Annotated in this window: 50 protein-coding genes and 1 riboswitch (2 of these 51 running past the window's edge); of the genes, 29 read left to right on the top strand and 21 right to left on the bottom strand. The window is 45.5% G+C overall.

The features are described from left to right. Positions 1–401 carry the end of a cation-transporting P-type ATPase gene (locus tag ACHZCY_RS03375; protein WP_319547831.1) on the top strand. The gene continues 2,320 nt to the left of window position 1, outside the view, so 401 of the gene's 2,721 nt are visible here — the last part of the coding sequence; its start codon lies off the left edge, out of view; the stop codon is at positions 399–401. Positions 402–619: 218 nt separating this feature from the next. On the opposite strand, the gene ACHZCY_RS03370 is transcribed toward ACHZCY_RS03375, so the two are convergent. Beyond that, a complete protein-coding gene (locus ACHZCY_RS03370) occupies positions 620–1,024 on the bottom strand; it encodes a thiol-disulfide oxidoreductase DCC family protein (RefSeq protein ID WP_319547830.1) in 405 nt (134 codons plus the stop codon). Positions 1,025–1,272: 248 nt separating this feature from the next. On the opposite strand from ACHZCY_RS03370, the gene ACHZCY_RS03365 reads away from it, so the two are divergent. Continuing rightward, positions 1,273–2,211: a DUF6268 family outer membrane beta-barrel protein gene (locus ACHZCY_RS03365; protein ID WP_319547829.1), complete on the top strand. Its 939-nt coding sequence runs from the start codon at positions 1,273–1,275 to the stop codon at positions 2,209–2,211. A gap of 268 nt (positions 2,212–2,479) precedes the next feature. Next, entirely contained in the window at positions 2,480–3,250 is a 771-nt protein-coding gene (locus ACHZCY_RS03360; RefSeq protein WP_394713354.1) for a DUF6279 family lipoprotein, read from the top strand. A 251-nt stretch (positions 3,251–3,501) separates the two neighbouring features. On the opposite strand, the gene ACHZCY_RS03355 is transcribed toward ACHZCY_RS03360, so the two are convergent. Beyond that, positions 3,502–4,314, bottom strand: coding sequence for a ribonuclease H family protein (locus ACHZCY_RS03355; RefSeq protein ID WP_319547827.1), 813 nt, complete (start codon positions 4,312–4,314; stop codon positions 3,502–3,504). Between the two features lie 503 nt (positions 4,315–4,817). Between ACHZCY_RS03355 and ACHZCY_RS03350 the strand changes: the two genes are divergently transcribed. From ACHZCY_RS03350 to ACHZCY_RS03335, 4 genes are all read left to right on the top strand, one after another. Next, complete coding sequence (locus ACHZCY_RS03350; RefSeq protein ID WP_319547826.1) at positions 4,818–5,603, top strand: outer membrane beta-barrel protein; 786 nt, start codon at positions 4,818–4,820, stop codon at positions 5,601–5,603. A gap of 789 nt (positions 5,604–6,392) precedes the next feature. Beyond that, positions 6,393–8,153: an ABC1 kinase family protein gene (locus ACHZCY_RS03345; protein ID WP_319547825.1), complete on the top strand. Its 1,761-nt coding sequence runs from the start codon at positions 6,393–6,395 to the stop codon at positions 8,151–8,153. A gap of 51 nt (positions 8,154–8,204) precedes the next feature. Next, a complete protein-coding gene (locus tag ACHZCY_RS03340; protein WP_232370961.1) occupies positions 8,205–8,771 on the top strand; it encodes an NUDIX hydrolase in 567 nt (188 codons plus the stop codon). 142 nt (positions 8,772–8,913) lie between these two features. Further along, complete coding sequence (locus ACHZCY_RS03335) at positions 8,914–9,432, top strand: hypothetical protein (RefSeq protein ID WP_319547824.1); 519 nt, start codon at positions 8,914–8,916, stop codon at positions 9,430–9,432. Positions 9,433–9,604: 172 nt separating this feature from the next. On the opposite strand, the gene ACHZCY_RS03330 is transcribed toward ACHZCY_RS03335, so the two are convergent. Continuing rightward, positions 9,605–11,659: a molybdopterin-containing oxidoreductase family protein gene (locus ACHZCY_RS03330; RefSeq protein WP_319547823.1), complete on the bottom strand. Its 2,055-nt coding sequence runs from the start codon at positions 11,657–11,659 to the stop codon at positions 9,605–9,607. Between the two features lie 11 nt (positions 11,660–11,670). Next, a complete protein-coding gene (locus ACHZCY_RS03325) occupies positions 11,671–12,609 on the bottom strand; it encodes a class I SAM-dependent methyltransferase (RefSeq protein WP_319547822.1) in 939 nt (312 codons plus the stop codon). 438 nt (positions 12,610–13,047) lie between these two features. Next, positions 13,048–13,121: riboswitch (cyclic di-GMP riboswitch) on the top strand. A gap of 267 nt (positions 13,122–13,388) precedes the next feature. Here ACHZCY_RS03325 and ACHZCY_RS03320 point away from each other — a divergent pair. The 4 genes from ACHZCY_RS03320 to ACHZCY_RS03305 all read left to right on the top strand — a co-directional run bounded on the left by ACHZCY_RS03320 (position 13,389) and on the right by ACHZCY_RS03305 (position 15,783). Then, entirely contained in the window at positions 13,389–13,790 is a 402-nt protein-coding gene (locus ACHZCY_RS03320) for a hypothetical protein (RefSeq protein WP_319547821.1), read from the top strand. A gap of 88 nt (positions 13,791–13,878) precedes the next feature. Continuing rightward, positions 13,879–14,277, top strand: a complete 399-nt coding sequence (locus tag ACHZCY_RS03315) for a rhodanese-like domain-containing protein (protein WP_319547820.1) — start codon at positions 13,879–13,881, stop codon at positions 14,275–14,277. Positions 14,278–14,395: 118 nt separating this feature from the next. Beyond that, on the top strand, positions 14,396–15,058 hold the full coding sequence (locus ACHZCY_RS03310) for a 4Fe-4S binding protein (protein ID WP_319547819.1): 663 nt from the start codon (positions 14,396–14,398) through the stop codon (positions 15,056–15,058). A 26-nt stretch (positions 15,059–15,084) separates the two neighbouring features. Next, entirely contained in the window at positions 15,085–15,783 is a 699-nt protein-coding gene (locus ACHZCY_RS03305; RefSeq protein WP_319547818.1) for a rhodanese-like domain-containing protein, read from the top strand. 171 nt (positions 15,784–15,954) lie between these two features. Here ACHZCY_RS03305 and ACHZCY_RS03300 read toward each other — a convergent pair whose 3' ends face one another. Further along, complete coding sequence (locus tag ACHZCY_RS03300) at positions 15,955–16,881, bottom strand: MBL fold metallo-hydrolase (protein ID WP_319547817.1); 927 nt, start codon at positions 16,879–16,881, stop codon at positions 15,955–15,957. Positions 16,882–17,443: 562 nt separating this feature from the next. On the opposite strand from ACHZCY_RS03300, the gene ACHZCY_RS03295 reads away from it, so the two are divergent. The 3 genes from ACHZCY_RS03295 to asnA all read left to right on the top strand — a co-directional run bounded on the left by ACHZCY_RS03295 (position 17,444) and on the right by asnA (position 19,635). Continuing rightward, positions 17,444–17,875: a DsrE family protein gene (locus ACHZCY_RS03295; protein ID WP_205221884.1), complete on the top strand. Its 432-nt coding sequence runs from the start codon at positions 17,444–17,446 to the stop codon at positions 17,873–17,875. 15 nt (positions 17,876–17,890) lie between these two features. Beyond that, on the top strand, positions 17,891–18,361 hold the full coding sequence (locus ACHZCY_RS03290; RefSeq protein WP_319547816.1) for an Lcl domain-containing protein: 471 nt from the start codon (positions 17,891–17,893) through the stop codon (positions 18,359–18,361). A gap of 143 nt (positions 18,362–18,504) precedes the next feature. Further along, entirely contained in the window at positions 18,505–19,635 is a 1,131-nt protein-coding gene (gene asnA, locus ACHZCY_RS03285) for an aspartate--ammonia ligase (protein ID WP_319547815.1), read from the top strand. Between the two features lie 50 nt (positions 19,636–19,685). On the opposite strand, the gene ACHZCY_RS03280 is transcribed toward asnA, so the two are convergent. Together ACHZCY_RS03280 and ACHZCY_RS03275 are read right to left on the bottom strand one after the other, a co-directional pair. Then, positions 19,686–20,906: an aminotransferase class I/II-fold pyridoxal phosphate-dependent enzyme gene (locus ACHZCY_RS03280; protein ID WP_319547814.1), complete on the bottom strand. Its 1,221-nt coding sequence runs from the start codon at positions 20,904–20,906 to the stop codon at positions 19,686–19,688. A gap of 29 nt (positions 20,907–20,935) precedes the next feature. Continuing rightward, complete coding sequence (locus ACHZCY_RS03275; protein WP_319547813.1) at positions 20,936–21,874, bottom strand: NAD-dependent epimerase/dehydratase family protein; 939 nt, start codon at positions 21,872–21,874, stop codon at positions 20,936–20,938. Between the two features lie 244 nt (positions 21,875–22,118). On the opposite strand from ACHZCY_RS03275, the gene grdC reads away from it, so the two are divergent. Together grdC and grdA are read left to right on the top strand one after the other, a co-directional pair. Then, positions 22,119–23,618: a glycine/sarcosine/betaine reductase complex component C subunit beta gene (grdC, locus tag ACHZCY_RS03270; RefSeq protein WP_319547812.1), complete on the top strand. Its 1,500-nt coding sequence runs from the start codon at positions 22,119–22,121 to the stop codon at positions 23,616–23,618. A gap of 77 nt (positions 23,619–23,695) precedes the next feature. Beyond that, complete coding sequence (grdA, locus tag ACHZCY_RS03265) at positions 23,696–24,151, top strand: glycine/sarcosine/betaine reductase complex selenoprotein A (protein ID WP_319547811.1); 456 nt, start codon at positions 23,696–23,698, stop codon at positions 24,149–24,151. 55 nt (positions 24,152–24,206) lie between these two features. Here grdA and ACHZCY_RS03260 read toward each other — a convergent pair whose 3' ends face one another. The 6 genes from ACHZCY_RS03260 to ACHZCY_RS03235 form a co-directional block, all read right to left on the bottom strand. Continuing rightward, entirely contained in the window at positions 24,207–25,523 is a 1,317-nt protein-coding gene (locus tag ACHZCY_RS03260) for a glycine/betaine/sarcosine/D-proline family reductase selenoprotein B (RefSeq protein ID WP_319547810.1), read from the bottom strand. Between the two features lie 2 nt (positions 25,524–25,525). Then, positions 25,526–26,770 (bottom strand): glycine/sarcosine/betaine reductase component B subunit, encoded by a 1,245-nt coding sequence (locus ACHZCY_RS03255; RefSeq protein WP_319547809.1) that lies wholly within the window; start codon positions 26,768–26,770, stop codon positions 25,526–25,528. Positions 26,771–27,185: 415 nt separating this feature from the next. Beyond that, the gene (locus ACHZCY_RS03250; RefSeq protein WP_319547808.1) at positions 27,186–27,662 is read right to left on the bottom strand and encodes a YbhB/YbcL family Raf kinase inhibitor-like protein; all 477 of its coding nucleotides are present in this window, start codon (positions 27,660–27,662) and stop codon (positions 27,186–27,188) included. Positions 27,663–27,724: 62 nt separating this feature from the next. Next, positions 27,725–28,765 carry an RNA 3'-terminal phosphate cyclase gene (gene rtcA, locus ACHZCY_RS03245; protein WP_319547807.1) on the bottom strand — a complete coding sequence of 347 codons (1,041 nt, stop codon included), beginning with the start codon at positions 28,763–28,765 and terminating at the stop codon, positions 27,725–27,727. A 446-nt stretch (positions 28,766–29,211) separates the two neighbouring features. Beyond that, positions 29,212–30,429, bottom strand: a complete 1,218-nt coding sequence (glgC, locus tag ACHZCY_RS03240) for a glucose-1-phosphate adenylyltransferase (protein WP_319547806.1) — start codon at positions 30,427–30,429, stop codon at positions 29,212–29,214. Between the two features lie 218 nt (positions 30,430–30,647). After that, the gene (locus ACHZCY_RS03235; protein ID WP_319547805.1) at positions 30,648–32,246 is read right to left on the bottom strand and encodes a Na/Pi cotransporter family protein; all 1,599 of its coding nucleotides are present in this window, start codon (positions 32,244–32,246) and stop codon (positions 30,648–30,650) included. A gap of 1,269 nt (positions 32,247–33,515) precedes the next feature. Between ACHZCY_RS03235 and ACHZCY_RS03230 the strand changes: the two genes are divergently transcribed. The 6 genes from ACHZCY_RS03230 (at position 33,516) to ACHZCY_RS03205 (ending at position 38,422) form a co-directional block, all read left to right on the top strand. Next, complete coding sequence (locus tag ACHZCY_RS03230) at positions 33,516–33,656, top strand: hypothetical protein (protein ID WP_205224990.1); 141 nt, start codon at positions 33,516–33,518, stop codon at positions 33,654–33,656. Between the two features lie 118 nt (positions 33,657–33,774). Then, positions 33,775–33,936, top strand: coding sequence for a hypothetical protein (locus ACHZCY_RS03225; protein WP_205224991.1), 162 nt, complete (start codon positions 33,775–33,777; stop codon positions 33,934–33,936). A gap of 927 nt (positions 33,937–34,863) precedes the next feature. Then, positions 34,864–35,964, top strand: a complete 1,101-nt coding sequence (locus tag ACHZCY_RS03220; protein ID WP_319547804.1) for an iron ABC transporter substrate-binding protein — start codon at positions 34,864–34,866, stop codon at positions 35,962–35,964. A 2-nt stretch (positions 35,965–35,966) separates the two neighbouring features. Beyond that, positions 35,967–37,037: a FecCD family ABC transporter permease gene (locus tag ACHZCY_RS03215; RefSeq protein ID WP_319547803.1), complete on the top strand. Its 1,071-nt coding sequence runs from the start codon at positions 35,967–35,969 to the stop codon at positions 37,035–37,037. After that, positions 37,034–37,798, top strand: coding sequence for an ABC transporter ATP-binding protein (locus ACHZCY_RS03210; protein WP_319547802.1), 765 nt, complete (start codon positions 37,034–37,036; stop codon positions 37,796–37,798). Before ACHZCY_RS03215 ends, ACHZCY_RS03210 begins: the two co-directional genes overlap by 4 nt. Positions 37,799–37,810: 12 nt before the next feature. Next, a complete protein-coding gene (locus ACHZCY_RS03205) occupies positions 37,811–38,422 on the top strand; it encodes an FmdE family protein (RefSeq protein WP_319547801.1) in 612 nt (203 codons plus the stop codon). A gap of 681 nt (positions 38,423–39,103) precedes the next feature. On the opposite strand, the gene ACHZCY_RS03200 is transcribed toward ACHZCY_RS03205, so the two are convergent. From ACHZCY_RS03200 to ACHZCY_RS03170, 7 genes are all read right to left on the bottom strand, one after another. After that, positions 39,104–39,553 (bottom strand): hypothetical protein, encoded by a 450-nt coding sequence (locus ACHZCY_RS03200; protein ID WP_319547800.1) that lies wholly within the window; start codon positions 39,551–39,553, stop codon positions 39,104–39,106. Between the two features lie 723 nt (positions 39,554–40,276). Beyond that, entirely contained in the window at positions 40,277–41,992 is a 1,716-nt protein-coding gene (locus ACHZCY_RS03195) for an IS1634 family transposase (RefSeq protein WP_319547799.1), read from the bottom strand. A 371-nt stretch (positions 41,993–42,363) separates the two neighbouring features. Continuing rightward, positions 42,364–42,990: a hypothetical protein gene (locus tag ACHZCY_RS03190; protein ID WP_394713353.1), complete on the bottom strand. Its 627-nt coding sequence runs from the start codon at positions 42,988–42,990 to the stop codon at positions 42,364–42,366. A 710-nt stretch (positions 42,991–43,700) separates the two neighbouring features. Next, positions 43,701–45,680 (bottom strand): hypothetical protein, encoded by a 1,980-nt coding sequence (locus tag ACHZCY_RS03185; RefSeq protein WP_319547797.1) that lies wholly within the window; start codon positions 45,678–45,680, stop codon positions 43,701–43,703. Between the two features lie 5 nt (positions 45,681–45,685). Next, on the bottom strand, positions 45,686–46,324 hold the full coding sequence (locus ACHZCY_RS03180; protein WP_319547796.1) for a hypothetical protein: 639 nt from the start codon (positions 46,322–46,324) through the stop codon (positions 45,686–45,688). A gap of 495 nt (positions 46,325–46,819) precedes the next feature. Then, positions 46,820–48,292, bottom strand: coding sequence for a M6 family metalloprotease domain-containing protein (locus ACHZCY_RS03175; protein WP_319547795.1), 1,473 nt, complete (start codon positions 48,290–48,292; stop codon positions 46,820–46,822). A gap of 67 nt (positions 48,293–48,359) precedes the next feature. After that, the gene (locus ACHZCY_RS03170) at positions 48,360–49,397 is read right to left on the bottom strand and encodes a hypothetical protein (RefSeq protein ID WP_319547794.1); all 1,038 of its coding nucleotides are present in this window, start codon (positions 49,395–49,397) and stop codon (positions 48,360–48,362) included. Positions 49,398–50,097: 700 nt separating this feature from the next. On the opposite strand from ACHZCY_RS03170, the gene ACHZCY_RS03165 reads away from it, so the two are divergent. Continuing rightward, a complete protein-coding gene (locus tag ACHZCY_RS03165; protein ID WP_319547793.1) occupies positions 50,098–50,496 on the top strand; it encodes a hypothetical protein in 399 nt (132 codons plus the stop codon). 297 nt (positions 50,497–50,793) lie between these two features. On the opposite strand, the gene ACHZCY_RS03160 is transcribed toward ACHZCY_RS03165, so the two are convergent. Continuing rightward, positions 50,794–51,582: an IS5 family transposase gene (locus tag ACHZCY_RS03160; protein ID WP_319547792.1), complete on the bottom strand. Its 789-nt coding sequence runs from the start codon at positions 51,580–51,582 to the stop codon at positions 50,794–50,796. Positions 51,583–52,179: 597 nt separating this feature from the next. Here ACHZCY_RS03160 and ACHZCY_RS03155 point away from each other — a divergent pair. From ACHZCY_RS03155 to allE, 6 genes are all read left to right on the top strand, one after another. Beyond that, a complete protein-coding gene (locus tag ACHZCY_RS03155; protein WP_319547791.1) occupies positions 52,180–52,980 on the top strand; it encodes a transporter substrate-binding domain-containing protein in 801 nt (266 codons plus the stop codon). Between the two features lie 60 nt (positions 52,981–53,040). Beyond that, positions 53,041–53,709: an amino acid ABC transporter permease gene (locus ACHZCY_RS03150; protein WP_319547790.1), complete on the top strand. Its 669-nt coding sequence runs from the start codon at positions 53,041–53,043 to the stop codon at positions 53,707–53,709. After that, a complete protein-coding gene (locus ACHZCY_RS03145; RefSeq protein WP_319547789.1) occupies positions 53,706–54,362 on the top strand; it encodes an amino acid ABC transporter permease in 657 nt (218 codons plus the stop codon). The genes ACHZCY_RS03150 and ACHZCY_RS03145 overlap by 4 nt, the downstream gene beginning before the upstream one ends. Then, positions 54,343–55,071, top strand: coding sequence for an amino acid ABC transporter ATP-binding protein (locus ACHZCY_RS03140; RefSeq protein ID WP_319547788.1), 729 nt, complete (start codon positions 54,343–54,345; stop codon positions 55,069–55,071). The genes ACHZCY_RS03145 and ACHZCY_RS03140 overlap by 20 nt, the downstream gene beginning before the upstream one ends. A 69-nt stretch (positions 55,072–55,140) precedes the next feature. Beyond that, a complete protein-coding gene (locus ACHZCY_RS03135) occupies positions 55,141–57,210 on the top strand; it encodes an aldolase/citrate lyase/malate synthase family protein (protein WP_319547787.1) in 2,070 nt (689 codons plus the stop codon). A gap of 67 nt (positions 57,211–57,277) precedes the next feature. After that, positions 57,278–57,671, top strand: the 5' portion of a protein-coding gene (allE, locus tag ACHZCY_RS03130) for a (S)-ureidoglycine aminohydrolase (RefSeq protein WP_319547786.1). Its footprint extends 377 nt past the window's final position; the window shows 394 of its 771 coding nt (coding positions 1–394); the start codon lies at positions 57,278–57,280; its stop codon lies beyond the right edge, outside the window.

The following is a 57,671-nucleotide window of genomic DNA, read 5'->3' as shown; positions in this document are numbered from 1 at the left end:
GCATAATTTTTATTTCAGCGATAATGGTAATGGGCACCCTTGGCTTGTTTCTCTGGGATCGTTATCATGGCGAAACACTGGAGATGGCTCGCACAACAGCGGTGAATACACTTATCTTCTTTCAAATTTTTTATCTTTTCAACGCACGTTATCTCAAAGAATCAGTGCTCTCTCGCAAGGGATTGTTTGGTAATCCTGCAATATTAATGGCTGTTACCGGCATAACATTACTACAGCTTTTTTTTACTTATGCACCTTTTTTTCAGAATGTTTTTGGAACGGCAGCGATTCCATTTGGAGATTGGATTCGTCTGATCGGTTTTACCTTTACGGTTTTTGTTCTGGTAGAGACTGAAAAAATGATAATGCGACATTTAGATAAAAAGAGTCTCTCAGAGTAAGTCTGCTGGGGTACTCCAATGCTGCGACCCATTCGCTTTGGCATGTAATTCTTCGGCTAACCCGGATTTTAAACCAATAAAGTTTTCATCGGCTCTTGCAAATCTGGACGAACCGATTTGAGTCGGGTTTCGTCCTGGGTAATTAAATGAAGTTCCAGACAAACGGCCTTTGCCGCTAAGCGTGTGGCTGTTTGCTGTTGTTGCTCAATACCCTGTGGTTATAAAAATCTTTTTTTTATATTCTCGTCAGGAAGCAGGCACTCATTTTTTTTGCCGAACCATTGATATCTGTTTTTTGAGATTACTGAATACATATAATTTCTGACTGACTTTGGTAAAAATTTAAATACACGTAAAAAACGCCAAAACCCATCGAGATCCTTCGCTATTTCCATAACAGCATCGCTCTTAACATACACCTGGTCACCTTTGAGGAGAATGACCGTACCATCTTGGAGAGTATCGACGCCATTCAGGCGCTGAAGATTCTCTCCTATCTCTGATTGTGCAGAAACAAATTTGAACTTCCCTTGACGGTCATTCTTGATAATAAAGTTTACAGAATATTCACAAAGATTGCATACACCGTCAAAAATAATAATTGGTTGATCTATCTTCTCCACTAGCACTCTCCAAAGTATAATACGTTTATATTGAATAGTTCAGTCAGACTAATGAAATTGAATTTGGGTCCTTATCGGTCCTCTTTTATCTACTTCTTCATACTAAACAACGATTGTTAGTCCAGTTGCATTACATACAACACTGAGTTATTTTTTTCGGTAATTAATTGTTAACATGATATGCTGCCTATTCTTTATTTATTTAACCTGGGCTTGTCATACATACACCATACAAATCGAGGTCGTAAATGAGCCATTCATTATTCCTGAAAAGTCTTCTAGTGTTCATCAGTATTGGTATCCCCACCATACCTTTTGCACAGGAAACAAACTTACAACCACCATATGCAGGTGGTCCAAGCAGCTGGTCATCATTCGCGCGCGGTGGTGCTGTCTACCAATTTGATACCGATCTTGATGAAGATGGAAGCTATAATACTACTCGATTTACTATCCAGACGGGGGCTGGATACAGTTGGGATACGCAAAGCAATGTTTCTTTTTCGATAGGTTACAGCTACGACGGTTATGATTTTTCCGGCGATGCCGGCTTAGGTTCGTTGAATCCATGGGAAGATATACACACGATATCCCTTGGTGTTCCAATGCGTAAAGCAATAGATAATAACTGGACAGCCTTTATGATACCGTCCATACGCTCCACAGGCGAAAGTGGAGCCAATTTTGATGATACATTGACCGGAGGTGTTCTTGGAGGATTTTCCTATCGACTTAACGACAAATTGACCTTAGGGCCGGGGATAGGGGTAATTTCACAGCTGGAAGATTCTGCAACCGTTATCCCAATTCTCATTATTGATTGGAAAATTAATGATAAGTGGAGTCTTAATACCGGCCGGGGACTTGGTGCTACACTGGGACCAGGTTTGACACTCAATTTCCAACCAAACAGTACATGGAGGTTCGGCGTCGGCGGCCGCTACGAGAAACTTCGTTTTCGCCTGGATAAAAACGGCAGGACTGCCGGTGGAGTTGGTGAGGATTCATCATTCCCTGTATTTGTAAACGGTACTTATTCCATTGATCCCAAAGCAAATCTCAGCATTGTTGGGGGGGTTGAATTAGGGGGAGAGCTGAAAGTGGAAGATAAAGATGGGCAAACCATTGAAAAGGAATCATATGATACGGGTGTGTTTCTCGGCGTAACTTTTAATAAACGTTTTTAACAAAATTCTGAACAGTTTGAATTTGTGAAAATGAATGGAACTATAGTTATTTATGCAAATCAAAAAGTTACACTTTTCCCGTATGTTCGGTTCACTGGAGGTCAAATGCTGTTTAATTTTATTTCCTTATAGGATGGGATATTAACAGACGTTTCTGTCTTAATTAGTGGCTTTGTCGCTCATGAAGCTTTTCAAAAGTTTGCAACCAATTTTGACCTTTTTAGTTGTCTTTGTCCTTCTTTTCATGTCGGCCTGCTCGATGCGAATTATGTACAATTATCTGGACTGGATCATCCCATACTATATGGATGATTACTTGAGCTTGACTGATGAACAGGAAGAGTTTTTTGATCATGCCACAATCCAATTTCTCAACTGGCATCGTACAAATGAATTGTCCAGATATGAAAATTTTATTGTTGGTTTGAAAGAATCACAAGCAGTTCCCATGAGCCAGCAGCAGGTTCTTCAATTCTTTGATAATGCCGAGGCGCTCTGGACATCACTGCTAAGAGAATCAATGCCGTATCTGTTAGGGTTGTCAACACAGCTAAGCGAAAAACAGCTTAAGGAAATTAATGGCGCTCTGAGAGAGGATATCAAGGAATTAGAGACTAAATACGGAAAGCAAAGTGACATTCAGCGGCGTGAATTTTTGCGAGAGAAAATGTATGACGTAGTTGATGACTGGCTTGGCAGCGTCACGGACCAACAGGCGGCCATAATCCGTTTATGGAGCGAAACAAGAAAAAACACTACCAACGGCTGGTTGAACTATAGAAATGACTGGCGGAAAGAATTTATTGCGCTGTTGAACAGACGTCACTCCGCCAATTTCAAGGATGATATGAGCAATTTCCTGCTCAACCCCCAAAAAATATATAAGCATACATACCGTCTGGCTGTATCTGAAAACAGACGTCACTTGGCTCAGGTAATCGCTGACCTTTCCACTACTTTTATTCCTCAGCAGCGCCGGCATCTTCAGCATGAGTTGGATAAGATTATCCGGGATCTAAAAGAATTGCGCAATCAATAAAAATACTATTTCATAAGGGACCTCATCCAGGCCTGCCCTGGACTGCGGCCTCGAGCGTGTCTCTATGCTATTTCGAGAGTAGATAAAAGGGCAGTGCAGCACGGCGATATCATGCAGTATAAGGTAGAAGATTTGTAACGCCAATACTAAACTTCGTAACATAATTCTTTAATCTTTTGGCACATTCTCTGTCTAAACAATGTACCTTGCCATTGGGAATACCAGCTGGAACAAAGAGGGTCAGGGGTAAATCAGCTCTTCCATGATTCAATTTTTCGATTGGGACTATATCGGGTTGTAGATATTTTTGCCAATTGATGGCAAAAATCTTGTTCTACATTACCGGAATGGCCCTTAATCCACTTGAATTCAACACATTTACCTTCGCATAAATCGCAGGCCTGTTGCCAATACTTTGCATTTCTCACAGCACGGCCATAAGCTGTTTGCCAGTTATTGTACCTCCAGAAATGAACCCATTGAACCAGCCCCCGAATAACGAATCGACTATCGGTATTAATTTGAATGTTCTTTTGAGAAGATAACCGCTGTAGGCCTTCTGTTATGGCTAATAGCTCCATTAAATTGCTGCTACCTCCCATAAAAGACTGAGAATAGAGTTCCTGTCTCCCATCAGGCGATTCTGTAAACCCTCCATAGCCGGACTGGTTAGTTTCACCATTAAATGAGCCATCAGCATAAATTTTGTGAACCTCACTCAAGCCCGATTCACTGGTTGTGATATCTAATCGTCCATCACGCCGATCAAGACGAATAAATTTACCAAAGTGACTTTCTTTTAAAAACTTGAAACCTTCGATAAAAACACAGTTGATGGTTTGTCCAACATGAATATTGCCCTTGATGGCCGAACGAATAATTCTTCTCAATTGATGTTGGTTATTTCTTGTAATTAATGCCAGGTGATTTTCTTTAGCGAAAGTGATAGCGCCATCTGCGACAAAGAAATTTAACGTGTTGTCTTCTGTATCGTTAGAAATACGGCAATCGATGTTATCTTTATCAACTCTTATAATGTGTAATGAAATGCCGATTGGTTCCATATAATCAACAAACTATCCAGGGTAGTTCAAATTTTTTTCCTGAAAAATAATAACATTTTCAATGAAAGCTAATAAAGGGAGAATGTAACGTATTATTCTCTTTGCTGCTCGCCTTTCTAAGTGATCCTCAGTTTACAACCTGAATATTTTTTTGCTACATGTTGGACATCTATTCCTTATACGCAGGTGTTTTCCTGCTGAAAGCATTGGAGTGACATTTACATTAACTTTGAACACAATACCTTCTGCAATAGGGTGTCCGACAAAAAAGTCCTATCACTGATAAATGCATTCATCGTTGCAACTAGTTTTGAGTTCACTCAGTGCAAATATTTTTTTCAACAAAAATATGGTTAATTGAACCAATTGCTGAATGTGAGTGTAAAAAATATTGCGTTTAGGAATTTTTCATGTTACCGGTCAATGGTTATGTTTGTAAGTGGCCGTCCTATCATTGTTAATTGGCCTTTTTTACCTTTTACCGAGTATAAGGAGGGATGGTGATGCGAACTTGTTTAGTAATTGTAATGGCTCTAACACTTGTCATGGCTTCTACCGTTTATGCCGAACACGAATGGTACGTTGCCGGCTCAGTCAGTTATCTTATGCAAAGCGATAGCGATAACAGTGGCACGACGGGGGATTTTACTACTGGTAATGGTGCTCCGGTTATACCTTTTGGAACTCCAATTGCTGCGGGCACACCTTATGGTTGGGAAACCGAGTTTGATAGTGGATGGGCTCTTTCCGGCGAAGGCGGGCTGATGTATGACAGTGGCTTAAGATCGGGCATAGAACTAACCTACTCAAGTGCAGATGTCGACACACATAAAAACGTAAATGTGGCCGGAACCGTAATTGACGGCGTAGATGCCGCTGTTCTCACAGGTTCCTCCAGTCAACTTGGAGCAACAGTTGGGCAGGTCGTTTCTGACGGGCAGGGCAAGATATCATCAACCGGGATCTTTCTGAACCTTTACTATGATTTTATTGAACTAGGGTCATTTTACCCATACGTTGGTGCAGGTATAGGGGTGATGGCGGTTGATGTGGAATATGAACCTTCAGGGGTTAAAATTATAGATGATGATGAAACAAAAGTTGGATTTCAACTGAAAGCCGGTGCAACCTACCGCTGTACAGACACTATTGACATTTATGGTGAATATGCATTTCGCATGACCGATGATGTTGAGGTTGATAATTCCTTATTTCCAGGAAAATTGGACATTGAAAACAAACAACATCTTATTAGCATAGGGTTAAGATACAGATTTGCTACTAATTGAGGGGGCCAAAAGAGAGTTTTTGAATTGTCTCCTTTCAAATGAAACAATCTCTGCTTGCATGCAAAAATAGTGCATAGGAATGGTTAATTAAACAAAAAGGCCAAGCCATAACCTGATGCATTTCCTCTCAAGCCAGGTTTACCGACAGAAACGAGTCGATACGCTGTAACGAGAACTCCATTTGTACCCCTGGCAGTTGATTGCCGTAAAACCTGCGAAATATCCTAGAGAAAAAGGTTCCATCCTGAATGATTCAGGCGGAACCTTTTTTCATCGGAGATGTGTTATGATCTCACTTTTGGGCTCTTAATCAAAAAAATCACATATGGTAAAGATACGCCTCGTGTTCTCCCTATAGCAGCCGTCTCACGTCCTCTAGCTCTACAGAAGGTGTTTTTTAAAATCCTTTCGAGCCATTTATAAACAAGCCTTGTACACAAGCTCTAGCTATCTATGTTCCTATCCTTACAGGTATACAACCTCTTTCCCTTGATTAAATTTTAACCATAAAAAAAGAGATTGGGAGAACAGTAATTGTTAAGGGAAGCCTGAAGCAAAAAGACCATACCTTTTCAGCATCACCATAGTCTGTATTACTAGCCCTTACTCAAGTGACTGAGGATGCCTATAGTACAATCATGTGTCATTAATTGGTGCACACGAGCTCAAGAGAAAGAAAACAGCCTATACAGGCTGCATGTGCTGTAATGCAATAAAAGCGTACTTTTTTGGTGCTGCATACACCACATGCCACCCTCATAACTACCACACGAGCGGAACTTATATCTTTTGGACAAAAAACTGTGCCAAACCAATTCGGCCGCGACCGAGCTGCCTCATGCAATTGATAAGAAACGGTACCGAATTGTACGTAACTTTTTCATCAGGACCTTTGTCCATCTGCTCTTTTGGGACATCCTGTTGAATCGACCGTCGCTGCGATGGCTCCGCACCGATCCCGCTCCGCGTTGGAAAAAGATCAGCCGAAACTACCGTGAATTGGCTGTTGCAATGGGCGGTGTTCTCATCAAACTTGGCCAATTTCTCAGTGTGAGGGTAGATATTTTACCACGCGAGGTAACCAGCGAACTCTCAGGGCTTCGCGATGAGATTCCGGCTGAACATATTGACGCTATTATTGCTCAAATCGAAGAGGATTTCGGTGCACCGGTAAGTGATATGTTTGCCTGGATATCACCTGAACCACTGGGGGCGGCATCACTGGGCCAGGCACATCGGGCACGACTAAGAAAGGATCAGGCTGAAGTCGTGATTAAAGTGCTGCGTCCTGGGATAGATATCCTTGTTGAAACCGACCTGGCAGCCATCCGAAAAGCGTTGGGTTGGCTCAAACCATACAAACAAGTGAGCAAACGTGTCTGTCTTGATTGGCTCATGACAGAGTTTACCTCAGTAACACAGGCAGAACTTGATTTTACGACTGAGGGTAACAATGCGGAACGATTTGCCGATGACTTTGCCGATGACTCCTCAGTGTATGTCCCCTCAGTTTACTGGGACTACAGCGCACCGCGTACCCTCACTCAGGAGAACGTCAGTTATATCAAAATTTCCGAAATGGACAAGATTGCAGCGGCAGGTATTAACCCAGCAGCTATAGCAAAAAAGCTGTACACCCTTTACTTACGCCAGGTTTTCGAAACCCATTTTGTGCATGCCGACCCCCATCCCGGCAATATATTCATCAAACCTCTGCCCACAGAAGATGAACGCGAAAATGGCAAAGCTATGTTTACCCCACAGGACGAAGTCCCTTACCATGCAGACCGTTCGTTCCAAATTGTTTTTGTTGATTTTGGAATGGTCACGGAAATTCCAGAACGACTCCGCCTGGCCCTTCGCGAATATGTTATCGGTGTGGGAACACGTGACGCCTTCCGTATTGTCCAATCATACGTCAAGGCAGGTACACTCTTGCCAGGTGCTGATACCAAAAGGTTAGAAGAGGCCCACGAAGCTCTGCTGAACCAGTTTTGGGGGGCAAACGTCAGCCAGATGAAAGGAGTGGTGATGGCCGAGGCCGGCACTTTAATGCGTGAGTATCGTGATATTATCTATGCTGCCCCCTTTCAGCTCCAGGCGGATATGTTATTTACCGTACGGGCCATGGCCATTCTTTCCGGTGTAGCCACCCAGCTCAATCATGAGTTCGACCCATGGGAGGAAATCATTCCATTTGCCGATAGACTCGCAGCAAACGAACTTGGCCTGAACTGGCAGCAATGGTTTAAAGAAATAGTAGCACTAGGCCAGATTGTCTACAAACTACCCAAAAATATGGAGAACGTTCTCACCCAGGCCCAACGCGGCAAACTCAAAATACAAACATCTTTTGCTCCGGAAAGTAAAAAAGTTTTAGTGCGGCTGGAAAAAGCGGTCAACCGGCTGTCCTGGATGCTGCTAGCTGTTGTCCTGTTTGCAGTCGGTATGAGAATTGAAGGCAATGATGAAAAAGAGATTGTAGCTCCCGTATTATTAGGCCTTGCCCTGTTAAGTTTTCTTTGGGGGCTGTGGAGCAACAGGCGTTAACCCAATTTTTGAGGACTTTTTTAGTCGAACTTACCAAAGAGGAGAATATATATGAATTATTGCACAGGATGCGGCCGGAAAGTGACCCTGCAGATGGTTGCTGGGGACGATCGCCCTCGTTTTGTGTGCGATAACTGCGGTACTATCCATTATCAAAACCCCAAAATGGTGGTGGGAGCCATTCCTGAAGTAAATGGAAAAATTCTCTTTTGTCGTCGAGCGATTGAACCACGGAAAAACAGCTGGACACTTCCGGCAGGATATCTGGAAAACGGTGAGACAGCTTCACAGGGCGCACAACGTGAAGCAATGGAAGAGGCCTATGCAGAATTGGACAATGTACAGCCCTACGCCTTGCTCAATATCACCGCTATCAACCAGATCTATATGATTTTTAGAGCCCAATTGATCAATACCGATTTTCGCGCAGGTACAGAAAGCCTCGAGGTAAAACTCTTTGAACCTAATGATATCCCCTGGGATGAGTTGGCGTTCCCGGTAATCAATGATGTCCTGCGAGTGTATTGCAAGGATTTGCAACGAGGAGTCTTTCCCTTTCGTGAACTGGAAACGCTTGGCCGGATGTCTACGACCCCGCAAGTTGCGAAGGAAAAGTAGCAATTAATCTGTGGGAACTGCGGCGTCCGCGACTTTTACATTTGTTTTTCCGTTATTTATTGATTGCAATCGTGTTTAAGCTGCTTATCCTTGTTTGTTACAGGCCCAGTTATTAGTCCAAAACAATCAGAGGAGACTAACAATGCTTGAACTAAAAAAAATATCTGCTGATGCTGTACCATCAGCTCTAGAGATGGCACATAGATATAGATTGCTCAATGAACCTCAGGCAGCAGAGAGCATTTGCAGGGACATTCTGGAGGTAGAGCCTACCAATGAGCAGGCGTTAATAACCTTGTTACTCGCTTTAACGGATAATTTCTCAAACGAAATCACCCGGTCCTTCTCCCAGGCCAAAGAGGTGGTCGAAAGACTTGCAGGTCATAGTTTGCGGTCGTATTACTCCGGGGTTATCTATGAGCGAAGAGCCAAGGCACATTTGAGAATCGGTGGCCCAAATGCCCAAGAAATGGCCTATTCCTGGCTGGAAAAAGCCATGCAGGCTTTTGACGAGGCATTGACCCGCTCCGAGCAGGACAACCAGGAGGCTGTATTGCGATGGAATGCCTGCGCCCGACTAATGAATGAGTATCAAGCGATGAAACCTACTGTAACATTTGAACGAGAAGGCCTGCTTGACAGTTACGAAACTCCCCATTAAACAAGGATAGCTGCCATGCAGCAACATGCCGGGATATGGAATGCCGGTATGGTCTACTTGCCACGTGTCCCCTCAGATAAAAGCAGCTTGAAAGGTACTGCATATGTGTGAGGGGATTTTTTTATTGTCGTTGGTGTATAGCAATGTAATATTCCTGCCCCACATCCGGCGCTCACACCTTTTTTATCCTGCACATAAAGCTGCGGCTGGTCGATGTGCCGGTTACAGGGCTACGTGCATCATCCTCGGTAAGTGTATTAAGATTGCAGCTTTTGCTATATTCCCCCCAACCCCATGCAATCCGCATCGATCCCTGCCGCACAACGGTGGAGAGCTCAGCCTCTATCTCTATCGATCCCTTAGGGGTTGTAATTTCAACCACATCACCTGATAGAATACCTAAAAGCGCCGCATCTCGAGGGTGAATATCCACCTTCCCTTTGCTGCTTTTTTCAAGGAGGGTCGGGACGGTCCGAAACTGGGAGTTGGTAAAACGAATATCCCGGCTGCCACTGATGCCAAGCAGCGGATACTCGTCAGCCTGATCGAAAAAGCTGATCGGATTTTCTATCTTCCCTTCTTCAAACGGCACAGCAGCAAAACCTGCTTGGGCAAGTCTTTCGGAATAGAACTCTACCTTGCCGGTTGGGGTGTTAAACGGCTGCTGCAGATATTTTTCATACTGGAGTTCTTCCAATCTAACTGCATTGTGCTGGTTTCGGATGGACTGCACGTCAACCCCTGTTGGTTCGAGTTGATAATCGATGGCTTCTTCGGCAGTCTGCCAGGGAAATTCGTTGCTAAATCCCAATTCCCGAGCGAGGGCAAAGGTAATTTTCCAGTCCGGCCATGATTGCCCCACAGGTGGAATGACTTCATTTTGCAATATGATAGGATTATTGCGGATAGAAGCGCGGTTAAGCTGTGTCTTTTCGAAGCAGCTCGCAGCCGGCAAAACTATATCGGCCATTCTTGCGGTCTCGGTCATAAACATGTCTATAACCACAAGCGTATCCACCTTATCAAAGGCGGCTCTGGTTCGCTTTGAATCGGCCATGGTCACCACAGGATTCCCGGATTGGACCACCACCATCTTCAGCGGGTAGGGCTTCTCCTCCAGGATAGCATCGACAATACAGCCTTGGACCTGGTTCCCCCACGTTGGACTAAATGTATTGAACAGCGGAAAGGCAGAGGTAATGGGTAAGGCCTCCTTTGGAAGCCTGTCCCGTAATTGCATATCCTTTACAGGTATCGGCTGCGGTAGGACATCACCGCCGGATGTGTCAAGATTACCGGTGAGGGGCCGTAAAAAAGCTACAGCCCGGGTCGTGTCAAACACGTGCCGGTGCATATCAAGCCCGTTTCCATCAATTATAGAGGCTGGTTTTATGGTCGCGTAGAGATGGGCCACTTCTCTAATCTGTCGAGGCTTCAGCCAGATTTGGTTCGCCACTTTATCGGCAGAATAGTTGGCGCTTACCTCTTTTAAACGTTCAAAACCAGTGGTATAGCCGTCGACAAAATCATTATCGTATAACTCCTTTTCTATTATTTCGTCAATCATAGCCATGGCCAGCAGACCGTCATGCCCAGGTCGTATCCGGAGCCAGATATCCGCTTTTTTGGCAAGGGCGGTTTCCACAGGGTCAATAACGATGAGTTTGGCACCCTGTTCTTTGGCAAAAAAGATGGCCTCGGCTGCACCCAAGGCGGTGTTCACATCATTTTTCCCCCAGACAATAATACAGCGACTGTTTTTGGCTTCGGGAAAGGCCATTGAACCATATACGTAGCAGTGCGCCATATCGCGCGCCACAAAACAAATAGACCCATTGCCGATGGTGTTGGGTGAACCAAAAAGGTTCATCAACCTGTTGGGATAGTCCCAAGGAGCCCCCCAGTCTGCGGCCATTCCGCGCAGCCAGGCCACGGATTCAGCTCCTGAATGTTTCTTGTGGTAATTGAATTTTTGGGCAACAAGCCGCAGGGCCTCCTCCCATGTGGTCTCGCAAAAATCGCCTGTAGCCGAGTCTCTGACAAGAGGAACGGTCAAACGAGTAGGGGAGGAGACGATATCCGGAGCAGCCTTGAGTTTTGGACAGACGAGCCGCTTGTCCTTATCCAGAAAAGATTTTCGTTGGGCCGAAATTAGTTTTCCATCAACCACATCTACTGTAATCGGACAACACGATGAACATAAGCGGCAGACAGTATCCTTTTCCATGATACCTCCGTTTATCTTGAAGCTTTGAGATAACAGCTTTGAATCAGCTCATAATGATTAGTGTGGGTCCTGATCTTCCACCAGGCCTTGCCTTTGTGCATAATCTGCCAGGGCAATTGATTTTCAGGATCACTGGCGGAGAGTATTCCAACAACATTGTCCAACCCTTTTCCGGCATAGAGCCCTTCTTTTTTTCCACCGAGCCATTCCTCCACAGGTGCTGCCTCAGTTGACCAGGAAAAAGGATCAGATAAGAGAAACTGGGCATCGGTATCACGTGTTACCCTGTTCATTTCCCTCAAGTGACGCAGAGGTGAAGGCACCTTATCAATAAGATTGAGCGAAGCGTACGCAGCAATGCTTGCACTTCGCAGTGGCAAGGCAAGGGCATTGCCAACAATGAATTCTACCTTTTCGCTTTGCCATGATTCAGGCAGGGTAAAAGACGCAGCGCGGGTGAGCAGTCCTTCATCTTTGAGTGCAAAAGAAATTGACCTCTCCTTCATCAATTGCCTGGCAGTTTGAACAAAGGCCACAGAATTATCAACACCAATGGCAAAATCGCATTTGGTACTTAACTCAAAGGTAAAACGGCCAACAGCTCCGCCTGCATCAACACCTATCCCTTCGGCAGGGTTTATTTGCCTGGACCATGCAGCATATGCTTCAGAGGCATATTCCTGGTCAAACAGATCGCTATAATGGCTCCAGAGGTAGGAAGACACCACCTCCTGATGTTCATATTTATTCTCCGTTGCTCCATACTGATCCTTGAAAGGGTCGAGATGGGCAATACCATCATGAATGGGAAATACAGCACCGCAAGCAGTGCAGGCAAGAGTGCCGACTTCAATATCATCGTCGTCGGCCTGAATAATTGTAACATCAAACGGAGCATTTTTGGGGAGGCAGGAGGGGCAAACAAGAAAATCAAGGAGACGGCGCTTCATTTTTGATCCTTTTCCAGTTGTCGTTTAACAGGGAAACCACATGCTGTAGAGCTACAAACAGGACAAAAAAGTAAATACCATTGAATATCAACTAACTAGCTTAAAAAAATCTTGTTGTCACGTCAAAACATATTTCTCTTTTCACTCCAAATAACGGAGAGATCCTTGTCAAACCTCGATAATTTTTTCATTCTTGCGCATAAGCGGCAAAAGAACAAATTGGAAGGAACAAGCAATACATACATGGGAGTCACAGTACTTCCATCAAACCGTACTATTAACCGCACGGTTTTCTTGTGCAAACTCCAGATAAAAATTACAGCTGATTTTATTGGATGACATCTCCGTGAAGGAGGGGTGCCAGTGGAAAAGAAGTCACTTTAAGACCTTGACTAGCTTTTCTCTTTACCCGTATAATTAACGTAATAACGGACAATAAATAAGAAAAGCCAAACCTGCCGCAAGGTGGGGACGGAAAGCTGCGGGTCATTTATGATAGCCGAGCTGCCTTAAAATAAGGTAGTTCGGCTATTTTTTTTATTACTCTTTTAAAACCAGGAGACTGATCAAAAAAACATGAAAAAAAGCGTAGACCTTGTCTCCAGATTCCCAAAAAATAGCTGATTTTCATGAGGAATCAGATTTCAATTTGTGAATCACCAGAGTGGCTTTAACCAGTGACCATAGTACAAGGAGAAGCAAAATAATATGGAGGTGATCTGATGAAGAAGGGAAATTACCAACTAGTTTTACGCACATTTTTGTTATTTTCTGTGACAATGGCAATAACAGCTCCCTCGTACGGCGCCGGCGCGACAAAAACAGATCAAGTTCGCGAGAACCAGAGCGACAAGATGACCAGCGTATCAAGTCAGACCCCGGCAGCCACAGCGAGTGCTGGTACCGGAACTGCGGTGATGGATCTGAATAAGCAGGCTTCGGAGAGAAACCGACGGGCTTGCGTGGAATGGTGTGATGCCAATACGGAGTGTGCCATGTGCAGAGCGTCCGGGCTGTGCGGCAGTGGTTACAAGGTATTGCGGACGTGGGGAGGACCTGGTGTGAAATGGGATGCCTGCAAATTCGTATCACGAGCACCTAGGGTACACCCGAGACCACCCGAGGGGCGCATGCAAATGCCGGGGGAAATGAAATCGCCGGTTCCGCCGATACCTCAATAGGCAATGAACAGGCTACAGGAAGATTGGCTGTCTAATGGCAAACAGCTAGAGAACTTTAGTTGTACAGTTGCGCCATAAAAGCGACCTAATGAGGACCTGTAAATACCCACAGTCCATTGATAACAAAATATTACATGGTTGGATTGAAGACGGTGGAAAAGAGTTTGTGCTCTTAGATATCAGGGAACCTGGTGAAGTGTCAGCTGCAAAAATTGTAGCTGATGAGTCGATGGATATTCCAAGAGGTTTGGTAGAGTTTGTATTTACTCAAAAGATAACAGATCATGACATGCCGGTTGTTGTGTATTGTAAGAAAGGTGGAAGAGGAGCGCTTGCTGCTGCGACCCTGAAAGAGCTGGGATATAAAAATGTTTACAATCTTGACGGCGGAATTCTCAAATGGATCACCGACGGCTATCCGGTAAGCAACTTTTTCGGTGAATTTGAAGTGAAAAGTTTTGAATCAAATTTTCAGAAGAAGAGCTGATACAATATTTTTCTATTTGAAGTACCATACTATTTAGCTGCTGAACTTGACAGTTTACTTTTTGCAAGTTCAGCAGCTATGTTAAGTTATCTTATGTTATAAATACCATATCATCATTATGAGTAATAGTTCTTATAAAGAGAAAAAATACAGAAAAAGCATTCAGTGGGTAATGACCCTTTTTCTGCCCATTGTGATTATAGGAGGATATTTTTATCCTGCTATAGGGTTTACTATTGTCGGAATGATTGTGTTTTTTATGACACTGGCAAGTAAACGAGGCCGCTTATATTGTGGATGGCTTTGCCCAATGGGGTCATTCCATGAACGATTCTTATCAAAAATCAGTCGGCATAATGTAGTTCCATCGTTTTTTAGATCAACCTATTTTCGTGTGTTTGTGTTTGCCGCGATGATGGGGGTTATGACATATCGACTGAGCCTTGCGCTGGGAGATGCCCAAGCCATTGGTGGTGTATTTCGGATGATGTGGATTGTTTCAATAGCATTAGCCATTGGGATGGGCCTCTATTATAAAGCAAGAACCTGGTGTGTCATTTGTCCCATGGGATCACTTCAAGGGGCCATGAGTCTAAATACTTTCCGTTTACATGTTTCAGATGAATGTGTTGGGTGCCATACATGCCAGCGGCTGTGCCCAATTTCGACCTACCCAGGAAATTTTCATGATGCAGATAGTGCCAAGGTTCCTTCAATTGATTGCCTGCGCTGCTATAACTGTGTTGAAAACTGCCCCAAAGGGGCCCTAGATTTTCGGTGATGAAGCTTCAATGCCAGGGAAATGTGATGAAGATAATAAATAAGCACCCCCTAAGAATAACTTGTGTTTTCATCTTTATATTTTTCAATTTTGCAGCACACTGCTTTTCCTCAACGATTAAGCATACCGATATTTCGGGGGAACTGCAGAATGGGTTTCGGGTGTTGACGATTTCGGGCAAAGAAACTGACTTGTTTTTTACAGTCTATCGGGGGGATTACATCAAATTCAGACTTCACGCATTAGAAGAAAACCCCGTGCTTGAAATCCCTAGGCTGGAGATCAACCGGAAACTCCCCACTGATTTTAGTAATACGCCTTACTTTAAGATGAAAACAGTCGGGTTGTATCCCTTTACAGTTGGAAGTGTTCAAGGCAAGATAAAGGTTATTGAGTATTCAAAGCCTCACTACCAGGCCCTAACGGCAGATGAAGCTAATACGTTTATCAATGATAATTCTCCTTTCATTTTAGATGTTCGCACCAATCGGGAATACACGTCAGGCCACCTTGAAAATTCGATGCTCATACCGATTCAAGAACTTCAACAAAGATACACAGAGCTGTTACAATATAAAAACAAAGATATCTTTATTTACTGTGCCACCGGCAACAGGAGTACAGTCGCCGCAAAAATATTGATAGATAAAGGATTTACCCGCATTTACAATTTGAGAAAAGGATTGTTTGATTGGGCTCAAAAAGGTTACCCAATAGTTCGATAAGTAATCAAAAAACAAGGTGCTTGCTGTCTCAGGATTTAGCTCACGAGGTTGAAGAAAATGCAGGTACTGGTCCCCATTCAAATCCACGGCCTGTGGTTTCGGAGTATGTGACTCTCTGTTCTTTTTGCCTCATACCTATTAATAGTTTGCAGAATGCTGTTCACACGGTCCTCACACCTCTTTTCTTCTTAAAAGAGGCAGCTCAAACTGGTTTCCATCCTCCATTTGAATCACATTTGGATGTACTGCCTTTGCTTCAGAAGCAAAATCTTGATTGGGGCCGTACCGTTGGGAGAAATGGGTGAGGAGCAGGGTGGTCGCATGAGCTTCACTGGCCAATTTACCTGCCTGTAAGGCAGTCAGGTGACCGTGGGCTTCCGCTTTGTCAGCATCTTTTTCTAAAAAAGTTGATTCGGTAACCAATACATCCACATTTTGAGCCAGAGCAATGGCTGCATCACACATTCTGGTATCCAGTACAAAAGCAAAAGATTGACCTTTTTTGTGGATGCTGACGTCCTTAAGCCGTATTACTTTTCCTTTGTAAAACACCTGACCTTTTGCTTTCAACTCGCCGACTAGATGTCCTTTTATCCCTATCAAAGTTAACGCCTTCTGGTCCATGTTTACACTCTCTTTTTCCTCTATACGGTAACCAAAGGTTTCGATGGTATGACTTAATCGTTTTGCTGTTATTATCAGTTGATTGTCTTCATAAACAACGCAGTTCTCACCCTCTATGGGATGAGGTTCCAAAAACGCTACATCATAATAACTGGCTACCCCTTTTATATTCTCAAAGAAGTGGGCACCGGAAGCAGGAAAATAAATTTGTACGGTATGAGGAACTCTATCCAAGGAAAGGCGTTGTAGGATGCTTGATAGCCCGAGACAGTGATCTCCATGGAAGTGTGTGATAAAGATTTTGGTTATGTCGGTAGCCGTAACACCAGCAAAAATCATTTGTCTTTGCGTGCCTTCTCCAGGGTCAAAAAGAAAACCTTCGTTATCCCATTTAAGAAAGGAGCCGTGCTGATTCCGGCGAGTGTTGGGTACTTGGCTGGCTGTACCTAAAGCTGTGAATCTTCTGATGGACATCTTCAATTTAACCGTGCGCAGGAAATAGGGCCACAAGGACATCTATTAGGAAGAGTATGCATTATATCGGCTTTGACCTCCACAAAAAGGTTATCGCTTCCTGCAATAAACCTGTCCTTTCTTTATTGTTAAAGTGTCTTGAAAAATTACAAATTCGTCCAAACTCGAAGTGTATCCACGCGGGATCCTGTTAGTGGTTGATAAACGTAGTCGTTTTGTGAAACTATAAATAATAGCTAGCGTCTGAAAAGCAAAAAGTTCAGTATTCCGATTGTTTGGCGATAAATAATTAAGAAGCTGGATGAACCGGCAATTTTTCAAGACAGTTTTTCTTTATCATAGTTTACTCCTCTCATTTAGGATACCAGCCAAGCCGCAACTGGGGAAGATCCCTTTTTTACATTGTTCTTAAGGATGATTATTCTTTTTTGCAGACATTATTTTAAGTAGTGGGCCTATCGGTTTTAGGTGCTCTATCTTAGTTTTAATAAAGGCTAATCTTATGGATCGTTTGAATAAATGTGCATTGGTAGTATGCGCTCTCTTTGGTTTGCTGACATGCATGAGCAGCTTGGTACATGCAGGGGGAGCACTTGACGGTGTTGATGAGGTAAAGGCGATATATGATGTTCGGGTAAAAGATGCAAAGCGTTTTGCTTTTTTTCTCGATGTGATTGGCAAAGCATATGACGGGCTTTTCGCTCGGGGAGTTGGTGCCGATGTGGTGGTGGCAGTACGTGGACCTTCTATCCGCTACCTTTCAACGGAAACATGGTCCTATACTGAAGAAGACCAACGTCATCTGGCCAAAGCAGCAAGCTTGCTGGAAGGGTTGCGAAAAAGAGGAATAAAGATCGAGGCTTGCTCTATAGCAGCTGGTCTGTTTAAAGTTGACCACTCATCGTATTTACCAGGAGTAATACCGGTTGAGAACACCTTTGTCTCGCTTATTGGTTATCAGGCCCAGGGATACGCGTTGGTTCCTGTAAATTGATGTGGAGGACTCTTTATGAAACGAAGAGAGGCAGGCCATAGTCATAAAAGGCTGTGGCTGTTATGTACTGTGATTACCGTGGTATTGTTTTGCGCAGCCGCAATATCCTTGGCAGGAAATGACAAAAGCTATTTATCGTCTGTTGGTACAGCATATTTTCAGGACAAGCGTACACAGACCATGTGGACCGCAGTAAAGAGTAAAAAACTGGATACAGTTGCGGAGGTGCGGCAATACCTTACTCGACTCAATGAAAGAGAATACAATGATTGGCGTTTACCAACCAAGCAGGAGCTGTATGACCTCTTTACCGTCTTTGATTTGAAAAATAACGGTAAAGTACGAATCAGTATCGAAGGAAATTACTGGATGCGCAAACCTGAAGGGAAAATCATAGCAGGGGCGTGGGAAATTGGAGACGGATGTGGACCGGAGCGGGTTTATTATTCCAAGGAAAAAGGGTACGTGAGGGCAGTTCGGCCCTGACTCTATTCGAGTGTTAATCTCTTACAGTCAGCCAGCAGAGGTAGGAGGGAGACTCCATTTGCTGGGTAGTCCAAGAGACTTGAAATATCATATGAAGGCGGGAGTACCGAAATCTGGACACCTCGACAAAAAAGGGGGACATTATGCCAGAACGAAAAGCAGGTCTTGCCGGACCGGGAATTGGTGATTACGGGCTGCTTGCTCGTGAATTGCCGCAGAACTATCAACCGCTTCTCGACCCCATGGATAGGATGAAGGCGGTATTTGCCATTAAGCACCACATAGAGACCAATCTCTGCAAGGAGCTGAACCTGCAGATGGTACAGGTACCTTTACTTGTGGACAAGGACAGTGGCGTAAACGATATGCTAGACCGGGATGGAGCTCGGACACCGGTAGAATTTCCTTGCGGGCTGGGGCTTGATGTCCCTCTACGCGCCGAGGTTGTTCAGGCCGCCACCAAGTGGAAGCGTATGGCACTTGAGCAATTCAACTGCCAAAAGGGCGAAGGGATATGCACGGACATGCGGGCGATTCGCAAAGACTATTTTCTCGATCACGATCATAGCGCCTATGTGGATCAATGGGACTGGGAATTGGCAATTGGCCCTGAAGAGCGCACACTTGAGTTCCTTAAGGAGGTTGTAGTACGTATCTGGGGCGTGATTCGCGCTGCCGGTAGCATGGTGCAAAACATGTATCCTCAGTTGAAAGTCGCAAATTATCCTGATTTCCCAGAAGAGATTGTTTTTATTCATGCCGAGGAAATCCTTGAGCGCTATCCAGATATACCACGAAAAGAACGTGAAAACAGGCTGCTTCAAGAGCATGCACCAGCCGTATTTATCATCGGCATCGGCTGGCCCTTGAAAGACGGGTACCCCCACGAATTGCGAGCTGCAGATTATGATGACTGGGCGACTGCGACCGTCAGCAGGAACGGTGAGCAGTTTCACGGTTTAAATGGGGATATCCTGGTGTGGAACCCTGTGACGAAAAGGCGCCATGAGTTGTCGTCAATGGGAATTCGGGTAACCAAAGAGACCCTGAAGATCCAGCTCAAGATGTCCGGCCAGGAAGAGATGCTTGGTTTACCTTACCACCAGGCTATTCTTCATGACGCTATTCCGCTGAGTATCGGTGGCGGTATCGGGCAGGCAAGGACCTTCATGTACCTGCTGCGTACCGCTCACCTCGGAGAGGTAACGGTCTCGGTGTGGCCAAAGGAGTTGAAAGATATCTGCGCAGCCAAGAATATTCACCTCCTAGAATAACGCCAAGCAAGTGGTCGGAAGAAGTTATGTAAAAGCTACCAGCCTACCTATCAGCTAAAATCGGCGAGAATCCTGAGGAGATACTCTATATCCTTTGCGGTATGGCTTGCCGTCACTTGCAGCCGTATTTCCTCTTCCCCTTTTGGCACTACAGGGTAGTTAAGGCCCGTTGCCAGCACATTGCGCTCGAAGAGGTAATCCACCATAGCTGCGGTTTTTTGCGTATCGCGTACGAGGAGCGGTACAATCGGGTGCTCGCCACTGATGGTTTCGATCCCAATATCTGCCAGCCCCTGTCTGAGGCGTGCAGACAGAGTACGCGTTTTTTCAAGCAACGTTATACCCTCATCACTGTTGAGTATGCTTAGGGCTGCCATCGCCGCCGCTGCCTCGGCCGGCGTAATGGGGTTGGAGTAGATGTAAAAGGGCGATGTCTCCCTGAAAAAATCTATCACCTTCTTGCTGGAGACTGCATACCCGCCATTCACGCCCAGGGCTTTGCCCAGGGTCGCGATATACAGATCCGCACGGGCGCCTGTATACTCCTCTGTCCCGCGACCTGTTTTGCCAAATGCTCCTACGCCGTGCGAATCATCGACCACGGTTATGATTCCTTCCTTGTAGCTGCTTTCATACTTGCGGCAAAGGGCCGCAATTGCATCCAAGGGCGCATGGTCGCCGCGCATACTGAAAATGCCGTCGGTCACTACCACAACCCTTTGGTATACCCTCTGATTAGTGTGTAGTAGATTTGCAAGCTCATCCATGTCTAAGTGGGGATAGATTGCTTTTGCCGTCGGTTGAGCCAGACGAATACCATTGATGATGCAATTGTGGTTCAGGCTATCGCTGATCACCAAAGTGTCTCGGCTGATTAGCTGGGGTAAAATGCCTGTGACCGCGGCATAGGCACTACTGAAAAGCATCCCTGCTTCACGCCCGTGAAACTCCGCCAGCGCAGTTTCCAGCTCCGTATGGATTGCATAGGTACCGCTGATAAACCGTACCGCTCCCGGCCCACATCCAAACAGTTCTGCCGCAGCTTTCTCAGCATCAATTACCTGTGGGTGAAGTGCCAGCCCAAGGTAACCGTTTGCATTCAGGCGTAAAAAGAGACGTCCGCCGGCGTCGGCCAGCGTGTATCGGGGACCAAAACCATTATGGGCCGGTTCAATGCCGGTGATGATCTGTTCTTTCCCTTTGAGGACCCCTCTCTGTTGTAATACCGATAATTGCTCTGTGAAATTGAGTTCGATATACTGTAATGACATGACCTCTACTCCTTGTGGGTGGTTATCCGTCAGGAAAGGCTATCGAGCATTTCCCTTACCATCGCTGCCAGGTCATATTGCGGAGCCCATCGCCATTCCGCGCGGGCAACACTGTCATCCATATGCCTCGGCCAGGAATCTGCGATAGCCTGCCGTACCGGATCAACGGTGTAGGTGATGGTAAATTCGGGAATGAGTTTTTTTATTTCATAGGCAAGTTGCTCAGGTGTGAAGCTCATGGCCGTAATATTAAATCCATTGCGGTGGGCAAGGGCGGTTGTATCACTCTCCATTATCTGCATGATTGCCGCAATCGCATCGGGCATATACATCATGTCGAGCCGGGTATCAGGCCTGAGATAACAAACATAGTGCTGCTCGCGCAGGGCGGCATAAAAAATGTGAACCGCATAGTCGGTAGTACCTCCGCCGGGTATTGCCTTGTAGGAGATCAGGCCCGGAAAACGTACGCCACGTGTGTCGACCCCGAAACGCTGGTAATAATAATCACATAACAGCTCACCGGAGACCTTGGTGATGCCGTACATTGTGTTGGGGCGTTGAATCGTATCCTGGGGAGTATTGTCAGAAGGAGTCGTCGGGCCGAAGGCAGCTATGGAACTGGGGAAAAAAACTGCGCACTGCTGACGGCGGGAAATCTCCAGGACATTGGTCAGCCCATTCATGTTGATGTCCCAGGCTTGTTGCGGTTGTGTTTCAGCCGTAGCCGACAATAGAGATGCGAGGTGAATAATCGTATCTACATCGTGTGCTGCCACTATCGTCTCCAGTCCATGACAGTCTCTGATATCCAGAGAGAAGTAAGGCCCTGATGCATGGAGGTTCGGATCAGGTCGGCGTTTATGGCCGACAGCAAAAACGTTCTCGTTGCCAAATTTGTTGCGCAGAGCGGGCGTCAGTTCAGTGCCTATCTGCCCGGTTGCACCGGTGATCAGTATCTTTTTCATCTGTACGTCGTCGCCTCTTCCTGTTTATTGAACATGGAACAATGCCAACGTTACACTCAGAGCGGAGAAAAATAGGGAAGCCCTGTTTTCTAAGCTTTTCTTTCCTCCATTTCTATACAAAGTATATTGTACAGTTTTTTGCAAAGCAAATTCCACCTCTACACGGTTTAGTCTGACAACCATATTTTCATTGACAATGTCCAGAATATACAGAGATAATGAAGGAGAAAGGGAGGAAAAGCCTATGGTATCATATCCTGTTATCCGCAATTGCTCCTATTGTCTGGCCCATGTTCCGGACCTGGTGCGCTATGGCTCAAAACCACGGAGGGAAATCGCCAGGAATTCGGCTGTTGAGCAACATATCACAGACTTTCTTCGCTCCTATTCCGAAGCGGTCAGCTACCCTCCAAACCAGACTTTTCTAGGGAACTCCACTCCAGAGGAGTTGGCCAAAATACCGCGCCCCTGGTACCGGTCTACCGGCAGCGCCGAGCCGGAAAAAGAAAAACAAGTCGGTAAATTCGGCGAGATAGTAGACCAGGAGTTCTTTCTCGCCCTGCTCAAGGCCGCCGACATTCTCACTCCACCGCTTTTCCAGACCGACGGTCATCACACCGCCACCTTAAAATCCAGACTGCACAGTCACCCTTTATTTGGTTTTCAGGCATCTGGAGTCATTAGTCAGACAGAAAAATACCGGCAGGACGATACATCACTCAAAGCTCTGCCGATCTATAATCAGGCAGAGTTGTATGGTTTTTTCCACAGGGATGAGCGTGCCGAGGGAATGGATGATGAAAACCTGGTTGCACATGATCTTTTGGAGAATTTGTGCACCAAGGCAAGCGGTGCCTTGGCCCTGAAATGGTTGTTATCGCGGGAAGGTATCGGCCCGGAGGATGTCGATTTCCTGATCAGTTGTGGAGAAGAGGCGTGTGGGGATCGTTATCAGCGAGGCGGCGGCGGCATGGCCAAGGCCATTGGCGAAATGTGCGGCTGTGTAAACGCCTCCGGGGTGGATGTGAAAAATTTTTGCGCTGCTCCTGCTTCTGCTCTAATCCTTGCCGGTAGCCTGGTGCAGGCTGGAGTACATGAACGCATCGTAGTGGTTGGCGGAGGCTCGCTAGCCAAATTGGGAATGAAATTTGAACCATTCATTGCTCAGAAAAGGTTTATTCTGGAAGATTGTCTTGCGTCCATGGCCTTCCTGGTCACCATGGATGATGGTGTCAGTCCTGTGCTTCGGATAGAGCCTGGTGCCGTGGGCAAGGTACCCATAGGCGCCAGTACCTCTGAGGAATCAGTTTATAGGTCGTATCTGGTGGAACCGCTGCGTAACCTTGGCTTACGCTTTACTGATATCGATAGGTACGCAACTGAACTACAGAATCCGGAAATAACAGAATTTTCCGGATCAGGTGATGTAGTGAAAAAAAACTACCGCAAGATCGCAGCCATGGCGGTCCTTTCCCATGCGTTGGAAAAGAAAGATATGGAGACTTGGATTGCCGCCATCGGCATGCCGGGTTTTGCGCCTACTCAAGGGCATATTCCGTCGGCAGTTCCATATATAGGCCATGCCATGGAGGCAATGCGTACCGGTTCGGTGAAGCGGGTAATGTTCCTTGCCAAGGCAAGCATTTTTCTTAACCGCTGCACCAACCTTTTTGACGGTGTGTCCTTTATCCTGGAGCGTAACCCGCAGCTCGCAGGAAGAAACAAAAACAGAGAGAGAAAGTAGTTAACCCACAACAGGAAACCAGCGACGGACAACTCTTTACGTTGCCGGTTACTTCAATCAATTGATGGGAGGCTGTCATGTTACAAGGGAAAAAAATAATAGTGTTTGGTGAACGGGACGATATTACAGCCACAACGATTACGAACTGCCTTAAAACGGCAGGAGCTGAAGTGGTCTATGAAAACACTGCCTGTTTTGTCTGAACCTCAGCAGGTGCTGCAGGTCTTGCAGAACAGGAAGAGGTGAAAAAAGTCGCCGAAGAGCATGGAACAGCTGATTTGCTGGTGGTGTTTGGCTTAAATCAGCCAACCACCCTGGAAATCATGGCTCGGACCTTTCGCGACGGAGATCCAAGCTACGCCGGTGCCCTTGGTGGTGTAGCGCTTGGCTTGAAAAGTTATCATATCCTGGAGCTTAAACAGTATATTCCCCCCGAGGTGTGGGAGGAGCAGATGGCGATGCATGAGCTGGAAATCGAGGACGCACTCTGGGCGGAGATCCACGGCATACTGAAACAATCGCGCGGGGAATAGGTCGGCGTCGGCAGCGTCGTCGGAGTCGGGCACTTTCACCCATCCAATTGTCGTCTCATTCGAAAACTGTTTGCTTCTCAATCGGCGTTTGCAGGGCGTGTAACGCTTTTTCCACCAGTTGCCGCCTCAGTGCCTTTTCTTCTGCAATGCTTTTATCGGGTCTACCAAAGGGATGAGGGATGGCAATGGTCGGCACAATCCGGTTGCCGCCTACCGTGAGAGAGATGGGGACTATGGAGCAGGCATGCACCACAGGGATGCCTGATCGTTCAATTTCTTTGACCATCGTTGCACCGCAACGAGTACAGGTTCCTCATGTGGAGGTGAGGATTACTGCCTGCACTCCGTCGGCCACCAGGATTTTGGCAATTTGCTGCCCGTACTTCCGGGCATTTTCCACTGAAGTGGCATTGCCGACGGTGGCATAGTAATGCTCATGCAGAGAACCAATCGCCCCTTCGGCCTCTAACTCTCGAACCGCATCCAACGGCAGCACCCGGTTTGGGTCTTGGTTGGCATAGGTGGGGTCGTAGCCTCCATGGGCTGTCTGGTGGGTTTGGGCGCTCAATGCCTGCAGCCCTTTGAGGGAATAGGTACCGAAACGCTGAGCATTGGCCGCTTCAATCCGATCCGGGTTGCCTTTGGGCACAATTCCTCCAGAGGTGACCAGGGCCAGTCTGGCTTGCCCCATATCCTTAATCGGCGGGGCCGGTTCGGCCCGATCAAAGACCGGCATCGGGTATTCGGTGGTAAAGGGTTCTCCGTTCATGCGGGCCAGCAGCATGGTAACCGCTCGCTTGGCTCCTGTTTCGCGGACAAATATATTTTTCCTTTTTCCCTGCAGGAGATAACCGTCCTTCTCCGGCCAGACCTCTTCCTCACGTACCAGCTTAAGCCCCAACGGAATCATGTTGCCTATCGCATCGGCCATCCCCATAACATTATCGCTGGTGCGGGCTATGAAGGTGTGTAGTCGATAGAGCTCAACAGCGGGATTGTTGGGGTACATACCGGTTACCGCAGGCAGGTCCAGCTCTTCCTGCACCGCCTGACATATTGCGCCACAGGCGATACCGTATCTTCCTGCATTAAATGCCGGTCCAGCGACCAGCAGATCTGGTCGATTTTCCGTGCAGTACGGGGTAAGCAAACCGAGGATTTCCCTGATCGCCGCTTCAGGGTTTTCTGCGACATAGTTGTCGCCAAAGACAAGGGTGGCTGCAATTTCAATTTGCGGGAATTCCTTCTGGAGTAACATCCCCGGACCTCTTGCTCCTGAAAAGAGGGAAGGGGGGGTACTGGCCTGTTCTTCTCCGCCTATGCCGCCGAAAAATTGATTGAGACAGTGAATGATTCGATATTGGATGGACATACTCAGACCTCCCTACATCGTAAGGTTTGCCAGCCGAGTTCGTTGGTTGCGCCGATAATTGCCTGGAGCTCAACTTCCAGGCTGCCGTCATCATGCAGGCTATGCGGGTAGGCACCAGCGAGCTTAGTCAGGTCGCTGATGGGACCCAACAATTGTTCCAGCGGAGGAAGGAGGATCCGTTCATTGGCATTGCCAACCGAAACCATGGCAATTGCCTGGGGGGTCGAATCTGCAAGCGACTGCGAACATCCGTTGGCACCGGCAAATTCATCGGTCAGGGCAACGGTAGGAATGCCGGCTTCCTCCAATCCTCGGATGAGTAACATCTGGTCGGTATCCGGGTTGCCAAACCCCTCTTTGCTCATAATAGCGCCATCCGCCTTGAGTGTCTGTACCAGTTCAACGGATTGTTGCGCTGATTTCTTTTTGGCATCCAGGCTTATCGGCTCATTGGTTAACACCACGCCGACCAAAGAAAGACGCTTGTGATGCTCCCGCAACAGTTCCCGCAGCACCGGGTTGTTTTGGTGGTGGTAGGTGGTGTTTTTGTCACAGGCACTGACACAGTTTCCAGAGATAATTGCTCCATCTAGCAAGAGGGTATGTTCAAGGATGCGGGGGAGCCCCTGCTTGGCATTTTCTTCTAACACATAGGTGTCGTGCAGCAGTCCCTGGCTGAGCAGCATGTACACATAAGCAATGCGCGGCAGACTGGAAGGAACGGCAGCTGGGTCAATTGGCGGATAGGTCTCTACCAGGGTCGGATTCTTGTTTGTGGATGTTTGTGCGAGAAGAGTCGCAGCCGTCAGCCCGGTTAGGCGAACAACCTCCTCATGCTCGTGCGGGGATAAACCAGGTACAACCTGAATATCCAGAACGACATTGAGTGTTGCTGAGAAGGGAGTATGTGCAGCTCCAGGCCCGCTCATGTCGATAATACCCTCCTGGAAGCCAACGATTTTCCCGCAGGTCACCACCGCAACATTTTTCAGGATATGGGTATTGCCTACCCCTAGTTCGGTACCGTTAATCTTGCATCGTGGTTCAATGACGTCTTTCACGCAGAGTATCCGAGTCGAATCTCCGGGCATGGCCGTGTGGACTCCAATGGCGCTTATCCGTTTATCCGCTGTTTTCAGGGTGTTTTTCAGAGACTCCCGGTTAATAACCAGTGTTGAACCGTCTATGATGGTTTCCTGGCCGAAAACGATATCATTGATTTCGAAATATGCCAGTTTAAGAGTCATGGTCGCATCTCCCCGGCAACGGTTAATTTGCAGGAGCATAGAGTTCAGAGGGTGAACCAGATCGCAGGCAAAATGGTCCCTGTTGAGCTCGCAACTCCAATTGGTGCTATATGATACTATTCTATCACATTTTCGAGTGGATGCAGGTGTTTTTTAATACAAAGAGTTAGCAATATTTTTTTCTGATTACCCATGAAACTCAGCCGTTTTTTTGGGGACTCGGGAGGCAGATCGGAGTCTTCGATCAGTCTCCCGGGTTTAAAAGAGAAATAAAATCAGTCCCCTGTCTGTATGGTAGATAATTGGCTGAGTTTTGTACGTAATCAGATATTTTTCTGGTAGGGAGCCCCTGTTGCCTGATTAGTTATATTGCCAAGATTCGTTGCTGTAAACGGCACAGCTTTGTACCTGCTCCCTAACGAGAACGTTGGTATGTCCCAACCAGTTCGGCTTTGGCGAGAATATGATCCTGCATGGCCTGTTCGAGCGCAGGTTTATCGGGGGTGCCTAGGTCAGGCAGCAAAGTATCGAGGGCATACAGCTTGAAAAAATAGCGATGGCAGCCGATCGGTGGACAAGGGCCACCATAGCCAGTCCGTTTCCAGTCATTCAGCCCATGTAGGATGCCTTGCGGTAAATTTTGTTCCTGGATCCCTTCCTGCAGGCTGCTGGTTGTGGCCGGTATGTTATAGAGAAGCCAGTGGACCCAGGTCATTTTCGGTGCGGCAGGATCAGGTGCATCCGGATCGTCAACGATAAGGACAAGGCTTTTGGTCTCCCGCGGCAGACCCGACCAGGCCAGATGAGGGGAAAGATCGTTGCCGTCACAGGTATGAGACGCAGGAATCGTATGGTTATGCCTGAAACTGTTGGAACATATTGCCAAAGACATGGTTTTCCCTCCTCTTGAGCTATTATGAATTGCACCGGACTGTCCGTTTCCTAGAGTCCGATTTATCCAATGCCAATGCGGCAGGCATCTTCGCCAATGGGCAGGCATCTAAACCTGCAGCCTGTAAATTGTCGTATGACCTCTATATTAGTTAGTGTATGCCGGCTGGGCTCCACGGTAGTGAAAGAACCTTTACCAGCCAGGGCAAGTGGAAGCAGCAGCTGGTCGGCTAGGTATTCGGCTGCAGCTACATTGCCGGCTTGGAGGTAACGACGTGTCTCCTGCACAACTTCATCGGCAACCGCTTCCGCCGGTACGCCGCGTCGACCAAAACCGGTAAACACCTCGGTAACATGTTCACTGTGCACCGCAACCCAAACAACATTACCCGGACTGTTTGCACCTGTTTCAACCTGCATCGAAAGACAATCTTTGCCCAGATCGAGTTCACGGGCGATAACATCCAATTCGCGCAGAGCGATATGTTCGGGTAAGCGGGAAACGATCGCCCGAGCCTCTATACCCCGCAGACGCCCACGGCCCGTAAGATCCAACGGTTTGAGTGTGCCGACCGGATCGATGTCCACCCGGATGCGTCCCCCGCCGGCGGGATAGAAACCATACTGGAGAAGTTGAGTCTTTACCTTGGCTCCCATTCGTGTAAGCAGTGGTAAAAAAGCATGCACCAAAAAATCAAAGGGCGGTGCCATGGGATTATGAGTTCCCCCCTCCAGAACCAGGCGCGAGGGACCCTGAGCGGTCAGCAGCACTGGGAGAATAGTCTGGAGAACCAGAATAGTGCTGCCTGCGGTCAACATGGTAAACTGATACTTTCCCGGTGTTAGTTTTCCTGGTTGAAAGCACAGTTCCTGGGATGCCGGTTGATCGCCCTCAACCTTTGCCAGGCCTATTTCTGCCGTAGCCCTTACAGCGGTAAGATGCTGTGGCCGGAGCCCTGGCTTCTTTCGACCTGCGCGAATATTAACCATCCGAAAAGGTCGGCCAAGACACAACGACAAAGCAAGCGCAGTGCGCAAGACTTGACCTCCTCCCTCACCCTGTGAGCCGTCAATGTGCAGCAGTGGGGCTGCTGACCTGTTCACTCAGTCCTCCATGTATGAGTATCGTCTAAGCGCCATCATAAAACACGCTGCTTGGACGAGGATGGGGGGCAGATCTTTGCTTGACTCTTGTCAATCTTCAGGTTGATTTCTTTAATCCGCTTTTTGAGTTGTTTGTTTTTCAAAAGCTGTTTTTCTTTTCTCGTCACAATACTACTCACCGAGCTGTATTTAAAAAGTTGAAATTCTTGGCAGATATCCGTCAATCGCAAACCGCTTTTTTTTTCTGGCAAGATATACAGCCGCGTTGCGAGGCTCATTCTCTTGACCTCGCTTTGATTGTTCTCTTTCCCCTGGCTCAACAGCATAGCATTGGCATACTGCAAATTTATTTGCGGATATTGTAGGAGCCAAAGGCTTTGATTGAGGTATTTCGTTTTGATGTTGAAGCTGCTGATAGGTAGCCTTGACCCATTTAACTACACCTATTAAAAGGTGTATCCTTCAGGCACGACAACGATTCCGTTTTCTGAGACGGTAAATCGCTGCTGGTCCTGTTCCAGATTGTAACCAATTTGCTCCATGGCAGGGATTTGAACATTTTTATCAACGATGCAGTTTCGTAATTTTGCACCAGCTCCCACATGGACACCATCAAAAAGTATTGATTTGGCGATGCTTGCTTTATCATCGATATAGATGTCGTGAAACAGGATGGAGTGCAGGACAGTACCTCCGGAGATGACCACACCATTAGCCAACATTGAATTAACAAAGACATCTTTCGTCCCTGAACTTCCAGGAATTGTTCTGGCTGGTGGAGACTGAGGTTGATATGTACGAATGGGCCAATCCTGCTGATACAGGTTCATTGGAGGAATTGGTTTGAGCAAATCCATGTTTGCCTGGTAATAGGCATCAATTGTACCAACGTCCCTCCAGTAACGGTCGGGAGTTACTCGGCCCTTTTTCTTGCCGAATTTGTAGGCTTGAACAGAATATTCCTTGAGCAGTTTTGGTATAATATCTCGGCCAAAATCATGCTTCGAATCTTTGTCTTGTTGATCTGCTGTCAGTGCATTTTTCAGCAACTCGGTGGAAAATACATATACACCCATGGAGGCCAAACATTTTTGCGGGTCATTATGAAGCGGGGCAGGGGTTTTTGGTTTTTCTTCAAATTCTACAACCTGCAGATCTTTATTGGCCACAATAACTCCGAAGGCGGTCGCTTTTTCAATACTAACCTCCATGCAGGCGAGTGTTACATCCGCACCTCGCTCTTTATGGGATTTCAGTAACGCTTCATAGTCCATTCGGTAAATATGATCGCCGGAGAGAATTAGCGTATATTGTGCATCACTGCGCTCAAGCAGATTAAGGTTCTGGCAAATTGCATCAGCTGTGCCCTGATACCAGTGGTCGCCACGATTCATCTGGGCAGGGACTGCAGTTACATATTCTCCTAGTTCGGGGTTGTAAATAGACCAGCCGTCACGCAGATGTTTATTTAGGGAATGAGATTTGTACTGGGTGAGGACCAGGATTCTACGTAGTCCCGAGTGAAGGCAGTTTGCCAGCGCGAAATCAATAATCCGATATTTACCACCAAAAGGGACAGATGGTTTTGATCTTTTCGAAGTTAGAGGAAATAATCGGGACCCCACGCCTCCTGCCAGTATAAAAGTCAGTGTTTTACTTTGCATAACAATCTGATTGTATGGAAAAAATAGACTCAATAATGTATATTTACCATTTTGGTTTTGGTAAAAAAAATAAAGCTGCTGTTGATAGCGATATACCGCGCATCTTATCACAAATGTCTAAAATCAGAGCTGAAAAAAAGAGAAATTTTGATCAACATGTTTTCAGTCAATTGTTATCAGGTTCTTTACCCCTCTATTACCTTTCCTTCCAATGTCACTCATCTTATCTTCAGAACATGTTCTGCAAAGGTATTAGAATGTACGCTTATTCTCCCTACATCCTTCAGCACAGCAGGGTACATTGCATCAACAGTGAGGCCGGCTTCCTGATCTCTCAAAGTAAGTATATACTTGTTTCTGTAAGCTGATTTAAGCTCTCTTGCCTCATGCTCCATGGCACGGATGTCACCCGCAAAAATTTCTCCCTTTTTTTTCAATGAATTGGCTGCAGCTTTGTACACTTGCACAGCATTATCAAAGAAATGTGCCAGATCTTTTTTAGCGATATCCGAAAAATAAAATTTATCATGAACACTGTACCCAGCAATATTTTCAGCCAGATCCGATATCCTTTCCAGATCGTGTATTATGTGCAACAGCGCTCTCTTGGTTGTCCGGTCTTTTTCACTTAGCGTAATCGTACTGATTTTATTAAGGTAAGTGGAAATGTTACTATAAAGGATGTCCACATTCTGTTCGCTTTGATCGACACGTTTGATGGCATGCTCATCATTTTCAAAAAATGCCATTTTTGCGTTTTTGAGCGATTCTGAAACCAAGAACGCCATTCGAACAACCTCCTGCTCAGCCTCGTACAAAGCTAGTGCTGGAACAGCAAGAAACTTGTCTTCAATACGGCCCTGGCCCGATACTGAAATCTCCTCTCTACCAGGTATTAGCACATTCAAAACAGATACCAAAACCCCGACAAAAGGCAGCAGGATGAGGCTGACCGAAATATTGAATATTGAATGGGCGTTGGCAATGAGGCGAGCGGTATCCGTCGCTGTATAGGATATCAATGTTGCAAACTGCTCAATAAATGGGAAAAAAATGAGGGCACCAAAAACGTTTATAATAAACTGGGCCACTCCCGTCCGCTTGGCAGCTGTGTTCGTTCCTATGATTGCGATCAACTCCAGCACACAGGTGCCAATATTTGCGCCTATGACCAACGCAATGCCTGAATTAAGTGGAATGACACCCTCAATCCCCATGGCAATAACCAGACTTGTGGTTGTTGAACTGCTGTTGGTGATGGCTGTGAGTAAAGCGCCAGCCACTATACCAAGTAATGGATAAACGCCAAAATCAGCCAGCAGCTGAATAACCAAGGGGTAATCTTTCAGCGTCGAGGAACCGTCAGTCATAATCTTCATGGAGAGGAAGATCATGCCAAGATACAAGAATATTTCACCGACGTTGATAAGTTTTTCCTTTGAGCAGCCGGACTTCATGGCAAATCCCGTTATAATCAACGGGTAAAAAAACATTTTCACATTAAACGCAACTATCTGGGCAGTGATAGTTGTACCAATTTCCGAGCCAAGAATAACATATATGGATTGTCGGAGGTTCATGATCCCTGCATTGACAAGACCAAGCAGCAAGAGGACCGTCACACTGGAACTCTGCACCACAAAAGTTACCAGAGCGCCGGTAAGTGCTCCTTTTATAGGGTTGCCTGTTGCTTTCTGCAGAATGGATTTGAGACGGGCACTGGCGGTTTTTTTCAGGGTGTTACTCAGCATACCGATGCTGAACATGAAGATGGCCAACCCACCACCTAATTGTAAAAGAACGAAGAGAAATTGCATGTCAACAGCCCCTTAATGTCTTGTATATCCAGTGGAAAAAACGCCGGGAAGCTGGTAGCGCTCCCAAGATAATACAATTATATGACAAAGTAGTGATCACAACACTCCATTATTTTCGCATTGTCTCTTTGGAGTAGTATACTTACTATTAAAAACTTTACGTGCCTTAAATCCTCATATTTTCATGAAATTTTTTTGCGAAGGGCGTGGGCATACTATATAGAAATATAAATTCTGTGATATCTATTTTTCATAATTTTCACGTTCGAAAAGGGAGGCAGAATTGTTTATTGGCTTTTCTAGGTTGCCCAGGCCCCTTATTTGAGATACGGATACCCCGTCTCTGAGATACTTCTTGGCGAAATAGTTCCCTACCGGTCAACGGTTCTCTTTGGAGTGTATCTCTGATTAACTTGATATCTGCCTCAGAAATTGTGTCACAAATAGACTGCATATACGCTGGCGTATTATCCCGTTTTATCCTTTTCCAAAGACAGGTATGATGTGTCGGAATCCATAATCCGGATATTACTTCCTCTTGCCTTGCAGCGATAGCCCGACCACCGGAGAAAGTGGGGAGGCTGGTCTTTGCTTGACTCGGGTCAGTCTTCAGGCTGATTTTTTTATTCCGCTTTGTGAGTTGTTGGTTTTTAAAAACTGTTTTTCTGTTTTTGTGACAATGATGCTCATACGATCTGTATTTCAAAAGCTGAAATTCCTGGTCAAAATCCGCCAATCGCAAGCCCTTCTTTTTCTCGCAAGATAACGCAGAAATTCCAACAAATGATCGTTTCCTTGAACAAGAGAAATTTTGTGGCGATCACGAAAAAGCTGTCCTGCTATGTGTTACAAATTCGGTTGTAACGCTGAGTATAAAGGCCGTTTAGACGTCGTATCGCTTGTGAAAAACGGCCGGCAAGTATCTGCACCAGAATATGATGATAATTTTGAATAAGGCAAAATGTAAAAATTAGGAGGTTAAACAACTCCGATGTTTCCTACTGTCAGTAGGAGCAATCAAAGCCTTGTGATCACCAATGTCTAGAAAGATATCTTCGCCCCGTCTTCGACGATTGCATGCGTGATACCTTGCGTTGGGATATTCGATTCGAAGAGGGCTAGCCATGAAACAGAGAGTATTGAAAATTGCATAATGAGTTAAACAAAGATTTGCCCCCTTTTCATTTTTCTCCATATGAGTTTTGCCTATGTTACGTACGGTTACAAGGGGCACATCCCATTTCTAAGCAAAAACCAACGTAATAACTCATGTATCATGCATACATTGACGAAGATAATGAGATCCCATATCTTGATATTGATTTCCAAATGGACTACACCACCATGAAGCTGATGAAGCATGATGTAGGCATTTGGAACAAAACAGCAAGTGAGCGAAAGTCATTGTGAGATTTGCGGCGGTGAACTTATAGAATAAGCTGGCAGCCTGACATGTTTCAATGATCAATGAGGCAATTGGCTTATGGACCCGACCAGTTCATACCCATGAACAATACAGGAGAATGATATGCTTGGAGAGAAAAAAACCGATTACGATCACATGTTCAAAGAAGACGGGGCGCGATACGCTTTCCATGACTGGCTCAGGCGTCAGAAAATCAACTGGCTTGCTATAGGCTTTTTGATTGGATATGTCTGCGGAATGATTTCGGGACTCTCTGGAAGTTGATATGGTTATCGGCTACCTGAGGGAGAGAATAATAGGGGACGTACCGGGATGCTGCTAGGTTAAGATGTTTTGCCATGATAGATTAAACAAATAACAGGCAGATAGGTGTTACCGAACATCGTTATCGATGCTTAAACTAACGCAATTCGGTACATGGCATGATAAATTTTTGAAATAAAGGGGACTAATTGATTTTGTCAATCAATTAACCGTAGAAATCGGTGATATTTACGTTCAAAATTACAATGTGTATCACACCTAGAATAATAGACATGTGATTCAACTCATACAGCGTGAGGCGTGGGCCACAAAGCCTCTTAGCTCAAGCCTAATGCTGGAACTGCGTACGCTAAGTTTGTCGAGGCGGAAGTTGGAAACGGGCTCTTGGGTGCAGCGCCGGTTAATCGGCGCATCTGCCCGGATTCAAGTGTTGCGAAGAGGATTTTGATAAACCGTCTCATTCGCAATTAGCGGGGATTAGGGTGAACAGGAATTAGGGTTAACTTCGTGATTTGTGTAAATGGTTAATGCTGCCAATTCGAATTTATATCTTTGCATTGTAGTATGCGCCCTTAACACCACAATAGATATTTCAAACCGCTAGATTGAAAATATGACGAATTATAATGATTGGCAACGTCAATGCGTTGCATAATGACATTATTTGTATAGTGGCTTTTATCCAGAAATCGTAATTTTTTCACACTCCTCTAAACTTTTATTGCTGCTATAACATGCTGTATATATAAAAAAATTAATAGAAATTTATCATTTATTTAACTTGAATTACTATGGATTTTGCTTAAGAAGTGTTACGAAATTAAATAATGTGTTATTTGGCTTGACTCGTGAGGCTCGTTTTGATAAAGCTTTACCTCCGTAACACGAATTTACAATTCTTCACACTTGATCTGTTGAGAGGGGTACATGTTTACACGAATATTCCTTGTTGCTTGTATCTTTTTTCTGCTCTGCAGCGAGATATCCGCAAAAGCTATAGAGGATTCCAGCGGCAAAACGGTTCAACTGCCAGATTCTGTGGATCATGTTATCTGTTCAGGATCTGGTTGTCTTCGTTTGCTAACCTATCTTCAGGCCCAGGACAAGATTGTAGGGGTTGACAGTATTGAAACCAGGAAAAGGAAACTTGATGCAAGGCCGTATGCTCTTGCCAACCCTCAGTTTAAAAAAATGCCAGTTTTCGGAGAATTTCGAGGATACGATAATCCGGAACGGATTTTAACCTTAGCACCTCAGCCGCAGGTAATTTTTAAAACTTATTCTTCACAGATGGGCTATGATCCTGTGGAACTTCAGCAAAAAACCGGTATTCCGGTTGTTGTGCTCAACTACGGTAATTTTACTCATCTCCGTCCCGAATTGTATAAATCATTACGTATTATGGGCACGGTTCTGGGTAAGGAGAATCGTTCAGAACAGGTGATTTCTTTTTTTGAAGAGACAACTACTGATCTAGACAAACGTACCGTAAATGTTCCGGTTGACCAACGGCCTACCGTGTATCTTGGAGGTGTGGCCTTTAAAGGGCCGCACGGGTTTCAATCGACTGAACCCGCATACCCTCCTTTCAAATTCGTCCATGCCCGTAACCTTGCCTATGATAAGGCAATGTCGAAAAAGGAATTGAGTAACTCCAATATTGCCAAAGAAAAAATTGTCGCCTGGGACCCAGAATACCTTTTTCTCGACCTCTCAACCTTGCTGTTAGGAGATAAGGCTGGTGGACTGTATGAATTGAAAACTGACCCGGCATATCTATCTCTCAGCTCAGTAAAAGAAAACCGGGTATTTGGTTTGCTTCCCTATAATTTATATACGAAAAACTACGGGTCAATTTTAGCAAATGCCTATTACATTGGTAAATTGCTTTATCCTGAACGGTTCTCCGATGTTGATCCTGACAAGAAAGCTGACGAGATCTATCAGTTTCTGGTAGGCAAACCGGTTTTTTCCACCATGAACGGATTGTTTAATAATCTGGTGTTTAAAAAGGTACCTTTAAAATAGTCATGCATTTTGATCACGGCCAGGTACCGGCAGAATACAAGCAATACATAGGCAGAAAAGCTCTGTTTGTTCTGGTTATGGCATGCGGTCTGGCTGCAGTGTTGGTTGTTGCCATCTCTCTTGGAGCCGCCAATATATCTGTATCTTCGGTAACCAAGAGTCTCTTGGGGATGGTTACTACCAAACAGGTTGAGATAATTGTCTGGAATATCAGACTACCCCAGGCACTAGCCGCTATGATAGCCGGTGGCGGTCTCGCTGTTGCCGGCGCTGTTATGCAATCGATTTTACGCAATCCGCTTGGCTCGCCATTTACCCTGGGAATATCACATGCTGCCGCCTTTGGTGCAGCTTTATCGGTCATGGTGCTGGGAGGTGGTATTATGACATCCAGTAATGTGGGTGCTGTATCCATCATTAACCCATATGTCACCACTGCATCGGCTTTTGTATTCAGCATCAGCGCTTCTTTGTTAATCATTGGGGTGACACGTACACGTGGTGCCACTCCGGAAGTAATGGTACTTACCGGTGTAGCTCTCGGTGCATTTTTTACTGCGGGGACCATGTTTTTGCAGTTCTTTGCCGATGATATGCAGCTCGCGGCCATGGTATTCTGGACCTTTGGAGATACTGCCAGGGCAACCTGGACCGAACTGGCATTTATTGCAACAGTCACTCTTTTCTGTGTGGTCTACTTTTTCAGTAACAGTTGGAATTACAACGCCATAGACGCTGGTGACGAAACTGCCAAGGGGCTCGGTGTTCGTGTAGGCCATGTCCGGCTTACAGGGATGCTGCTCGCATCGATGCTGACAGCGGTAGTAATCGCATTTCTCGGCATCATTGGATTTGTTGGACTGGTTGTGCCGCATATGGTTCGTCGGGTTATCGGTTCAGATCACAGGTTTCTGCTGCCTGCGTGTATGCTGGTAGGAGCGGTGTTGCTCCTCTTTTCAGATACAGTTGCCAGATTGGTGCTAGCACCCCATGTTTTGCCAGTGTCTGTATTGACAGCCTTCCTCGGCGCACCGGCATTTTTCTGGTTGATTATACGAGGAGGACGTCGATGATTCTGGATATCAATCAACTTGCATTTGGTTATAATGGCCACCGTATCATAAGTAATATAGACCTCAAGGTTGAGCCTGGAGAACTTTTGGCAATACTTGGGCCAAACGGAGTGGGCAAAACAACTCTCTTAAAGTGTATTAACAAAATACATCGGCCATCAGAAGGAAGCATTCTGGTTGAGGACCGCGATGTTCTTAAAATGAGTCCTGATGAGATTGCGCTCGGTATAGGTTATGTAGCTCAACGCAGCGAAACGAGTCGGTTGATAGTTTTTGATGCAGTCTTGATGGGGAGAAAACCGCATATCAAGTGGAGTGTGGCAGAGCGGGATTTGAAAGTTGTTGATGCAGCGCTTCAGCAGCTTGACCTTGCCCAGCTCTCTTTACGCTATATCGATGAATTGAGCGGCGGTGAGCTGCAAAAGGTTGCTATTGCACGTGCACTTGTCCAAGAGCCACAGTTGCTACTGCTAGATGAACCAACCAGCTCACTCGACTTGCGAAACCAGATCAACATATTATCGGTAATTAGAAAGATAGTAGATAGTCATCGAATCGGAGCTGTTATGACAATGCACGATCTGAACAGCGCTCTTCGATATGCAGACCGCTACTGCTTCCTCAAGGGTGGTATTATTCATGCGGTATGCAATTGCACTACAATATCAGCGGATATCATCGAAGAGGTCTATGGGCTTCCTGTATCAATTCATCATATAGATGATAATCCGGTGATAGTCCCGGAAGAGTTTCCCAATTAAAAGGAGCTGTAAATGACCTGTAGTTATTCAAAACAAACAATCAAAGAGACAATAGCATTTCATGGTCATAACTGCCCAGGACTTGCCATCGGTATTCGGGTGGCGGAATATGTCAAAAAAAGTTTTCCAGACACTTCCCCGGCAGCTCTTGTCTGTGTTACCGAAACGGACATGTGCGGCGTGGATGCAATCCAGTACCTTACCGGTTGCACCTTCGGTAAGGGCAATCTGATTCACTGCGATTACGGTAAGACTGCTTTTTCTTTTTATGACCGGGAAAAAAATAAAGGCATTCGCTTGCTTTTGAAACCTGATAGTCGTGGAGATTCTCAGAGTGAAACAACTGAAATGATGGCAAAAAAAGGTTCAGGAACTTTATCTGAAGAAGAGCTCCTTAAACTGACCGAACTTCGCTCCATGATGGAAAACAGGCTTATGACTCTGCCGCTGGAAGATCTATTTTCAGTTAAAGAACTGAAAAGCAAGCCCCCTCGACCACCTCGCATATTACACTCCCTGGGTTGCGAGGACTGCGGTGAACATACCATGGAGTCCCGAACCCGTCGATTTAGCGGTAAGACTCTATGCATACCGTGCTACCGGAAAGTTGAACAAAAAATGTAGGTAACTATTCGTGGGAGGGAATTAGGGGCAGCTTACTAAATGATTTTCTTTTTAATATCAACCATGGGGGTATTATAAGGATGTTCAAATTATCATTGCCAGGTAGAAGGTCTGTATACTTGCCTTATCTATCATTTAACATAATTCTTGTACATTTCCGAAATTACCCTCTGGTGAAGGCAATCTGAACAAGACTATGGTGCCGAAAACGGCAGCAGGTAGGTCATTTGAGGTATGACTTAACCTTATCAGCACTTTTTGCAGAACATTAAACTGCTCCAGAGACGCCGATCTTTATGTCCGAAAACAGTTGTCAGAGGGGGTATCTTCGACCACTTTTCTTTTCAATCGGATGATGTGGTAGTATTGCCTGCCAGAGGGCCTCACCGCTTACTTTTGCGTCAGAAACATGATGGTGCACCCACCTATTAACCGGGCAAGTGGACCAATGTTTCTGGTAAGAAATAGAGCTGATAACCTATCTATCAGCTTGGGTCATGGACAGGAATAGTCCTGAGTGGCATTCATTATTTCTGAAATAATTAACCTAGCCAGTACTAGCTTCTACCATTGCGATAATGCGTATCCCTGTAGGCCCATCGTAGAAGTATAAACTTGAAATTCATCTGATTTATACTGGCAATCGTGACACACTTGTTTTGGATTACAACTATTCTTCCATCACTCTAATACCGCCACTCGGTCGGCAATAATAACCTTTCGATCTTTGATCTCGACACCTTCAATGGTTATCAGCTCACCTTCAATCTCAAACCACATTCCGCTGAGTTTGGAGAGCTTCTCCTGGTCGGCGGTTTTCAATATCAGCTCATAAGAGGTGCCGTCAGAGGTCTTAATCGTAAACCCGGTAGTTTCTCCACCGATTGCCATCACGCCAGATGATACAGTACCTTGTGCCATAACCTTCTCAGCACCATCTCTTTTCAGGCACAACCCGGAGCGCTCATCGTAGACCTCACCGTCACTACAAGAACATTGACTCGCATGCCCCCAAGAATTGATGTCACTGGTACAGATTCCTTGCGGCCTCAGTCCGCTCCGAGGTGTAGCATTAACCGAGGAGACAAAAAAGATCACTGCTGAGATCACAAGAAAAAGAATCAGTTTCATTTAACACTCCTTATACTCGCTAAATTCATCGGAATAACAACACTACCGCCAGTCTTACTGTCAGGGTCCAGCAATGTGATCAATGCAAGAGTCTATACTAACGACCGTTTCGATTCATGGTCAGTGTTCTCGTCCCAGAACCACATATCTTGGTACTGGACGGTAACGAATGCATCATCCGGCTTCATCATCAGCTCTTGATGGTCATCAAATGCGGGAAAATCCTTATCAGATAATTTCAGCACCTGAGCTTTGAGCTTAACATTGCCAAGCCCAAGATATCAATTTCTGACTTTTCTCTATGGTTAATACTATTCCTGTACATCGCCGATTTTGAATCTCTGGTCGGCAATCATTTTCTATCTTCTCCTTTCCGGAAGAGATACAGGAATAGTGTTAACCAGCGGGAATGATGAGAAATTGATACCTTGGATTTGGCAGTGTTAACACACGGATTACCAGACCCGATTCGTTTGCAGGGTCCGTGTGCAACCGTTTGTTTGTGGAGTATTAAATTGAATCATCAAGACACGTGTATAGGTGATGATTTTTTTTGCCTCGACAAGACGGTGGACTGCTATAATTTTCAGAAGAGCTATGACAATACCAATACTCCACGGGGCATAAGAAGCTATAGTTCCATGATCGCTGCTGGTAACTTCAACGAGATCCGGTAGATCGCACCAGCATCTATAGTAACCTGAAAGTCGTTTAAAGCGTACACTACTTGGCACCTATCCCCAGGTACTCCAAGAACAGTTTGTCTCTAGCCACTGATTCTGTTGACCATCGATAGTCTGCCATAGCCGTCTGAACCCTGGTGGTTTCAATGCAGTCGAACCAGTCCAGGATCTGGGCGAGAGAGCGCTGCGCAAGCCAGTTCTCCAGTTTCTTTTCAAGCTTGATAAGTGCTTTGGTTTTTTCTGGGTCTTTTTTGCTGAGTCTGGCTCGCACTTCTTTTATTTTTTTCGTCAGGAAACAATGATAGCCCAATGAGATGAATTGTGCGAATTGCCTTCCGCGCAGATTGTCCGGGTACCATGTGCGTGGACGCGCACCATCCAGCCTTCCCTTTTGCACAGCAAAGAGTTCTTCGATTTTCTCTCGCATTCGGTAGTTCTCCAGTGCGGTAAATGTATCCATAGCCTGATTGCTGACGAGGGCAAAATAACCGAAGTACTTCTTTGCTTCGACAATGGCTTCGTCATTGAAACCTACCTTCAGTCGTCCTCCCCTTCCTTTCCTGGAATAGGTCAGGTACTTGTCGATTTTCTTTTGCGCTGAATCAGTGAACTCGGTTTGTCCCTCTTCTACTTGCGCCTTCAACTCAAACAGATCCTTTCTGAAGGCAAGTTCTTTCTTGGCTTCGTTGTCGGGAGAATAAAAAACATGCACATACAGGCGCTTTGAGATCGTTTCCTTTTCACCGGCGACTTTGCCGTTACGTGACCGCCTGCGTACACGGCTGAATTGGTGCATCCTTCGTGACGTTGCTCCGCAGATGGTCGGATCAAACGGACAGGTGCTGGACATGCCGGCAATTTTTGCACGAAGTTCATCGACCGTTTCACGAACCCAGGAAATATTTGGATCTACCAGGGTTAGGAATTTCACGTTACGCAAGGCGAACTCCATCATGTTATTCTGACTGTAGTAGCATTTATCAGTGACGATCAGAGGCTTTTCCAGATTGAGGCACTTGAGTTGTGTCAGGGTATTTTCGATGGATATGACATCTGGAATATTCCCGGGTTGTTTGGAGAAGGCCATTGGTTCGCGGCCTTTAACGGAATATAAGGTCAGAAGCTTGATCGTGTTGAGTCCGTCGCCGTCCTTATTGAATCCTCGCCGTGCCTCCGACTGGTTTTCGGAGTAGGTTGAGATGGTGGTTGAGTCAAACGCCAGTACAGGAGACTCTCCCAGGCGGGTGGCCCTGGCTGAAAAATATTGCTGAACACCATCTTCATTGCGACCAACATCCTTGAACAGCTTACCATATACGTCTTCAGTAATCGCTTCCTGGTATGGAAGGGGGTGCATTACCTGCCAACTTTCAAGGCGAGGCAGTGTGTTGCCGCCGGAACCAATCCAGTAGCGTGCGATAGAAAGCATCTTCTCCGCATCACCTTCACTGAATGAAGTACGTACCTCATTATCAATACCGGAAGTCCTCCCAACCCAGTCCAGGATGTCTGTAAGGCCGGTATGCTGACGTGTTGCATTGACAACCTTTCCTTCACCTTTGAGCTTTTTCGGACGAGTAGGCACAATTTCTTGTGTGCCCGCCTTGATTTTTCCTTTGAGCTTTTGACTGACCGTATAGGTCTTCTTGGTCTTTTCGTTATAGGCAGTAACCCGCTCATAAACGTAAATGTCACCATTCGGACGTTTTTCGCGCCGTTCACCGACGTGAGTTTTTCCTGTTATTGGCTTAGCCATACATAATCCCCCCTTTAAGATGGTCGTATAATTATAATACGCACACGTTTAAAGACAAGAAAAAAAGCACGGTAATTCAATAAAACCGTGCTTATAAAGTAGGGTCTTACGATTAGGATGTTCGCTTTAGACGATTTTCAGGATAGTAAATGTCGCCTTATGAATACGTGGACCCGCTAAGGATTGAATGTAGACATGACATGCATTTTTGATCTGGTTGCTTGTTTGGTCATCAAACAACCATCATCATGTCATGTCTATCTTTAACTCTTTTCACCGTACCAGGTACTCGTTTGCCGGATAAACCACCTTTTTTTTGCATGCCCAAATGATGGTTTCGCCCACTATGCACTATCTTTTCCCTTTCTTTTTTACTTTACAGTGAGAACATACGTTACATCGACACTAAAAATCGAAGGGCCGCTGCTAGCTACATTTTCTGGGCTTTGGTCAAAGCCGCAGATGCCACCCGTAAAACTTATGGTATGCTCGCCAGTCCCCAATGGCGGTAATGCGACATAGTAGCCGTCGTCGATAGTCTGTAGATCATTTTCCTGTACTAATGGATACTCCGGAGTTTGTGTCCGTACGATAGGATAGCCAATGGTTTGAACATGTACCCCGTCCACTGTAGCGCTGAGCTGGCACGCATAAGTCTCCAAACCGCCCCCTAGGTTTCCCGGGATCTGATCACTGAAGAAACCGTTCGCATTCTCGCGCTTTTCTGCGACTGTGCAATTACCATCGGCTTCGGGACAACTGCCGTCAGGATTGTAGAAGATAAAGTTAACGAGTGGGAAGAACAGGCGCTTTCCCTTTGGAATACTGGCAAGGCACGTCCTCGAGACTGGCTCACCAGAAAAGTTTCCCGCTAGAAACCACACTGCCCCTTTCTGTCCCGCAGAGCAGTCAACCTCGCCGTCGCCGAATTGAGCAAATTCTGTGTCATATGCCCACTGCGTCCATTTTGCTGCCAACTCTCCGTAGGTATTTCCCATCACCTTCTCGATACCTTTATCATCGAAAGCATTTGATATCGAGGTTACCAAGAGCACCGAGAACACGGCTGCTACGAATATGTATCCTAACCTAATCGTATTGTGATACTTCGTTCTGGATAACATTTTTCCAATTTTTCTCATGAGATCCTCCTTTTTGATTTATGGTTGTGTATCAGTAATTATTTATCCAATTCATTTTTTAATGAACATGTGAAGATAATTACAATATACTGTAAGTGTTATTCTCAATTGCAGATATTGCTCCATAGGCACAATGAAAATGACATCGCTCATCATTTCAGATACATATCTAACTGCAAGGGAAGTCGTATGTCTGGCAGAGAGGTGTAAAAAGAGAGAGTTTGGTGCATATGCACCAAACATGGTGGCTCATATCAACCAGGAACCAGAAGTGATTCAGTTTACTTGAGACGCCATCTGAACTTTCCAGCGATAAGAGAAACCCCTCGCCAATCTTAATAGTTAAACAAGACTGCAAACGAATGGGTGTTTCCTGTTGCTCTCAAGCTGGGGTGAAGTGGGTGACCGATGCTAGCCTTGTGGAACAAACTCAGCGATGGACAGGAAAAAGGTAATGGTTTAGAAATTTATGAAACTAGAGAGCTTCGAGATGGCTATAGTAACGCCTGCCATCACCGGCGTGAATGGCATTGTTAGGTCAGTATTTTGCAAGCTAGCAGATCGACCTATTTACCCTCTTTATAAGCGTAATTGTATCTCTGCTCAAGAAGCCTTCGAACAGATAAGAACAAATCTATGAGTTCTCGCTGCTGAGAAGTTGTTGCGCGGTGTTGCCCGAGAGCGGCAACCTGTTGCAAATCAGTCAATCCAGAGTAATTTTTAGGTCTGTAAATAAAATCTTTAGCAGATAGCCCCGTCTTGAGAGGTTCGAATTGTTGTGCGAACCATTCCACCCAAACTAGCTTCAGTAACGGCACTATCGATGGTTTTGGGTTTTTTCGATCTCGCGCATTGATGGCCCAACCTCCAAATCCCAATGTGGCTCTATTTTTCTGTTTCACTGGGGTGGCTTGAAGGATTCCTGCAGATGTTGAAGAGTGTTCGATCACACCATAAACAGCTACTGAAGTAGCAAGGTCCTCCTCTGGACTCAACATTCCGTAAGGAGTGCCCGACTCATGAATCACTACCTCTCCGGGTGCGACTAACTGCCCATCACTATTAACATTGTGGAGAAAATCCAATTGCATGGGATAACTTTCAGTAGGCCGCGCAACCCATCCTAGTGAAGGTGACATAACCCAAGAAATATCATAATAAATATCTCTAGTAAGCGCACCAAGTTCCCATAGGTAACGTGTTTCTACGCCTTTCAATCCTACGCCACTTTTTTCATCTAGGGCGCTAAGCCTGTCGATAATATGGGGAATAGCGATGTAACTCCGCCCAATAGTCACCATGATATTGGCAAAGTCTTTGTCTAAAGAAACCCTCTGCTCTAAAGAAAGCTCTGTTGATGAAAGCTTTTTATATGCAGCTTCCGCTACAGACGACAACTCGCCCAATGCTTTACGATCTTTCTCCGGTAAATTGTCGTAAAAAGACCGAAAAACATAAGCATATGAGGCCGCATTTTTCGCATGTGGAAACAGTCCCCTCATACGATTGAATGCTTCGTTAGCTTTTTCAAACTCATGCGCTGCATAATTTGATATCCCTTCTCCCCACGCTGACCAAAGTTGACGTTCAGGGGAAGTGCCCGAAGCAGATCTATAGAACTCCGCGGCCTCTAAAAATGCGCGTGCCGAAAATGCTGTGGCTGGTAAATTGACGCGAATTTGCTTAGACATTTCGACGAGAAACGAATCACCAGGATATCCTTCAAGAATGTTTAAGGTCGATTGCCGAATTCCCCAAACTGAAAATCCAATTTGCCCTCCTTCTCCTGCCTTGAACCCCAGCCCTGAAAGACCGTCAGCAATTGCCTCACTAGCCACATAGGCTGCGTAGCCTTCTAGAGTAGTCTTAGATAATTCTGCTATACGAAATGCTTTGGCAGCCAATACAAGATTTGGCAGGCTTTTGACCCAAAACCGCCTGGTTTGCGCTCGCTCAGAGTCTTGGGTTTGTACAGAATCCGTGTCGCTCGAAACCGTCCGTTGGGTCCATTCAGGACCTAAATCCATGAAAGGTACTGTATTTCGTTCCAGTATGACTGTTTCTCCTGTATCCGATATCATTCGAATTACAGTATATTCACCTGACTCAGGCACCTGTCTAAGGCTTAGTTTTCGATCGAATAGATAGTTAATCGAGTCACCTAATTGTGGAAAGCCAGTTGCTCGACGTAAAGCAGCCAGGTCGTTACGCGTCAGAGTGTCAATGGACTCCTCCATATCCATCCATTCTGGAGCCTCTCCTTTTTTCCCCTTACTTCTCAATACGAGAGATAGACGAAGTAGCCGGATAATCGCGGTTCGGCCAGCAGGTTCGTCCCGCAATTTACTACGGGAAATAGCAACAGCATCACGCATGAGTACAGGATCTTCGCGAAGTGCGGTAAACCCTGCGGCAATCTTCAACAAGTCTGCATCATTGTTCGCCGGTTGCAATTCTGCTAATACTGCTAATGTTTTTGGATCTAAGTCAGCCAGCGTGTTTTGAGCGAAAAATAAGGCCCAAGTTATAATTAGCGCTCGTAACATAAGCCTCATAGAGAACTCCTCGCTTGACCAGGTACAATTCTAGGTACTAGGTTTCGAGGTCGGGTTACAGTCATCTCTACGCTCTTTGATTCTGAGTCAGGCATTACGATCTGAAGACCTTCGATTGGCATTCCAGACGGATTTAAGAATTCCGGCACTACCACCAAATTACCTTTGAGTCCAGGTCGATCTAACGTTGGGCAGTAGTCTACATAAAGCGTATCTCTTCCTTGTTCGGCTTGGACGCGTACATTGAAATCTATAGGTTTAGGTAACGTAAATACCGTCGCTGGCAATACCTGATTGATCTCACGTGTTAGTATGTCCGCAGCCTGATTACCACCTATAGGCGTCGGCCCTGCAGTGGATTCTATATCCAGTTTTATTCTTCCTAAAGCGAATGTTTTGGGGAGATTAGAAAACCCAAATTCAAGGCATTGCCCTCCCCAATCACTATCTACTGTCCTGACTGAAACTACCGCCGCCACTGGTTTCGGAGCACAGCATATATTTTTAATTGTATCCACTACCCCAACCGCTTTAGTTATAAAATCAAACACAAGGATTGCGGCGGTGAGCAGGGCGGCAATGCTAACCCATTTTAACTTTATTCTCCCCATTTGAGACCTATTTTCGTTATTCATAAGCAATATCCTTCAGACTAAATTGGGCCCATTGTTTTCTCAGACCTAACGCCGTACACAGCGGCGCGAACGCATTGAGCGTCTAGCGTAATTTATTGCGCGATGCTGGTGCGGCTTGTTAGGTGATTGCCAGTATGTACTTTGCATGATCAATTGATGAACCCTCAAGCCGTGGAAACACATACTCGATTTCTGCCTTTGGCAACCGAAGATTATCTTTGCTGTACACGGCATTTGAGATGCCATTCAAGATGCTCTCTAATACCATCTCACTTTGCTCTTCTATCAATCGTTGGCCAAGTAGCCTCGGGCGCGTTATGATGGATGTTTGCTCTCAGGTACAAACTTGCAGTTGCCTCCTTCTTGTCAAAGATCTGTTGGTTGTACTCTATACGACTACGGTCCGATTTTCTTTGGGAAACGCCAAGTGCGGACCCGCATGCTTGGTGGTGTGGGGGCTGGGGGAGAAAATCCCCCGGCTACCAGATTAGCCGTCTAATTTTCGACAACCTCAAAAGTCATTTTCTCTTCGCTTTTTGATATGTTCTTTATTGATAATCCTGAGTCAGAGCCGTCCCAAAGCAATGTTGAAGGTACGCTGTCGTGTGAAAGAGCAATTCCCTGCACATCATCAAAAAAATCACCACTATCTCCTGTATTCTGATTTCTCTCCAAATCTAGATGGCCATCCGCTTGCAGTAAACCACATTGGTAATGTGCCGTGGGAGTTCCACCCTGATGTTCATTGGAGCCAAGTGTATCGCAATGATATACAGCAATCCCTGACGATGGTAGATGGCTATCAAGCCCTTTTGTATGCCGGTTTTCAATCAAATAGTATTCGTTCAACTCATCGGTCTCATATATATATACAGACGAGTAATCCCCATGTTCGATTTCGTATTTTTTTGGTGAATTGACTTTTACTCTTTTAGGCCACCCTGCGAGATCTCTTAAATAGGCAGAAATGGAAGATGGTGTCTTGCCGCTATCTAAATGGTTGCCTGAGCTCATCAAGCAATAACGCCCCATTCCGGCGCTTTTTTGGAAATCTCCATCACGCTTCCCATAATCGTAAAGATCCGGAAACCGGCATAGCATGTGCCCGCTTTCATGACAGAATGTTCCGATACTAAGACCATCAGTATCGAGTCCTAAACTCGATATTTGATAGAAATTCGATGAGTATCCGTTGCTACTCCAGTCGAGCGTGTGGTTGTGAGGCCATAACCATCCTTGATATAAAGTTCGACCAGCATACATAAAGCTTATTGCGTCGATTACTCCTTCTCCAAGAGAGTCATATCGGGACAGTTCTATTCCTTGAGCAACTATTTCATTCAGAACATCAGCAAAGAAGGGTCTATTCACATAGAATTGACGATTCTTGGGGAGCGTGATTGGACCCAAAACGTCATTTGCATAGTCTAATTCACCATTTGACATATTTGAGAAATATTCACGAACCGAACAATGATTACCGTGACTGCTATAGCTGTCATCGTTAAGCATCGACTCAACATCAGCTTTTGTTACTGCTGATTTAACATCAGCAAATTCAACTATAATGGTAAGACCAATTACTTTTCCCATTGAAACTCGACGGCCATTAAGCAACCCATTATTTGGACCGAATGTTCTTAGCGTATCAAATGGTAAAACAGGAGACAGTTCCGGTTGCATCAGAGTAAAGCGACTATCAAACTTTTTGCGTCGAATATCAGAGTTCTCCCTTAAATGTCTTTTTATTCTCTTAGGTGGCTTTCGATCAATTGTTATACGAGATGAAACCAAGCATCCATGTACTTTCTCTGCAAAACAGAACTCTCCGATATCGCTATCGTATATTGCTGTATACCCGTCAATCGTTTCATATCTTGAATAAAATTCATCCCCATTTACCAGTAACTCCACATCTTTCCCGTTTTCTTGAGGGAAAATTAGCTTTTCATTGAAAATTGAACTCATCTCATTCTCCTCATATATCGATAATTATTAAAGTAGGGATATCCTCCAGATAAGGTCAAACTGTCATTCACTCACATTTTTCTGGATTTGCTTTGCACTTAACTAATCGTTGCTGCTGAGCGATTAGGTCCGCTTCAGCTTTTACTTGGTTTGCTTCTTCAGCAGTTGTCTCTTTTTCAAATTCTGCTAACAATGCATCAGATACGCTTAGTGCTTGACTGGTACCTGACTCCCCAGCGTACTGAATGCTTGTAAGAGCCCCCGATTCTGAAAAGGTAGTTGCTAAAGTAGTTTTGCCAAATAAAGCTGGTTTAGGAATGGGGATATCGTAAAGAGTGCCAAACTGCGAGACGTGAATGTCGCCTTTCCATATTTTACTATCAGTAGCTGGAGACATGCTATTTTTAACCAGAACACCGATGTTAACTATGCCGGGATGGCGAGCTTTTAGTACTGCATCATGATCTTTTTTCTCATACAGAACTGGTATATTTGCTGAACTAGGCACTCTTCCTATTTGCCCAAATAACTTTCCAAGTATATTACGCAGGTTGCTTTCGTAAAAGGTACTAGAGTGATCTGGGGTGATAGCTTGAAGACTATTATTGTTGAGGCTCAAGGATCCATGATATTTGATTGTTAAAGGATCACCTTTTCCAGTGTCCTTTATGAATTTACACTCTTTTATAAACGGAGATTCTATATCGGTTTCAGGTGATTCGAGGGCAATAGCAGCAGCTCCAATTGAGATAGTTGTTTTTAATATTGCTTCCCCCTGGCCTGTGTTTATTGAATTAAAAGATTGTAGACGTCCATCGTCGTAAAAATCAAACTTCACGTCGCTATCAGAAAAGGCACCTCTGACTTTAGATAGATCGATTAAGACAAAATCATCTTTGTTATCAGATGCGGCGTGAGTGACAGAAGGTATTACCGCGTTAGCAATGATAGGATTTTGATTAGCATCACATGATACTGTTCTTATCACCGTGATATCTGCTTGACTTTTTGGCAAATAATATCCAATAGTTGCATGAGGCAAGCTTGAGCAGCCAGTTAAAGGTAGCGTTGCAGTTGCAAGTAATAATAGAAATTTCCTGTTCATACTGCCTCCAGCGTTTATGTGGTTAATAATAAGGTGCTTTATGAAAGGTTTTCTTCGTGAAAACTAGGCATTTTCTATGCCGTTATCGTAACTTGCTTGCAACTATCTGTTAATATATCAAATTTCAATATATTTATGTTTATTCCAATATGACTTTGAAGAGGAAGTTGGTGCATATGGCGCAATTGAGTTGGTGGATATGAACCAAGCACCAATTTGTATGATTAAAAAATAGTGGGGTAAGAAAAAAGGTTTACGGTCAGAGGAGTTGGTATGATTTGTTGAACAAAATCGAGAAAGATTAAGGTGGGTGTTGGTAATATCTAACAATCACCAGTCTGGCTTGGTAAAGATGTTTCCTGTCCATCGCTGATCTTGATTCCCAAGGTCAGTGACCGACTCCTCACCTCATCCCACCTTAAGAGCAACAGGAATTATGTTGCGAGTTGAGTTATGTTGCGTCTTTTCTTCCCTGCTTGTTTTTCTTCTCTGTTTTTGCAGTTAAAATCAGTTACCTCTTCTTCCTCCTTTTTCTTTGGATTTTCTTCCTTTTCTTGAGCGATAATAACGGGAAAGTAGTCATAACGGACGAAAGGCCCGAAGCTGCCACTTCGAGCCTTTCTACGGAACCCCGTTAATACGGAAGCCCCACCAACGCCTTTATCTAACCACGGCTTCCGTTTTTCTTCAAGGCGGAAGCATGGAGATCATCTTACTGAAGGCTGTTTTATGCAGGCGTTGCGGCAGAACTTTTTATATCTGCCAAAGCTGCTGGCGAGGACAGGCTTACTGTTGTGATTTCTGTCGGCACCGTTCCCAGCGAGAAGCCCACCGTTTAGCCCAGCAAAGATATCGCAGGACCGTAAAAGGTAAGGAGGCCCACCGACAAGCGGAAAGAAGGCGAAGAATGCAAGGTGCTGAAAAAACCGTGGATGATGCATCTTCAACACCTGTCATTGTTCATGATAGATTGCCTCAACGTCACCCGTTTACCGTTCCCTGCTGTCACTTTTGCGGCAGAGTGGGGTTGGTTGTGGAGCATTTTCCCCGGCGGGGATATGGAAGGCGGTTTTCAGGAGCCAATTATACATCATTTTGACATCATGGAGGGGCACATGACCAACAGAAAACCGCTTATTTACGATCGAATCAGGAAAATAGATGGCAGCTTCGCCTGGATCGCCCACCGTTTTCTACGAAGCGGCTATTTTACCAGCCTCGGCCACCATGAACTGCTCCTGTATTTTTTCCTGGTGCTTGTGGCTGACCGTCAGGGGCTTTCCTATTATCACTATGACAAAATATGTTCCTTGCTCTGCCTGTCTTTGGATGACTATATCGTTGCCCGCAACCTGTTGATAGACAAAGATCTGGTCGCTTTTGACGGTACCTTTTTTCAGATTCTCTCCTTACCACGAAGCCCGGTGATCATGCCAGCCAAGCTGCTCCAAGGCCAGGACGACATGCAGACATTACGATTCGTGTTTTCCGCAAGTATTTCCTCAAACACATTGCTGTCATGGACGGAAGCGTCAGTTACTTTCCAGCCACGGATGAATTTATGCTTAGCATCAACGGAAATATGATTTTTGTAGCCAAAAAAGGATTTGCCGTTCTTCTTGGTCCAGCGAGCGTCAACATCTTTTCTACGCCGCTTGTTCTCACCCCATTGAACCGGGGTCTTGCCTTCGCGCTTTATCTGTTCATTTTCTTCACGGCTATTGGGCTGTATCGGAGTCTTCACAATAGAGGCATCTACTATCTGCCCTTTCAGGGCTGTATAGCCACACTCCTGCAGGTGCACTTCAAACTGAGAAAACAACTCTTCGATTATCCTAGCATTTTTCAAATCCTCACGAAAAAGCCATATAGTTGTTGCATCCGGAACTTTGCTCCCTATGTGCAACCCGAGAAAACGGCAAAAAGAGTGGCGATCGAGAATTTGATATTCGGTGGCGTCGTCGGAAAGGTTATACAGAGACTGAAGTACAAGAATTTTAAAGAGCAATATGACATCATATCCTTTCGGTCCCGCTGCAGACTTACGGGGCTTCTGTCGAGCCTTTTCAAGTGCAGGACGAAAGATTTCCCAATCAACAGCTTGATTGATTTTGGTAAGCGGGTCACCGTTGCTGTCGATTTTACGCATCCGATTATCAAGGTCGAAGAATCCTGGCTGAAACATGTCGGCTCCATCAAGTAAAAAAAACGGCTTAGAAGATGATGGAAAAGCATAACATAATATCAATATTCCAGACAGTTAAAACACTTCTCTCGCTCGTTTTGCTGTAATAATTATTCGAGAAACCCCTTAGTGTTTCTTAGAGCTTACCCTGACAGACATAATGCCTGACAGATAACGAAATCTCCCCACTCCTGTTCTGTTTTTATTCTTGCGCGGATTTCTCCAAAACACAACAAATTGAGAGCGAGTCACTCTGTAGAGAAGGTCATTAACCTAAAGAAAAAACTTCTGAGCTTACATTTATGTAATTTTTAAATTCAAATTTGAACAAATACACACAATAAGGTAGCAAGCATGTTGTCATGCTGCAAGATGCTTTCTTTCCAACCACCTCTCAGGTACTCAGAAAAATACCATAATATTAGTATATTATAACCATATTAATGGGGTGTCACACGTTGAGGCCGTTTTGGCACAAAACATGCTACTTATCTTGTATCTTATAACATGTAAGATGCTTTTTAGTGTAGCTGCTTAGCATTTAGTTATGCTTGGAAGCTTAATTAAAGTGGACACGAAATTAATACATGGAGAAAAATGATGAAACGACAACTTCTTTCCCTTTGCTTAACTTTTGCACTTGGCCTGGGTTTGGCTGCAACGCCGCAACATGCACAGGGCTCAGAAGATGCTCTGGAAAAAATTGGGAATTCCGGAGTAGTTAAAGTAGCTGTCCCTCAAGACTTTCCCCCTTTCGGATCTGTTGGGACGGATATGAAGCCCATTGGCTATGATATTGACATGGCAGCCTTAATAGCTGGTGAACTTGGCGCCAAACTTGAATTGGTACCGGTGACCAGTACTAACCGGATCCCATACCTCACTACAGGTAAAGTTGATTTGGTTATTTCCTCATTGGGTAAAAACCCCGATCGCCAGAAAGTTATCGATTTTACTGATGCCTATGCACCATTTTTTAACGGTGTATTTGGGCCAAAGAATGCAAAAGTAGAAAAAGCCGCTGATCTTGCGGAAAAAACAATCGCTGTAACCCGTGGCTCCATTGAAGACCTTGAACTCACAAAAATTGCGCCAAAGTCAGCTGTGATTCAACGTTTTGAAGATAACAGCTCAACCATCTCTGCCTACCTTTCTGGTCAGGTGGAATTGGTTGCTACAGGCAACGTTGTTGCGGCTTCCATTAATGAGCAAAAACCTACTAAAATGTTGGAATCAAAGTTCCTCATTAAAAATTCGCCCTGTTACATCGGTATCAATAAGAAGCAATCCAAGCTGATGAGCAAACTCAATGAGATTATTGCTGCCTCAAAAACAAATGGTACTCTTGAGGTTATCTCTCAGAAATGGCTCCACATCAAACTTCCCCAGGAGCTGTAAGCAGAACGTGGCGGTCACCTCAGTGGCTGCCACTCCCCTCATTCTATGGAGGCCTTCAGTATGGTGTACCAATTTTCCTTTGAAGCCATTCTTAGTAACTGGGAGTTACTGGCAAAGGGTGCAGCACTGACAGTGATGCTGACAGCAATCGGTTCAATTGTTGGAATCGCTATGGGTACTGTGGGGGCAGTGTCCCGTGCCTGGTCACTGCCTGTTTTATCACCTTTTTTTACCGTCTATATCGAATGTATTCGCAATACCCCCTTTCTGGTGCAGTTGTACTTTATCTTCTTCGGCCTCCCGGCACTTGGGGTAAAGCTAAACGGTTCGGAGGCATCGATACTGGCGATGATCATTAATTTGGGTGCCTATTCTTCTGAAATTATCCGGGCAGGGGTTGTATCGATTCCCAAAGGACTCCTTGAGGCTGCTGAATCTCTTGCTATGAATCGTTGGCAGGCACTTCGGTATGTGATTTTGCGACCGGCATTTAAAAATGTATGGCCTGCCCTCTGTAGTCAGATCATCATCGTCATGCTGGGTTCTTCTGTCTGTTCTCAGGTTGCCACCCAGGAGCTGACTTACGCGGCAAATCTTATACAGACACGAACCTTTCGGGCCTTTGAGATATACTTTGCCAGTACCTTAATGTACCTGGCGCTCGCAGTTATGGTGAGAAAATGTCTCCAGTTGATCGGTGTGTATTTTATTGAAGGGAGGCGGGCATGATTCAGTTTACTCTTTGGGACATCATCTCCCACCTGCTAATAGGTATGGGGTGGACAGCAGGTCTTTCTGTTGCTGCTTTCATTCTCGGCAGTACAGCCGGAATGGTAACACTTTTCGCCAGGATCTCACCAAAGCCATTTTTACAGATTGCTGCCAAATTATACATTGAGTTTTTCCAGGGTACCCCTTTGCTCATGCAGCTGTTTTTACTTTTTTTCGGCCTCGCGCTCATTGGGATCGATATTTCACCAATCATTACTGCCCTAATCGGATTGACGCTCTTTACCAGTGCTTATCTTGCCGAGATTTGGCGGGGATGTGTTGAGTCTCTCCCCTTCGGCCAATGGGAGGCTTCTGCGAGCCTTGCAATGAACCGTTGGCAGCAGATGCGTTATGTCATACTACCCCAGGCGGTTCGGATTTCTCTACCACCCACAGTCGGCTTTTCCGTTCAGGTGGTCAAGGGTACTGCCGTTACTTCCATTATCGGTTTTATGGAAATAACAAAAACCGGCACCATGATAGCCAATGCGACATTTAAACCGCTGCTTGTCTATGGGTTAGTTGCTTTGGGATATTTTTTAATTTGTTTTCCACTGTCGGCATTTGCCCGGCGCGTAGAGAGAGGGTTGCATGTCACTCATTCACGTTGAAGAACTACATAAGAGTTTTGGTGATCTCGAAGTGTTAAAAGGGGTCACGTTCAAAGTTAACGAAGGCGAAGTCGTCGCCATTATTGGACGTAGCGGATCGGGAAAAAGTACTCTGCTTCGGGTGCTGAATGGGCTGGAGTCATTTGATGATGGGGTCATCAATATCGAGGGCGAAAGGGTAAGCGGCCTCAAGGCAGACCTTATTCCTCTCCGGTTAAAAGTGGGCATGGTTTTTCAGCAATTCAACCTGTTTCCCCATCTCAGTGCCGGTGAGAATGTAATGCTGGCACCTCAAGTGGTAAAAAAGGTGTCTAAACGAGAAGTTCGCGAGCTTGCTGAAGATGTGCTTGAGCGGGTCGGGCTTGCTGATAAGTTTAATGCCTTTCCCGATCAATTATCCGGGGGGCAGCAGCAGCGGGTTGCCATCGCACGGTCCCTTGCAATGCAACCCAAGGTCCTGCTCTGTGATGAGATTACATCAGCCCTGGATCCGGAATTGGTGAGCGAGGTGCTGGAGGTTGTGCAGCGTCTTGCAGCTGAAGGGATGACCTTGATCATGGTAACCCATGAGATGCGATTTGCTCGTGAGGTCGGAGATACCCTGGTATTTATGCACCAGGGCAAAGTACATGAAATGGGGAGTCCCCGCGAGTTGTTTGCCAATCCCCGTACCCCAGAGCTGGCATCCTTTGTCAAATCGGTTTCTTAACAATAACCCTGATAGGTTTTTACTCGACTCTGAACAGAAACCTGCAGTATTGCATAAAAGAGAACATCCATGAATCGTGAAGTACTTCCGTTTACTCGTTTTTTGTCGGATTCCTGCCTCAGCTACCTCCTTGATCGGGCTACTCCTGTCTCAGGTGTACCAGGTTTAGCTGAAATTGGCTCGTGTACAGGTCTTGAAAACGATAATAGCCTGCAGTTTGTTTGCGAGCTTTACCAGCAGACAAAAAATGATTTAATTCATGTCCTTGAGCAGCGAGATAGAGACCGGGAATTTATTGATACCGAGACCACCAAGTGCCTTGAAAAGAACAAACAACAGGATATCAACTATCTTGCAGATACCTATGCCACCGTTATCGGGTTACGAGATCACCAGGACAGGGTTGTAGTCGGGCCTGTTTCCGACCACTATTTCAGAGGCAAAGGCGCGCAGGTTGCAAGAATACCAAGATGGCTGGCACCCCCCCATGTGACGCTTTTCGGGCCACCTGATTCTGCTAAGTTGTCAATTAATGCCATGAACGCATTTTATCGACAGCTTAAAAAAGAACCAGAAGTTATAAGTCGGCTTCTTGCAAAATCGGAGAGCAGGCCCAAGTGGGGTGCAGATGATGAGGATTCAAAAACACCTTTACGCCACGACCTGATGTTAGCCAGCCAGAATTTGACGCAGTGTTTTGATAGATCTCTTACGGTCGTTGAACAGGGTAGAGAGTATACAATCTCTCAGGATAAATCTTCCCTGCCTATAAAACGAATTCCGGGGATAGCATTGCCCTCCTATTTTCTTTTTTATCAAGACAATCCGATTCCACTGCATGTGTATGATTTTGCCCTTCACCTATACCATTGCTGGGATAATCCAAAGGCTCTGGTTTTCTACATCCCAAAGCTGGAAAATGAGGAAGAGGCAAGATACCTGAGAACACTCATATCCACTGCGGAATCACTGATCCAGGATCGTCACCCCCAGTATGAGCTAGGAACAATTCGCCTGATGATTGTAATTGAAAATCCACGGGCGATTTTTCGGGTGAATGAAATAATGGATGCGCTAGCACCCTATTTCGCAGGGGCATCCTTGGGATGGCACGATTACATTGCTGCGACGGCAAGGTTATTTAAAGAGGACCATAACTATCGAATCCCAGTCAAAAGCGATCCGGATATCGTGATTAAATACATCAAGGCGAGTCATGAATTGCTCGCCAATGTGGTTGGTAAACGAGGGGGAATCAAAGTCGGAGGCATGTATGGTGTGCTTCCCGATTCAGTTGATATAACAAGTGATTCCTTCCAGGTTTCCATCAAGGGCTTTATTCGGGATGTCGTGACCCAACTAAAACGCGATTTGAATGGATTTTGGGTGGCCCATCCTGATTTCGTTCGTGTCGGAATGGCTCTGATGCAGGCATGGAATGAATATCAGCAAGGGGATCAGGCATCAATGGATGATTTGGTCCGATCCCTGCTGCAGCCCAAGTACCATGAAGAGATTTTACGCTTTGTATACGGAAAAGATATTAACGGCCTGGATGCATCGTGCAGCAATTTCCCCAGGGCTCTTCTGGCTGCAGACCTTGTTGAATCACAGCAGAATCCAAGCAACGATGAGGCAGAAGTTCGGTACAATGTTTTTCAAAGTCTGCAGTACATAACAGACTGGCTTACTGGCAATGGCTGTGTTGCTCTGCCTGCAGCCCTAGAAGGACAACCTGTACGCATCATGGATGATCTTGCTACTGCAGAGCGCTCAAGGTGGGAAGTGTGGCATGAGGTATATCATGGCCGTTTTGGTCGAAGACGGTTAGTTGAGATCGCCCATGAAGAGTTACAATGTATAAAAAAAGATCAAAAGGGGGAGACGAAACGAGTTCAGGTGAAATGGAATGCGCAGACAGGTAAATGGTACCCGGTGGCGCTCAGGCTTATCCTCCAGATGATGACTAATAGCAAACCGGTTGAGTTTGCCACCGAGTTACTGCTTCCTTTCACCATTGGTGAGATTCAGGCATCTACAGATCCCTGGCAGGAGATCTGCAAGATCGATAAGGAAAAATTCACACTTGAGTCAGATATAGAAGCATACTGTTTGGAATTCAGGAAACTCGTACAGTAACGAAGTTACATTACTATCAGGCAAGATATCTCATAGCATCATATGAGCACAGCATAAAGGAGCAATCATGGGTTACCCAGAAGGACTTTTAAAGACAAGAGCAGTGATAAAACCAGGTCAATATGCGGTAATTCCTCCTCAAGGGAGGGTGAAAAACGTTATCCCAAACATTGAAGGCTGTGATATGTCCATTATTGCCTCTCCTAAAATGGGAGCGAGTTTTGTGCAGTATATAGGGACGGCCCATCCAGGCGGCGGAACCGTAAAACCCTTTGCAGATGATAACAATATAGAAAGTTTTATTTTTCTCCTTGATCCGGAAGGTGAAATGGAAGTGGTGCTGAATGGTAGCCAATACATCCTAAAGCCTTGTGGCTATGCATACTCATCACCGGACAGCAATCTTTCATTTATTAATCGGACAGAGAAGCCTGTTCGCTTTTTACTCTATAAGCAACGTT

The sequence above is a fragment of the Desulfogranum marinum genome, assembly GCF_963675105.2.
Classification (GTDB): domain Bacteria; phylum Desulfobacterota; class Desulfobulbia; order Desulfobulbales; family Desulfobulbaceae; genus Desulfogranum; species Desulfogranum marinum.
Note: the sequence above shows the minus strand (reverse complement) of the source record. Positions and strands in the feature narration are given on the sequence as shown.

Bases quoted from the DNA above. Each gene is read 5' to 3' on its own strand.
- ACHZCY_RS03365 (WP_319547829.1), top strand. From the start codon at position 1,273: ATGAGCCATTCATTATTCCTGAAAAGTCTTCTAGTGTTCATCAGTATT.
- ACHZCY_RS03360 (WP_394713354.1), top strand. From the start codon at position 2,480: ATGTACAATTATCTGGACTGGATCATCCCATACTATATGGATGATTAC.
- ACHZCY_RS03355 (WP_319547827.1), bottom strand. From the start codon at position 4,314: ATGGAACCAATCGGCATTTCATTACACATTATAAGAGTTGATAAAGAT.
- ACHZCY_RS03350 (WP_319547826.1), top strand. From the start codon at position 4,818: ATGCGAACTTGTTTAGTAATTGTAATGGCTCTAACACTTGTCATGGCT.
- ACHZCY_RS03340 (WP_232370961.1), top strand. From the start codon at position 8,205: ATGAATTATTGCACAGGATGCGGCCGGAAAGTGACCCTGCAGATGGTT.
- ACHZCY_RS03335 (WP_319547824.1), top strand. From the start codon at position 8,914: ATGCTTGAACTAAAAAAAATATCTGCTGATGCTGTACCATCAGCTCTA.
- ACHZCY_RS03330 (WP_319547823.1), bottom strand. From the start codon at position 11,659: ATGGAAAAGGATACTGTCTGCCGCTTATGTTCATCGTGTTGTCCGATT.
- ACHZCY_RS03325 (WP_319547822.1), bottom strand. From the start codon at position 12,609: ATGAAGCGCCGTCTCCTTGATTTTCTTGTTTGCCCCTCCTGCCTCCCC.
- ACHZCY_RS03320 (WP_319547821.1), top strand. From the start codon at position 13,389: ATGGCAATAACAGCTCCCTCGTACGGCGCCGGCGCGACAAAAACAGAT.
- ACHZCY_RS03315 (WP_319547820.1), top strand. From the start codon at position 13,879: ATGAGGACCTGTAAATACCCACAGTCCATTGATAACAAAATATTACAT.
- ACHZCY_RS03310 (WP_319547819.1), top strand. From the start codon at position 14,396: ATGAGTAATAGTTCTTATAAAGAGAAAAAATACAGAAAAAGCATTCAG.
- ACHZCY_RS03305 (WP_319547818.1), top strand. From the start codon at position 15,085: ATGAAGATAATAAATAAGCACCCCCTAAGAATAACTTGTGTTTTCATC.
- ACHZCY_RS03300 (WP_319547817.1), bottom strand. From the start codon at position 16,881: ATGTCCATCAGAAGATTCACAGCTTTAGGTACAGCCAGCCAAGTACCC.
- ACHZCY_RS03295 (WP_205221884.1), top strand. From the start codon at position 17,444: ATGAGCAGCTTGGTACATGCAGGGGGAGCACTTGACGGTGTTGATGAG.
- ACHZCY_RS03290 (WP_319547816.1), top strand. From the start codon at position 17,891: ATGAAACGAAGAGAGGCAGGCCATAGTCATAAAAGGCTGTGGCTGTTA.
- asnA (WP_319547815.1), top strand. From the start codon at position 18,505: ATGCCAGAACGAAAAGCAGGTCTTGCCGGACCGGGAATTGGTGATTAC.
- ACHZCY_RS03280 (WP_319547814.1), bottom strand. From the start codon at position 20,906: ATGTCATTACAGTATATCGAACTCAATTTCACAGAGCAATTATCGGTA.
- ACHZCY_RS03275 (WP_319547813.1), bottom strand. From the start codon at position 21,874: ATGAAAAAGATACTGATCACCGGTGCAACCGGGCAGATAGGCACTGAA.
- grdC (WP_319547812.1), top strand. From the start codon at position 22,119: ATGGTATCATATCCTGTTATCCGCAATTGCTCCTATTGTCTGGCCCAT.
- ACHZCY_RS03255 (WP_319547809.1), bottom strand. From the start codon at position 26,770: ATGACTCTTAAACTGGCATATTTCGAAATCAATGATATCGTTTTCGGC.
- ACHZCY_RS03250 (WP_319547808.1), bottom strand. From the start codon at position 27,662: ATGTCTTTGGCAATATGTTCCAACAGTTTCAGGCATAACCATACGATT.
- glgC (WP_319547806.1), bottom strand. From the start codon at position 30,429: ATGCAAAGTAAAACACTGACTTTTATACTGGCAGGAGGCGTGGGGTCC.
- ACHZCY_RS03235 (WP_319547805.1), bottom strand. From the start codon at position 32,246: ATGCAATTTCTCTTCGTTCTTTTACAATTAGGTGGTGGGTTGGCCATC.
- ACHZCY_RS03230 (WP_205224990.1), top strand. From the start codon at position 33,516: ATGTATCATGCATACATTGACGAAGATAATGAGATCCCATATCTTGAT.
- ACHZCY_RS03225 (WP_205224991.1), top strand. From the start codon at position 33,775: ATGCTTGGAGAGAAAAAAACCGATTACGATCACATGTTCAAAGAAGAC.
- ACHZCY_RS03220 (WP_319547804.1), top strand. From the start codon at position 34,864: ATGTTTACACGAATATTCCTTGTTGCTTGTATCTTTTTTCTGCTCTGC.
- ACHZCY_RS03215 (WP_319547803.1), top strand. From the start codon at position 35,967: ATGCATTTTGATCACGGCCAGGTACCGGCAGAATACAAGCAATACATA.
- ACHZCY_RS03210 (WP_319547802.1), top strand. From the start codon at position 37,034: ATGATTCTGGATATCAATCAACTTGCATTTGGTTATAATGGCCACCGT.
- ACHZCY_RS03205 (WP_319547801.1), top strand. From the start codon at position 37,811: ATGACCTGTAGTTATTCAAAACAAACAATCAAAGAGACAATAGCATTT.
- ACHZCY_RS03200 (WP_319547800.1), bottom strand. From the start codon at position 39,553: ATGAAACTGATTCTTTTTCTTGTGATCTCAGCAGTGATCTTTTTTGTC.
- ACHZCY_RS03195 (WP_319547799.1), bottom strand. From the start codon at position 41,992: ATGGCTAAGCCAATAACAGGAAAAACTCACGTCGGTGAACGGCGCGAA.
- ACHZCY_RS03190 (WP_394713353.1), bottom strand. From the start codon at position 42,990: ATGGGAAATACCTACGGAGAGTTGGCAGCAAAATGGACGCAGTGGGCA.
- ACHZCY_RS03185 (WP_319547797.1), bottom strand. From the start codon at position 45,680: ATGTTACGAGCGCTAATTATAACTTGGGCCTTATTTTTCGCTCAAAAC.
- ACHZCY_RS03180 (WP_319547796.1), bottom strand. From the start codon at position 46,324: ATGAATAACGAAAATAGGTCTCAAATGGGGAGAATAAAGTTAAAATGG.
- ACHZCY_RS03175 (WP_319547795.1), bottom strand. From the start codon at position 48,292: ATGAGTTCAATTTTCAATGAAAAGCTAATTTTCCCTCAAGAAAACGGG.
- ACHZCY_RS03170 (WP_319547794.1), bottom strand. From the start codon at position 49,397: ATGAACAGGAAATTTCTATTATTACTTGCAACTGCAACGCTACCTTTA.
- ACHZCY_RS03165 (WP_319547793.1), top strand. From the start codon at position 50,098: ATGGAGATCATCTTACTGAAGGCTGTTTTATGCAGGCGTTGCGGCAGA.
- ACHZCY_RS03160 (WP_319547792.1), bottom strand. From the start codon at position 51,582: ATGTTTCAGCCAGGATTCTTCGACCTTGATAATCGGATGCGTAAAATC.
- ACHZCY_RS03155 (WP_319547791.1), top strand. From the start codon at position 52,180: ATGATGAAACGACAACTTCTTTCCCTTTGCTTAACTTTTGCACTTGGC.
- ACHZCY_RS03150 (WP_319547790.1), top strand. From the start codon at position 53,041: ATGGTGTACCAATTTTCCTTTGAAGCCATTCTTAGTAACTGGGAGTTA.
- ACHZCY_RS03145 (WP_319547789.1), top strand. From the start codon at position 53,706: ATGATTCAGTTTACTCTTTGGGACATCATCTCCCACCTGCTAATAGGT.
- ACHZCY_RS03140 (WP_319547788.1), top strand. From the start codon at position 54,343: ATGTCACTCATTCACGTTGAAGAACTACATAAGAGTTTTGGTGATCTC.
- ACHZCY_RS03135 (WP_319547787.1), top strand. From the start codon at position 55,141: ATGAATCGTGAAGTACTTCCGTTTACTCGTTTTTTGTCGGATTCCTGC.